This is a genomic window from Flavitalea plasmicola, assembly GCF_030546645.1.
Lineage (GTDB): Bacteria > Bacteroidota > Bacteroidia > Chitinophagales > Chitinophagaceae > Puia.
On sequence record NZ_JAUOTO010000001.1, the window covers coordinates 865,073 to 917,500 of the forward strand.

The following is a 52,428-nucleotide window of genomic DNA, read 5'->3' on the forward strand; positions in this document are numbered from 1 at the left end:
CCTATGCGCTTGCTCATCGGGCTTATCCGCCAGTTGGAGACGAAGATGCCAGTGGATACCAATCGGATATACATCACCGGATTATCTATGGGAGGTTACGGGACCTACGATGGGCTCGAGCGATATCCTGATCTGTTTGCCGCCGCAGTACCGGTGTGCGGTGCCGGCGACACTTCACGGGCGGCATCGATCGCCCATGTCCCGATGTGGATCTACACGGGGGCGGAAGACCCCGCGGTCAACGCATCGTACAGCCTGGCCATGTTTGAAGCATTGACGCACGCCGGCGCACATCCGGGTTTCACCCAATACCCAGAGGTCGGGCATTTTTCATGGCTGGGGGCGTACAGCGATCCGTTGATGATAGAGTGGCTGTTCAGACAGCATAAGTAAAGCCTTAGGTGTTATGATAAAGTTATCAATTCTGTCGGTAGGAATTATTATCTCTGTCTTGTTGCCGTCATCAAAAACAGACGATAATACGATTGCAGAAGGAGAGCAGCCTCAAATTGCAGCGGACAATAGGGGCATCGTACGAGTCGTATTTGGCCGGAAAGACACGATTTTCTGTGTTACTTCCAGCGATCAGGGGAGCACTTTTTCAAAACCCGTTATGGTCGCGAAAATACCTGAAATGCATCTGGGTATGTCCCGCGGACCTCAAATTGCTAGCTCTGCCAGCTATTCAATCATCACCGCGATGGATAAATCAGGCGATATACATTGTTTTCAGCTTAACCACTCATCGAAGGAATGGAAAAACATGGGAACAATTAATGACTTGAAAGGATCAACTCCGGAAGGGTTAATGAGCACAGCGGCGGATAAAAAGGATAATTTCTACGCTGTTTGGCTGGATACACGCACCGGCAATAAAAATCAGATTTATTTCTCCTCGGCTTCAGGTGGTGCGGATCATTGGTCAAAAAACACTTTGGTCTATCAGTCGCCGGATGGACATGTCTGCGAATGCTGCAAACCGAGTATTGCCGCTGAAGGATCAGGTGTAGCCATCATGTTCAGGAACTGGCTAAATGGCTCAAGGGACCTTTACCTGCTGCGGTCATTGGATAAGGGTAGATCATTTAAAGCCGCTGAAAAGCTGGGAATGGGTACCTGGAAATTGAACGGCTGCCCGATGGACGGCGGAGGCGTCTACATTGCTCCGTCTATGGATGTTTACACCGTCTGGCAGCGTGAGGGTAATACTTACTATTGCAAACCAGGCCAGATGGAGACACAATTGGGTAAGGGTAGAGCATGTAGTATTGCGGGAACAGCCGACAATGTAGTATTTACTATGCAGAGCAGAGACACGCTAAAGGCGATAAAACTTCGAACCAAAAGTGAAACAACGATTGGAACAGGCAATGCGCTAAGATCTATTGTATTGCCCGATAATAAGATATTGTGTGTTTGGGAACAGGACAATAAGATTAAATTTAGAAGAGCCTAACGCCTTTCTTACTTTTTCATGAATGCTGCTTCAAAAGCCAGTTTACTTTATACATTTTATGAAAGTCGTCATAGCTTGAAAGTTCCTTGTCATCCTTAAAGGTCGCATCCAGCGCATCATGAAAGGGATGGTTAGCTGGAAAGGCCTTTTTCAGATTTGACCTGGTAAGATCCTGTAAAACGTCGGATGAACTCGTTGTAAAAAAGTATTTAGGCGCATATTTTTCGGCTTCCTTTGGAGAATGGCCGGGATGCTGATATTTATATATAACGATTGACTCCTTGGCATTCAGTACCGTGTAATTTTTATCATTCGCCGCTTTAGCTGATGTGATTTTTCCCTTTTGCGCCACTGCTATGGTAGACAGGCTGATAAGGAAAACTGCGAGGGAGAGGAACTTTTTCATGGTTTAAAATTTAACGGTTGGCAATTACTATAAAACTATGATAAGGAGAGGCAATTCATGATGATGGCCGTCAAAGACAGACCTGATCTTACTCATGCCTGTATAGGCTGTTTACTCAAATAGCATTGTGTCAATTGAGACAGCCGTTGTATCAAAAACGAACACTTTCGTACTTTGCACCCATCTTATTGTATTGTTGTTCAATTGAATATATGATCGGCATTTTTGTTGAAGCATTTTCGCCATGCTGATGAATCACTTTAAAACAGCCTGGCAAAATTTACGGGGCCATAAAACCTATGTCGCCATTAATACCGTTGGCTTGGCCATAGGCATTGCCGCCTGCCTCCTTGTTTTCTTATTGGTCAAATACGAAACGGGTTTTGATGACTTCCATGCAAACAAAGAACGCATATACAGGGTGGTAGCGGCGACAACAACGCCGGCTGGTATAAATTATTCAAAAGCAAGCGCCTTTCCCGTCGCACAAGCTTTGCGAATAGACTACCCGCAGCTCGAACACGTCGCCCGGATCTATGTCCGCGACGATAAGGAGGTGGCTTTACCAGGTGATGACGCCAGGGCAACGCAAAAGAAATTCAAGGAAAAGGTATTTTATGCCGAGGCTGAATTTTTCGACATCTTTAATTTCCCCTTCCTTGCCGGCGACGCAAGGACGGCTTTATCAGAACCCAATACGGCGGTGCTAACACAAGAAACAGCAGAGAAATATTTTGGCGACTGGCGGGCGGCCATCGGCCGTTTCATTAAATGTGAAGCCATCGGCGTTTGTAAGGTGACAGGCGTCTTAAAAAATGTTCCTGCCAATACTAATTTTCCGCTCAAGGTGGTCATTTCTTTTGAGACCGCCAGGCAGGAGGATCTTCCAACGGATTGGGTGGGGCAGGACGGATCTTTAAACACCTTCCTGGTGCTTCCCGAAAATATCGCGGCAACTCAGTTCGATAAGGAGCTCAGGGCGTTTGTAAAAAAACATACGCCTGCCGAATATGCGAACCACGGCTATATATTACAGCCGTTGGCCGATATGCATTATGACAGTCGATTCGGAACGTATAGTGGCGCCACATTCAGCAAGAAACTGATCACCGCCTTAAGTTTGGTCGGCATTTTTCTTTTGGTGATTGCCTGCATAAACTTTATAAATCTCGCTACCGCGCAGGCTGTACAGCGGTCAAAGGAAGTGGGTGTCCGGAAAGTTTTGGGCAGTAGCAAGGGTCAGTTGATCATTCAATTCTTAGACGAGACATTTCTTATTACCCTTTTTTCCGTCGTGCTGGCCATCTTGTTTGCATCCAGGGCATTGCCGTTGCTCAATAGTCTCTTGCAGACGTCAGTGGAGATAGATCCCGGTATTTCATTGGCTGCATTCTTGTTCAGTCTGGTTATTGTTGTGACATTTTTATCGGGCTTTTATCCTGCCCTGGTTTTATCAGGATTGAACCCCGCCATTGTTCTGAAAAGTAAATTAACGAGCCGCACTGCGGGTGGGATCTCCATCAGAAGGGTCTTGGTCGTTTTTCAATTTGCCATCGCACAGGCTTTGATCCTGGGGACGCTGGTTGTGGTGAGCCAAATGAATTTTTTCGAAAATGCGTCGATGGGTTTCGATAAGGAGGCCATCGTTACGGTGCCGCTTGCGGGCGACACTTCACACCTTTCTCGGGCCAACGTGTTAAAAAGGCAGCTGCTCCAGCAGCCCGGGATAAAAGATGTAAGCCTGAGCACTTTTACCCCAATTGACAAAGCCAGTTGGGATGGGGATTTTACCTTTGACAATGCCGCAAAAAAAGCTGACTTCAACGCCGAATTCAAATGGGCAGACGCCGATTACTTTAAAACGTATGATATCCAATTCATCACGGGCGCGCCGTATAAGCAGGCCGATTCCGTCACGGGATTTGTGGTAAATGAAATGATGGTGAAAAAATTGGGCTTATCAAACCCCGAAGAGATCATCGGCAGGAAACTGACTTTTTGGGACGGAGCGATCAGCGCGCCGGTGGTGGGCGTGGTAAAGGATTTCAACAGCAGAACGCTTGAGGTGGGAATGAAGCCGGTAGTGCTTGGTTCTTACAGACCGTTATACCGGTTGATCAATATAAAGATCCAGCCGCAGCAGGTGAAGCAGACTTTGGCAGCCATAGAAAGGATATGGACCAATACCTACCCTGGTTATACCTATGAATACCAGTTTCTCGACCAAAAGATCGCCGGTCTGTACAGGCAGGAGAGGCGGCTGTCGCAATTGTATCAAATATTTGCCGGCATCGCGATTTTTATTTCCTGTCTTGGCTTGTATGGCTTTGTTTCGTTTATGGCCGTACAGCGTACCCGGGAAGTCGGCATTCGGAAGGTCTTGGGAGCATCCGGGATCAATATTGTCTACCTGCTCTCGCGTGAATTTACAGTGCTTATCGGCCTGGCTTTCCTGATCGCAAGTCCACTCACCTATTATTTCATGCATCAATGGTTGCAAAAGTTTGCTTACCGGATAGACATCGGAATGGGAATATTCCTATCCACCCTGCTTATTGCTCAAGTCATTGCGTGGCTTACTGTCGGCTATCAGGCGATAAAGGCGGCGGTTGCAAACCCCGTAAAGAGTTTGCGGACGGAAGGATGACACCTGATAAAAGATTGAATCAAAGTGCATCTGTTTGGGCCGAAAAGGAGTTTTATTTACCTTGTAGCTAAACAACATTCCATGTCATATATTGCCTTGCCTGAAGGATTCCCGGGTATCCGCAGCCTGTTTATGTACAGTCCGGCTACCGCCAAACCCTTGAACGACCTGGTGCAAACACTTTTGCACGATCCCGCTACTTCTACCCTTACTCCGGGTGAACGCGAGCTTATCGCCGCTTATACATCCAGCCTCAACGAATGTAAATACTGCGCCAACGCGCATGGGGCTATCGCTAAGTACCAATTGAATGGCGATGGAGAATTGGTAAAGGGCGTGGTAAAGGACCCCGCTACTGCCGACATTAGCCCTAAGCTCAAGACACTGATGAACATCGCCGCCAAGGTGCAGCAAAGCGGCAGGAACGTTATGCCGGAGGATATTGATGCAGCCAGAAAGGAAGGCGCTACAGACAAAGAGATACATGACGCTGTGCTGATCGCCGCCACTTTCTGTCTCTTCAACCGCTATGTGGATGGTTTGGGCACCTGGGCGCCGGACGATCCGGCCATCTACGACGCCATCGGCAAACAAAGAGCCAGTGAAGGCTATCTCACAAAACCATTCAAGATCGCACAACAGTAATATCCATCTCCCATGCCATACATTCCATTAAATGAAAATCTGCCGGGGATCACCGGCCTGCTCGACTATCGTCTCGATACCGCGTTACCCATCCGCCAACTCACCCACATCCTGCTTCGTGGAGAATCCACGCTCACGGAGGGTGAACGCGAGCTTATCGCCACCGTTGTCAGCCATGGCAACGAATGCAGGTTTTGTACTGCCGCCCATACCGCCGCTGCCAATGCCTTCCTGCCCGATCCCTCGGTGGCAGAACAGGTGAAAACGGATATAACTACTGCTGATGTAAGCGAAAAAATGAAAGCGCTCCTGACCATCGCCAAAGCAGTAGGTAAAAGTGGGCGCCTCGTAACGCCGGAAATGGTCGAAGCCGCCCGGGAACAAGGTGCTACTGACCGGGAACTGCACGATACGGTTCTCACGGCGGCGCTCTTCAGCCTCTATAATCGTTATGTAGACGGTCTCGCCAGCGTCACCCCCGATGAGCCGGCATTCTACGATCGGCTGGGGGCCATCCTGCGGCAAAAAGGCTACCTGCCTTCAGAGGACAGATATGCCGGACTTGTTCAAAATAGAAGCTTGTAAATCATCTTCATCAGGCCGCCTCAAAAGTAATTGAGGCGGCCTTTTTTGTTGTCGTGTTTTCTATTTAACTTCCAATATTAACTGCCCATAATGGACAAATCCAATGGTTACGAAGGCATTGCTTCACGCTTCCTCAAAGGTCGGGGCATAGCGGTCAATGGCATCGGCAAATCAACCGTTCGTAAATGGGCACTGACATTACGGCCTGGTTCGGTCATTCTTGACATCGGATGTGGGACTGGAATTCCCGTTTCGAAGGTATTAGTGGAAGCTGGCATGAAAGTCTATGGGATTGATGCTTCTCAGACTTTGGCTAACGCCTTTCATGAGAACTTCCCGGATTTGCCCATTGCTTGTGAGGCCGCGGAAGAGTCTGCTTTCTTTGGCCGGCAATTTGACGGAATAATTTCAGTGGGACTGATGTTCCTTCTATCCGAGGAAGCGCAAATGGTGGTGATCAGCAAAGCGTCAGCAGCGCTGAAACCCGGCGGAAAATTTGTCTTTACTGCTACCTGCATCGCACATACCTGGAACGATATCATGACAGACCAACCATCCATATCTCTTGGCGCAGAAAAATACCGGGCGTTGACAGCTGCGTCGGGCCTGTCTATAATCGATGAATTTGAAGACGAGGGCGGCAATTATTATTTCGACTCCATTAAAATTTAGCAATCACTGCATAACAGAAAAGCTACCTCGTAAGGGATTCCGGGTTGCGTAACTGCCTGCTGGCCCCTAATCCGCGCAACATTCCTTTGACCCATTTCCTATCCCCGCCACGCAAGAAAAACTCTCAGGGCATGCAGGGAAATAGGGGGGAGGGAAGGGGCCAATCCCATCCGATCCGTCCGGACACGGGTTATCACGGAAGAGACTTTTCATCTCGTTGCGGGTCAATCTTATTCCCGGGATTTGCAGGCCTGGAATGCTTTTAACGGGCATATCCTCGATAGTTACTCCGATCGAAGGGCGGTTACGGGATGGAGCAAAGCCGCCCGGATCGCCTGCTGCCCGATGGCTGCCATCGCCAGCAGTGCCGTGCAAAGGCCGACAGCCGCGAAGATCACCCAGCTTATTCCAATTCGGTCGGCATAGTCTGCCAGCCATCGGTGCATAAGCAACCATGCCACTGGCGTCGCGATCAAAAAGGCAAGGGCCACCAGTTGAATAAAGCCTTTCGCCACCAACAGCACGACGCTTGCTTCTGTAGCGCCAAGTACTTTACGGATGCCTATCTCCTTTGTCCGGTTGGCGGCCGCCAGCGAAGCAAGCCCCAGCAGTCCAAGGCAGGCCAGAAAGATCGAGATTCCGCCCGCCCATGCAACGATGCGGCTCCAGTTGCTTTCCGATCGATAGAAGCCGTTGATATCGTCATCCAGGAAACTGTATCGAAGCGGCACATCCGGAACCAGCGCATGCCAGGTTTTCTCGATCCCAGCGAGGGCGCGGGAAGGATTGCCTGGGCGAAGGCGGACATAGAAATTGACGTACCCTTTATCCGCAGAGCTGATAAAGGCCTGATTGCGCACAGACTCGCCGAGAGGCCGGTAGTGAAAGTTCTGTACCACACCCCTGATGACGCCAATTCCGCCCTGAAACGGAACGATCTGCTTGCCAATCGCATTATGCAGGTTCCACCCCAGCGAACGCATCGTTGTCTCGTTGATCAGCATGCCTTTGATACTGTCGCCAACCAGTTCCGGGTCAAGGTTATTGCCGGCCAGCAGCCGTATGCCCATGACACGGAGGTAACCAGTATCGATAATGTTAACATCGGCCGCAAAGCCCTTATCCCGATAAGAAAGCAAATTTTTGCCCGCACCCATACCCGCGGCTGCGCTGGTTACTCCCACAATTTCCGGTTGATTTTGCATGGATTGTCTGAACAAAGGGAACAATTTGCCAGGATCAGTCTGGGCCGCATCGATCGCCAGCACATTTTCTTTGTCAAATCCCGGACTTTTGTTGATCATATAAGAAGACTGCTGCATGATCACGATCGTACAAACGATCAGCACTATGGAAAGCACAAACTGGAATGTTACCATCGATTTGGTGAAAAGATTCGATCCCCCCATGCGGATGTTCGCTTTGAATACCGCCGCTGCTTTAAATCGGGAAAGGATGAGGGCCGGATAACTTCCCGCCAGCATCCCGGCGATCAGTGCGACAACGAAGATCAGCAAAAGTTCGATTGGATAGGCCCTGAACGAAAAATGCAGATCGCGACCGGACAATTGATTGAACCAGGGCAGGGCCAGGTAGGCCAACCATAGTCCAAGCACCGCGGAGACGAGCGATAGGACCACCGATTCTGTCAGGAATTGCCCAATGATCTGACGCTTCTTTGCTCCGACTACTTTTCTCAGTCCGACCTCCTTGCTGCGGGCTGCTGACCGGCCGACTGCCAACGTGGTAAAATTGATGCAGGCTATCAGTAGAACGCCGGCAGCGATGGCCAGCAGTATCCAAAGAGTAGCGGGATCGATCTTTTCGTAGTCGGTAAAAGCGTATCCATGGAACCAGCTATCGGTGTGAATGGAAAGCAACGGCTGAAAATGGATCGCCACCGGATACTCCTTCTTCTTCCAGGTCTTGGCAAGATCCCCGAAATTTTCCATTGGGGAGTAATTTCGCATAAAGCGATCCAGCATCTCGCGATGATCGGCAAGGTGGCTACCTGGCCGGAGAAGCACATAGGTCTGGTCGACCGTCGGATGCCAGTTCCTTCCGATATCAAAGGCATGTTCTCCCTTTGTCCGATAGAATTCGATATTCGCCAGCACATCAAAGCGGATCGTCGAATTAGGCGGAGGGTCGTAAGCGACGCCGCTGATGGTAAAGGGATACCAGTTTGGACCCAATTTAATGTTGATCACCTCTCCTGTTACGTTGTCGTTGCCGCCGAACAATTCTCTTGCGCGGCTCTCGGTGAGAACGATGTCGTTCAGTCCTTGCAGGGCATGCGCTTTTGCCCCATATTTCAACGGAAAATCGAAGATGTAGAACAGGCTGGCTTCCGCAAAACCGACTTCTGCCCGTAATACCTGGTTCCCGGCACGCACCAGGTTGTCACCCCAGGGCAATTGCAGCTGGGCGGTTTGCTCGACATCCGGAAGACTCCTTTTCATCGCCGCGCCGAGTGGTTCACCGGCAAGATTGGCATAGTCGGTGTAGACAGTGTTGGGGTCGTCCGACGCCAGCGAGGGGTCCCATTTCGCATAGAGCCTGTATATTCGGTTGGCGTTTTTATTAAAACGGTCAAAACTCCGCTCGTTGGTCACAAAAAGGATCAGGAGACTGAAACATGCAATGCCAACGGCGAGGCCAGCGACATTGATAGCGACAAAGATCTTTTGCTTTTTCAGATTACGAATTGCGAGCGTAAAATAGCTTTTGAACATAATCCGCGGTTTTGAGTACTTACTCGTGGTGAATATCATGGAACCAGGAAGTTGGCCACCAATTCAATGCCAATTAAACAATTGATTGGATATCACCAACTTTCTTGAATGCTACTCATGCATTATGTTCGATTATGATACTCCGCCATACGGATTCGTTCACATGGGTGGATCACCTTTTAGTAGACGACCGACTTTATCCTTACCTTGGTAAGGGCGCAGGTGCATCCTTAAACTTGTTGTACTTACCCGATAGTCGCCCGATAACATAGGTTAAGGGAAAGATCACCTTCCGAACAAAACCAGGTATTTCGAGCATCGCATATTCACTTCTATAGCGGGTTAACAGATAAGCGCCGTCAAATTGTTCAGGTTGCCCCTTGCCCGAGCGATTTTGAGCTTCATAGATCGCCGATAAAAAAAACTGGAGGTTATTGGCAGGTTTTGCCCATCCCTCTACTTGTGCCACGTCGGTACCACTGTTCCAAAAACGGTGTGGCGTACCTCTGGTAAACATCACGCTTTCGCCTTCCCGCGCCAATTGTTCTGGCCCTCCCAATACCTGGTAACTTATCTGCCCCTTTTTTACGGTAATACTTTCGTCCTGTTTATAATGAACATGCATCGGCGGACCGCTTTTTGGCTGTACCCAACCATGAAGGATCAGCCTGTCCCCATCTGGCTCGCGCACTAATTCTTTGAAAACTATCTTTTCACCAATACCGTTTTCAATCGTTTTAGGAAATTGATTCATTGATTTAAATTTAGAGTTTTTGGGGATTTATTTTGAGGGTTCCGCCTTGCTTATCACAACGATGGTGGACGCAGCGTCATATGGTGTAAGTTTTAAGGTAAATTTGCCTATACGATAAAGATATGCTAAATTAGGACATTGTCCTAATTTGTTTTAAAAATTTATGTCAACTAAAGAAAAGCTTGTTTCCAGGGCATTGGAATTGTTTAATGAAAACGGCATAGAATACGTGGGAATGCGCGAGCTGGCGGCGGATCTAAAGATGCGTGTCGGGAATGTCACCTACTATTTTGCAACCAAAGATGACCTGGTGATTGAAATAATAAATCGCCTCCGTGATCTGAACAGCAAAACCATCGAGGCTGATTGCAGCAGTATTACGAGTTTTTTATCGATGTACAGGCAACTATTTAATAACCAGTATCAATACCGATGTTTGTTATTGAGTTTTGTGCACCTGGTTTCGAGGCACCCATCATTTGCAGGCAATTACGCGGCCACCGACGCAAGGAGAAGAGAGGCACTGCGGAGCCATATAACATCCATGATAAAAAATAACTGCCTGTCAACCTCACTTATCGCTGATCATGTCGAGTTGGTCGTTTCGCATATCACCCTTATTTCAAGGTTTTGGATATCCGAGGCACGCATCAGCTATGCGAATTGGACGCTTGAGCAAACCATCGCTCACTACCTTAATTTATTGGGAGAGGTGCTGTTTCCCTACGCCACAGTTGAAGGGAAGAAGCAGGTTGATGATTTTAGAAAAGGGAAATAAGAACCAATCTCGTTAAAACGTTCTTTTTATCTAATTTTATAAAAAAAACGTGTACGATACCTTCCAGGAATACCTTGATCGAAAAATTCAATTGAACAATGACGAAAAAGAATTGATTCGCTCCGTTTCAATTCTGAAAAAATTAAGAAAAAAGCAATACTTACTTCAAGAGGGTGATGTATGGAAATATCATGCCTTCATTACCAGGGGATGCATGCGTACGTACGCGGTGGATGATAAAGGAGTCGAACATATTATATATTTCGGAATAGAGAATTGGTGGATCGGCGACAGAGAAAGCTTGCTGAGCCAGACGCCATCCCGGTTGAACATAGATGCGATCGAAGACAGTGAAGTGATATTGTTTACCGACCCAAACTTTGAAATGATTTGTTCTAAGGTCCCGGCTTTCAGGGACATGGTACATACGATTATTTCGAAGAGCCTCAATGTTAACCAAAACCGAGTTTTGTCCAGCATTAGCAAAACCGCGGAGGAAAAATACCTGGAATTCATCCAAAAGTATGCTGACTTTGCTGTGCGTATCCCTCAGGCCATGATTGCTTCGTACCTGGGCATTAAGCCTGAAACCCTTAGCCGCATCAGAAATGCCATAGCAAGAAGGTAATTCGCTTGATATAGATCAATTTATTTATTGTCTTACCTCATTCAGCAGGCGGTATGGTTGTATCAACTTTGTGTTATCAAAAACAATAAAAGAATTACAATCATGTCAAAGACAATTTTTATTACAGGCACCAGTACTGGTTTTGGAAAGCTCACCACCATTTCATTAGCTAACGCCGGTCATACGGTAATTGCCGGGATGCGCAATGTAAATGGAAAGAATGCTGCTGCCGCGCAGGAACTATCGATCTTACCCAATGTAGAGGTAGTGGAAATAGACGTAACCAGCGACGAATCCGTGAACGCTGCATTCAACAAAGTACTGGCGAAATATGGCAGCGTTGATGTACTTATCAATAATGCCGCAGTTTCTGGCTTTGGTTTACTGGAGGGCTATACGCTGGAACAGATTCGCAAAATGTTTGAAGTGAATTTTTACGGCGTGTTGCGCACTTATGAAGCCGTGCTGCCTTCTATGCGAGCGGCTAAGAATGGCTTGATCATCAATATCACCACCGGCGCCAGCGGGCACACTTTGCCCTTTATGATCCCTTACATGGCTTCCAAATTTGCGGTGGAAAGTATTACCGAAGGCATACAGGAAGAACTGGCTGATTATGGCATTGAAAATGTGAGTATCCAGCCCGGAGTGTATCCAACAGAAATGACCAATGGATCTAAAGCTGGACTGAATGCAGACAAAGAAGGTATCGTAGCCGAATACGGCGAAGCGGCTACACAAAAATTCAATGCCTTGGGAGCTGCATTATTTGGCAAAATGGCGCAATTCAATATGGATCCGCAAACCATCGCAGATGGTGTCCTGGAATTGATAAATATGAAAAAAGGCAGTCGTCCGCTGCGTTTTCCACTGGATGCCATAGCCCAGGGAACAGACAAAGAATTTATAAAGGCCCGGGCTGATATCAAAACTAAATGGTTAGCTGCATATAATGGCTAAGTGGTAAATCCAACAACCTTCAATCTATAAATGTAAAAAAATAATATATGAAGACAGCGAAAGAGCTATTGATGGCTTACCTTCAAAACATTAATAACGCTGATGAAGCAATAGCCTTATTCTCAGATGATGCCGCGATTGAGCTACCTTATCTCAGCAGCCTGGGCTTGCCTTGGCGGTGGAGCGGCAAGGATACGCTTTACAAATTTTTGCAAAACCTGCCCAAAACTTTTCCGGGATTTCAATTTCAAAACATCCGGATACATATCGATACACCTGAACAGGCTTTTGGTGAATACGAAGTTGAGTGTACCGTTGCAACTACTGGCAGGCCTTATCACCAACATTACATGGGAAGACTCGTGGCGAAGGAAGGGAAAATAGTGCTGCTTCGTGAAGCGCTTGATTTAGCGCAGGTCGCTAAAAGCTCATTTCCCAATGGCGTTGCCGACCTGTCAGGAAAATAGAATAGAATGATTGAGATATGAAACAAATGCCCCGATCTCCTTATCGGGGCTTTTTGTACCGCGTAGGGGGAATCGAATTGAGCCCCCGGCATCGGTTGAAATATTGGTGTTGATAGTCAGCTTATTATGTTTCTATTTTTCATATGCCAACCTATGGTCCAAGCTCGGGGGATTTGTGACGTTTATTATGCCAATCAATGAAATAACTATACTGAAACCGCCCATACCCTAATTCGTCTTTTTTCCCATTCAAATAGACGATTAGGTAGTCTTGCCCACTTTCAAAGTGCCAATCCCCTTTTGCTATTGTGGAATCATTTAAATTTATTATATGGAAGGAGTCCTCGTCTAAAATAGCCCGGCAAGAATCACAGTTCGGATAATGGGTCAAAAGGTAAGTGCCTACATATTTTAAAGCAACACATCTATTGTTCTGTTTGCCAACATCTTGTATGAACCACAAGAATAACAAACAGGTTATACAACTCCATAGGAAAAGGATTCGATTTCGAGTGGACCTTGCTTTAAGGGCAGAAATGCCGAAGACAATTCCTGAAAAGAGTAGAAGCCCGAAAACTAGATAGCGAATTAATTCTCCTAAGCCAGCCATGAGGTGTTATTTGCATTGAAGATAAGAAATGCTGGGCGCTATCCGATAGGTTAAAATATTTCGATTTGGGGTCGGCGTGGGGGCCTCTCCCTACCTCACCAATATTCCGAAATATTCATAGCGTTTTGTAACACGGTATGTTTTGACTTGTCCAAATAATGGTAACAATTGAGTTGCCATTAAATCATTATAAAAAATGGACAAATTAAAAAACAAAGTCACCGTAATAACAGGTGGCAGCAGCGGTATTGGTTTGGCGACAGCCAAAGAGTTTATCGCAAACGGTGCAAAAGTTGTAATTTTTGGAAGGGGTAAACAAAGCCTTGACAAAGCTATAACCGAACTTGGTTCTAATAGTTTTGCAGTTCAAGGAGACGTTTGCAAACAAACAGATTTAGACAGGCTGTTTTCGGAAGTAGCATCTAAATTTGGTAATATTGACGTTTTATTTGTGAATGCAGCACAAGCAAAACTTGCCCCTATTGCAGACACAACAGAAGCATTTTTTGACGAAATGATCAGTGTGAATTTTAAAGGTGCATATTTTACACTTCAAAAAGCTATTCCTTATTTAAACAAAAACGCTTCTGTAATCGTCACAACGTCTTGGCTGAATAGTATTGGATTTGGGGGAAGCAGTTTACTAAGTGCAAGTAAAGCTGCATTGCGTTCTGTGGTTAGAGTTGCTTCTGCTGAATTGGTTGACATGGGTATAAGAGTAAATGCAGTTAGCCCAGGGGCAATAGGAACGCCACTTTGGGGGAAAATAGGTTTACCCGAAGACGTTTTAAAATCAGCAGGAGAAGCTATCACAAACCAAATTCCGGTTAAACGTTGGGGACAGCCAGAAGAAATTGCCAAGACAGTTTTGTTCCTTGCTTCTGACGATTCATCGTATATTGTTGGTAACGAATTAACAGTGGATGGTGGTTTAAGACAAATATAATTTACCAAATAACTAACTGCATACAATAAAGTGTGCAGTTAGTCTCATCAAAAAATAAATGGACAATCCTTTCCAGATTAACTATACAGACCAAATAGATTCGGATTTGGTAAAATTGTCAATCGGCGGCGACAGAAAAGCGTTGCAAAACCTAATCATAAGACACCAACTATTCATTTATAACCTTGCTCTAAAAATGACTAAGAGTGTTGAAGATGCGGAAGACTTGACACAAGAAGTATTTATAAAATCGATTACTGCACTGACAAAATTTGAAGGAAAAAGCAAGTTCAGGACTTGGCTTTATAGAATCACAGTAAATCATTTTCTAAATGCCAAAAAAAGTAAAGCCGAGTTGAGAACAATTGATTTTGAAAATTATTTTAATACCATTGACAATATACCAATAAATCAGCTTTCAACAACTGAACAAGAGGAACTAACAGATACTATTGAAGAGATAAGGATAAGCTGTACAGCAGGAATGTTACTCTGCCTGGACAGAGAACAAAGGATGATTTATATACTTGGCGAGATGTTTGACATAAACCATAATTTAGGTTCAGAAATTTTAGGAATTACGCCAGGTAACTTTCGTATTCGTCTTATGAGAGCACGACAAGATCTTTATAATTGGATGAATGAAAGATGTGGATTAGTGAACAAATCTAACCCTTGCAGGTGTGCTAAGAAAACTAGAGCATATATAGAAGAAGGGATTGTTGACCCCCAAAATTTGAAATTTAATACTCGACACAAGAAAAAGATATATGAACTATCCCAGGAAAATGCAGTTCCGATTACCAATACTATTGAAGACTTGAATAAAAATATATTTCAACAACATCCACTACAAGAACCCTTGACTTCAACAAAAATAGTTGACGAAATTTTCAGCAACGACCTGATAAAACTAATTCTAACTTCATAAACGGCGGACAAAAAGGGCATGCCCTGTACGAGATTTTGTGCAAGATTCCTTGAGCCAGAGGATTTTTATGGAAAGGAACGGGCTTCTGTCGCCTTCGCTGATAATGGGGTTTTGTAGCAAGGTTGTTATTGTTCATAAGGCACGCGAATGATAATGCGGGCTAGGGTAGTTCGTTTTTTTATCAATTATCCATGAATGAATATTTGAGCATTATGATATTGAGAAGGTTGTCCGGAGCTTGGTCGGGATATTTTGGCGGCGGTTGAAACGCATTGATAAAAGATTGAAACAAATTGCACAAATAGGGAGACATTACCCTCGGGATGTGATAGCGCCAGATACTGAAGGCGGAATGATTGGTTTTTTATAGATTTATGCTTTGAATAAAGCATAATTATCTACAATTTGTCAAAGGACCAGGTACAGGAAGAGCAAGCGCTCGTGCGACGCATGGGCGAGGGAGATCACCACGCTTTTAATGAAGTGTTCTCCTTATTGTATCAGCGTATCACCTATATGGTCGTCAGGCTGGTGGGTGATGAGGATGACGCAAAAGACATATTGGCAGAGGTCTTTGTAAAACTATGGAACAAACGGACAGATTTCCCCTCCCTTTCGGCCATGAAGTCTTTCTTATATATATCAGCCCGCAACAGATGCCTGGATCATCTGAAAACAAAGAAAAGACGGGAAGCCTCGAAAAATAGTTATGCATATTGGATGGATCATCCCGAGGAGGTCTCTTCCCTCGTAGTGAATGCCGAGCTGGTGGCGCAACTGGAGCGAGAGATACAGGCCTTGCCGGCCAAATGCCGCGAGATCGTTCAATTGGCTTATTACGAGGGGCTTTCGTCCGGGCAGATTGCCCAACGGCTCGGTATCTCGATCCAAACCGTCTGGAACCAAAAAACGACTGCTATGAATAAGCTGCGGGCTGCCTTTCTTCGTAATGGCATGGCAGGCGTCTGGCTCGCCGGTTATCTTAGCCTGCTGGAATTCCTGAAAAAATGACCTTTTCCTGCCTGATCCTATAAATTCTCATTTTTTTCATAGTAGTATACAAAGACCTTGTCGTTCTATAAGCAAATGCAGGAACCATTCGAAAATATACAAGAGAAGGAACGGGCCGCCGCGCTCATTGCCAAATACCTACGGGAATCGCTTTCCGATGTAGAAGAGAAAGAGCTGGAAGAATGGATCGGTGCGGCCGAATGGCATCGCGCCTATTTTCAGCAGTGCATCGACCCAGCCAATCTGCATCAGCTGATGGTGGATTATCATCGGGCTGCGGATATGGAAGAGGGATTGAGGGCGGCTATCCAGCTTAAGATGGGACGAGTGGTGCCATGGAAGACCTGGTTCAGCGCAGCCGCTGCCATCATTATTATATTGAGCACAGGCGTCTATTTCTGGTATAGAGGATCATCTCATCACCCCGGGATAGCAACAAGGCAAGCTCAGTCTATCCCGCCGGGCCGACAGGGCGCCATCCTGACGCTGGCCAATGGACGGCAATTGACACTCGACAGCCTTCCCAATGGCGTTGTCGCGGAACAAAACGGTTCACGTGCTGCGGTGGTCGATGGGCAGCTGGCTTATCAATCAGTGGCGCCGGCTGCGGCTACCGCAACCTATAATACGATCACCACACCCAGGGGAAGGCAATACCAGCTGACGCTGCCTGATGGAACGAAGGTGTGGCTGAATGCAGCCAGCCGCATCACTTTCCCCACCGCATTTGGCGGCGCCTGGAGAAAGGTAGAGATTTCCGGGGAGGCTTATTTTGAAGTGGCCAGGGATGCGGGCAGACCATTTAAAGTATCGGCCGGGGGCGCTGACATCGAAGTGCTTGGGACAACCTTCAATATCAATGCATACGAGGATGAACGTGCTATTAAAGCCACCCTGCTGGAGGGTAGCGTCAAGGTGTCCGGAGCAAGATCGGAAGTGCTGCTGAAGCCGGGACAACAGGCAGTGGTAAATGATCAGCTGCAGGTGAATGACAATATAAATATAGAGCAGGTGCTCGCGTGGAAAAATGGCCTGTTCTATTTCAACAGCACCGACATCGCCACGGTGATGCAGCAGCTTTCCAGATGGTATGACATCGAAGTGCGCTATGAAGGGAAAGTGCCGGACATCAAGGTGTCGGGTAAGATGGACAAAGGACTAAACCTTAACGAAATATTGGAATTCCTAACTAAAATGGAGGTTAAATACAGGCTGTTGGGGAGGACAGTTGTTATAACTAACAATTAGATCTTATTGCTCAAAACAAAGCCGAAAGTGTTACGACCACTTCCGGCAGGCGCTTGGGTAATATACAAAACAAGTCTTAAGACAACTGCTTATTCATCACCCAAACTTTGCAAAAATATGCAAAAAACTGCTATTTGTAGACGGTCAGCCTATGGAGGCAACCGCTATGTCACCAAAACACTGTTAGTCATGAAGCTAACAATTATATTTCTAACCGTCGCCCTGCTGAATGTACATGCTAAAGGCTTATCGCAGACCGTAACATTTTCCGGTAAAAACGTAGGTATCAAATCTGTGTTTGCAGCCATCGAGAAACAGACGGGTTATTTCTTTGTCTATAACGATCCATTGGTGAAGGATCTCAGGACCGTCACCGTCCAGGCGGATAAGCTACCCCTGAAAGCATTCCTGGACCTGCTGTTCAAAGACCTGCAGCTGGACTATACCATCCGGAGCAGGACCATTCTCCTGTTCCATAAGACCCCCACCGTAATCCCACCTCCAACAGCCGGAGCCATCGACGCAGATATCGCAACGCCACCCGTCAACGTCATGGGAGTGGTCCGCGGAGAAGAGGGGCAGCCGCTGGAAGGCGCTACTATTTATAACAAGCGGTCAAAGAAGTCCACCGTCACGGGTTCTGAAGGGCACTTCTCCATGGACGCCAATATAGGCGACGTCCTCCTCATCACCTATGTCAATTACTACTCGCAGGAAGTGGCGGTGAGAAACCCAGCCGCATCTGACCGTACGGTCTTTATCAATATTACATTGAAGCCCGCCGTGAGTAACCTGAACCAGACAGTGGTCAATGGAATATACAGGCGTCCCACGGAAAATTACACCGGCGCCGCGCAAACCTACACGATAGAGCAGCTGCGGACCGTAAATAATACCAATGTTCTCTCAGCCCTGCGGTCACTGGACGCCTCCTTTCAGATGCCGTCGGATATCAGGTTCGGCTCCGATCCCAACCATTTACCCCAGATACAGGTCCGCGGCTCCAACAGTATCGCCAATGCCGACCTCACCAGCCAATATGGATACATCAGCAATCCCCCGTTGTTCATCCTGGATGGCTTCGAAGTACCCTTGCAGGCCATCTATGACCTGGATATGAATAGGATCAGCAAACTGACGATCCTGAAAGACGCTGCCGCCACCGCGATCTACGGTTCAAAGGCAGCCAATGGCGTTCTTGTCATCGAGACCGTCCAACCCAAAAAGGGAAGGTTAAGGTTCAGTTATAATAATAATCTGTCCGTAAATACGCCCGACCTCACCAGCTACCACCTGCTGAATGCTGAACAGAAGCTGCAACTGGAAAAAGCAGCAGGGATTTATAATACGACGCCCCAATTGGGCATCACCGCCCAGGAAACCCTGGACCAGATATACAATCATCGACTGGCGGAGGTGAAAAGGGGCGTAAATACCTACTGGCTATCCAAACCGCTGGCAACGGAATTTAGCCAGAAGCACAGCGTCTACCTGGATGGCGGAGACGATTACATGAGGTATGGCGTGGACGTATCCTATGCGAAGAACAGCGGTGTCATGAAGGGTTCCAAAAGGGACAATCTTTCGGGAGGCGTCCACTTGATATACCACAAGAACAAATTGCAGTTCACCAATTATTTGTCCGTCATCTATAATAGATCCGTTAGCAGCCCCTACGGCGGTTTTTCCCGGTATGCTTCACTGAATCCCTACCTGCGCCCCGTAGACAGCGTCACCGGAAAGGTTCCCAAGATCCTGGAAAATGCATACGACGGGATCGTATGGCCTACGGTGACGTATAATCCCATGTACGACGCTACCCTGAAGACACGGAATGACAACAGCTATACAAGAGTGGCAGACAATCTCCAGGCGGATTGGAATATCCTGGAAAGCCTGAAGCTAAGCACCCGCTTCAGCATGTATAACCAGAAAATTTCCGGCAACGTATTCCTGCCTGCAGACGCCACAGCCTTTGTCAATACACCGGATAGCCTTTTCTCTACCCGGGGCTATTTCCAGCAGACGACGGGGCAGATGTCCAGCTACCAGGCGGACGTCTTTCTCAATTATGGACAAACTTTTGGGCGCCATACTGTTTTTGGTACGGCAGGCTCCCATATTCAACAGGATAAGACTTACACCAATACCATTACTGTGCAGGGATTCCCCAATTCCAGCATGGATGATATACTTTTTGGCCTTCAGTATCCCATCAACGAAAAGCCTACAGGCGCCGAAAGCATTTCCAGGCTCATCAGCTATTATGCCAACCTAAGCTATGCCTATGATTACCGCTACCTGGTGGATCTGTCTTTCAGGACAGACGGCTCTTCCGTTTATGGCAACAATGAGCACTATGCGCCCTTCTGGTCAGCAGGTCTCGGATGGAATATCCACAAAGAAAAATTCGTTAACATTCCCAGGATGATCAATAGGCTGAAGCTCCGTGCTTCCTATGGCTCCACAGGCTCGCAGAATTTTCCGTCCTTCGCCGCCTCGCAAACCTATGCGTATCTGACCGGCTACCGGTATCTCAACAGCATTGGGGCGACAATGATCAGCCTGGGCAACAACGATCTGAAGTGGCAGCAGACCAACAAGGCAAATGCAGGCGCCGATATCGAACTGCTCAACGGTCACATCCAGGCCACTTTCAATTACTATGTAGAAAAGACAAACAACCTCTTTACCACCGTAAATACGACACCTTCTTCCGGTTTTTCCAGTTACTATGCCAACCTGGGAAAGGTGCAGAATAAAGGATATGAATTTTATCTCACCACCTTCATGCTGAAGAATGAAAAGAAGAATGTATACTGGAGCTTTTATGCGAATCTGTTGCATAATGAAAATAAGCTGCTGAAGATCTCCGACGCCCTGAAAGCGCAGAATGATAAGGCTGTTGATCAGCAGACAAAGTCTGATAATCCCATTACCGCCCCTGTCCTGCAGTACAAGGAAGGACAGAGCGTGAGCACTATCTATGCCGTACGTTCACTGGGCATAGATCCCAGCACAGGCAACGAGATATTCCTGACCAGGGATGGAAAGCAGACATACCTGTGGAACCCCCTGGACGAAGTGCCGGTAGGCGATAACCAGCCTAAGGTCACGGGCAACATCGGCACTAACTTCATGTACAAAGGCGCCAGTATCAATGTCTCCATGCGCACCGAGCTGGGCGGACAGATGTACAATGGCACCCTGGCGGATAGAGTAGAAAATGCCGATCCACATAACAATGTGGATGTGAGGGTGTTGACGGATCGTTGGCAGAAGCCGGGAGATATAGCCAGATATAAAGGAGTCGCGACCCTGGATGGACAAACACGTACGGATATTACCCGGGCAACTTCCCGCTTCATTCAGAAGAACAATACCTTGTATTGCGATGCCATCACATTGGGCTACCTGTTTCCCAACCGCCTGACAAGCCGCCTGAAAATAAGCCGTCTCCAATGCTACGTCTACATCAACAATCCTTTTGTCGTGTCGTCCATCAGGCAGGAAAGAGGATTGGATTATCCTTTTGCACGTAATTATTCCTTTTCCCTGCAATTGGGTTTTTAGCATTTAACACTTAAAAAATGAATGGAATGAAAAATAAAATAATTGGAGCGCTGCTGGTGACCCTCATTTTTGCCTCCGGCTGTAAGAAATGGCTGGATGTGAAACCCAAATCCATTGTGGAGGAAAACCAGCTTTTCACTACAGAAAAAGGCTTCGAGGATGCCATGTACGGAGTTTACACTACCATGGCGAATGCGTCGCTATATGGAGATCAGCTGACGATGAGCTTTCTTGATGTGCTTGCTCAGCAATATGATTGTTCCACCAGGCCGACGCATATTTTTTACCAGGCTTCACTCTATAATTATGCGGATGCAACGGTAAAGACCAGGATCGCCGGCGTATGGGATTCCATGTACAATGCGATCATCAATGTCAATAATGTTTTGCTCAAGATAGATGGAAAAAAGGGCCTCTTTCAGTCCGGAAATTATGAGCTGGTGAAAGGAGAAGCCCTCGGGCTGCGTGCTTTCATGCATTTTGACCTGCTGCGGATGTTTGGCGGCGCTTATGCCACCCATCCCTCACAAGCGGCCATCCCTTATGTTACCACTGTGTCCGGCGGGGTTACCCCTTTGTCGACGGTGAGCCAGATCCTGGATAGTGTGATCGCCGACCTGACGATCGCTTCCGGCCTGCTCAGCGGCTATAAGAACATAGACGCCAACTTTGCTTTTGAAACCCCCAATTCCCAAAATGACTGGCTCAATCGACGGCAGAGCCATTTTAATTATTGGGCCGCGGAAGCCACGCTGGCCAGAGTTTATCTTTATAAAGGGGACAAGCAGCAGGCGTTGCTGCACGCTACGAACCTGATCAATTCCAATATGTTCACGTTCGAGACTGCCACACGGGTGACCACCTATCTGGATAAGACATTTATTCCTGAGCAGGTATTTGCTCTTAGCAAGTTCAATCTCAGACCGCAGGTGCAAACATATTTCCACACACCGGCGGGTACCATCAGCTCTAATGGCGATCTGGACAGTCGGCTTACGAACGATTATGGCAGTGGTGGAGTGATAGACCAGATCTATGAGATCGCCTCGGGCGGCGTAACGGATATCCGGTATGCCAATCTGTGGCAGCTCAGCGGCAATACTTATTTCTGTTCGAAGTACTGGCAGGATGCCCCACGGCAGGAGTTTGTCAACCTGGTGCCATTGCTCAGACTGCCGGAAATGTATTACATCGCGGCCGAGTGCTCCGATCCTGCTACAGCTACGGACTATTTGAATGTGGTGCGGAAGCAGCGGGGTGTGAATGACCTCCCTGCCGGCCTCGATGCAGCGGCTATACAGAATGAGATATTGAAGGAATACCAGCGGGAATTTTATGCGGAAGGACAAATGTTCTATTACTACAAAAGATTGAACATCTCCCAGATAAGGTTCACGACCATTCCCGGTTCCGACAAGGTGTACATATTTCCTTTGCCGGACGCCGAATTGCAATACAGGAGAAATTGATCATTTCAACAATAATTTATTTTATGCCACCGATCATACGTTTGATGTTCATAATCCTGGCGCCGGCCTGCTTGCTGGGCGCCTGTAAAAAGGAGAATATCCCTGAGGGCTCCGATGCTAAGTCCGGCGTGTATTTCATATACGCGACCACTGGACTCGGTTTCGGTAACCTCGACAGTCTTAATTATACCTTCGTGGAGAAGAACAGCTCCGTCCAAATGGATACTGTCTGGCTGGCGGTGCGTATTTCGGGAGGGACCGTCGATCATGACCGCATCATTAAGCTGTCAGCGGTAAGCGCTGGCACCACCGCTGTAGAAGGCGTTCATTACAAATTACTGGATTACACCATGCCCAAAAATTCTTTTGGGACAAATCTTGGTGTCGTACTGTTGCGCGATCCTTCCTTGCAGGACACGTCCGTGGTGTTGAAGCTCGAGCTGCAGCCCACCGATGATTTTCCCGTGCTGATGAAAGATACTATTATGGGCGACGGGAAATTCTATAGCAGGAATAGCTATAAGATCAATTTCACCGACAGGCTGATCAAACCCAGCAACTGGGATTCTTATCTCATCACCTTTTTCGGCGCTTACAGCAACGTTAAATTCAGGTTCATGGCCGAGACCCTGGGCGTTTCATCCTTCCCCGATACAGGGCCTAATGCGCTGAAATATCCCCAGCTCCAGTACTATCAGAATGTGGTGAGGAATGCACTGGTGGAATATAATGCCGCACATGGTCCTCTCATCGACGAGAATGGTAATTCCGTTGTATTTCCTTAAACCTCCAAAGCTAATTCTTATGCGACAGCTATTAAATAACATCATCCGGAGCCTGGCGGTAATGTGGATACTGACAGGTTGTTATAAGGATAAGGGCAATTATGCCTACCATACTATCAATGACATCAATGCCATCACCTCAGCCGATACATTCAGGGTGACCAGGCTGGATACGTTGACGATCACGCCTGTGATCAAAGGATTGGATACCGCACGGGTGCGTTATGAGTGGCGGGTGATGCCTGTGGAAGATCCCGCCGACCCGCTGAGCATCGGTAAGATCGTCGTGCTGTCTACCCAGCATACCCTGCATGAACAGATCACCTTGAAAGCGAGCGCCAATTATTACAGGCTTGACCTCGTCATGATCGACACCGTCACCGGTGTAAGTTATTTCAGGCAATTGGCGCTGCAGGTAACCACCGCATTCCAGACAGGCTGGATGCTGCTGGAGCAGGTGGGCGGTAACACCGACATCAGCTTTATTACGCCTGAAAATAAGGTTTTCCATAATGTGTACTCCGCCGCCAACCCGGATAAACCTCTTCCGGCTTCTTCCTGGAAGCTCATCAGCATCAATACCTACGGTCTTTTGGGGATCCTGAACCAGGTGTATTTCGATACGGAAGGATATACCCTGGACAATACCACTCTACAGGTGACAGCACCCTATTCGAAGCTGTTCTTTGGACCTCCGGCCACCGTGCAGCCCCAGAATGTGTCGAAGCCCAGCATCTTTTCCTATGGTCCTTTTACGTTCAGTGCCGGGAAGATCTACGGAATGAATAGCATCTACACTTCGACCCTGTTCGGTGCAGCCTATACCCAGCCCGATGATCAGGGATATACCGCAGCTCCCTATGTGGCGGGAGGACTCTCGTATGGCGCCATCTTCTTCGATCAGGCTCATCACCGCTTCATGTATGATGGCGGTGGCACTTCCACCGCGCTGAAGGTATTCCCTCCCAACAACACCATGGCCTATGACCTGAACAAGGTGGATAAGAAGATGCTGACGATGAAAGCCGGTATGGGATGGGACCTCTGGCCGGACAACTGGTATGCCGTCTTTAAGAATGAAGGCGATGACAGCTGTTTCCTTTATACCGTCAATGCCAACGGTAATCTCACCACTACGCCGGTGGCTGCCGGAATGCAGGCCATCCTGAACAGCCCGGATGTACAAAGAAGCCCGGATTACCTGTTCTCAAGCACCGTGAAGCAGATGTATTATGCGGCTGACAATAAATTATATGTCTATGATATGGCTGCCAATCAATCGAGGGTGGTCTATCAATTCCCGGCAGGGGAGATGATCACCGCCTTGCAAATGCAGAATAATACGATCACGGCGGCTACCTACGATGGCAGCGCCAGCGGAGGGACGGTGTATGATCTGCCTATATCTTCTACAGGGGATATCTCTGGTAATTCCTATACACGAAAGAATACGGGTTTTGAAAAAATTATCACTTTAACGTTCAAGGTCGGTTAACTATTAAATATTTTATATGCAACAGATGTTTTTTCGCCGGATATTGGCGATAGGGGTCTCTTTGTCTCTTTTTGGGGCGGCACAGGGGCAGCAGAAATTTATCATCAGGGGAGAGATAGGGAAGAACAACGATGGGAAGCTGGTGAGGATACATAGTTATAAGGGGCAGCTGGATGATTCCGCTGTCGTTAAGAATGGTAAATTCCAATTCGGGGGAAAGATCAGTCACCCGTATGAAACCTATATCAGCATTCCCCCGGCCGGTAAACAGCCTCTAACCGTTGGGAGCGTTGTCCCGATGCCGGATATGCAGGATTTTTATCTGTCGGCCGGTGTGACGACCATCAAGGGGGCAAACCTTGCTACGGCCAGCATCGATAATCCCGTGCAGAAAGATTTTATGGAATTAAAAACAGAGAAAAAGCCGTTGGAAGATAAGATCAACGCTCTCGGAGGGCGCATTTATTTCAGCAAGGACAAGGATTCGATCAGGATGTTCAAGGCGGAGAGGAAGGCATTGACCGCCCGGATGGCCCAGGTCGAACTAACGTTTGTACGACGGCATCCCGACTCCTATGTGGCATTTGATGTGGTAGAGAGCCAATATTTCGTGATTGAAGATCCGGTTACTTTCGAGGCTATGTACAATGCGCTGGATCCTAAGTTCAGGAGCTCTGAGACAGGTGTGAAAATGTCGGATGCGCTTGCGGCCGCGAAGCTGGTGGTGATCGGACAGCCGGCGGCACAGTTTACACAGCATGATGCCAACGATCAGCCCGTGTCCTTGTCTTCTTTCCGGGGGAAATACGTGCTGGTGGATTTCTGGGCCAGTTGGTGCGGACCATGCCGGATGGAATATCCTTACCTGCATAAAGCGTATGATAAGTATAAGGATAAGAACTTCGAGATACTGGGGGTGTCTTTGGACAGTAAAAAAGATATTTGGATAAAGGCCATTAAGGACAACAATTTTCAATGGCCGTTGGTATGCGATCTTAAAGGATTCAAGAATGAGGCGGCGCTGGCATACGGAGTACATGCCATTCCTCAAAATTTCCTGGTCGATCCGCAAGGGATCATCATCGCAAAGAACATGCGGGGCGATGACCTGCTCGACAAACTGGAGGAAGTGCTCCAGCCTGTAGCAGGAGAGATACACGGCGGCACAGCTACAGTGAATGTGAATGTTGGCCAGGTGAAAGCGAATACGGTGTACCTGGCTTACCAGATAGGAGAGGAGCATTATGTTGATTCCGCCAGGCTGAAGGATGGTAAATGTACATTGCATGTCAATGTTCCTTCTCCTATACCCGCTATGCTATGGCTGGATAACAGGGGATTTGGCTATGCCAGTGGTAACCGGCCTGATCTTCTGATCCTTTGCCTGGAGCCGGGAACTATTCATGTAGAGACCAGCGATTCCGTTAAGAAGGCGACGATAACAGGTGGGCCGCTGAATGCGGAGCTGAATGTGTACAGGAAATTTATTTCAGATCCTGTGGGGCGGCTGGAAGACCTGAATGCGCAGATGATGTTGGCGTCTCCTGAAAAAAGGAAGGATTCGGTGTTCTGCAATGGCATCTGGGACCAGATGCGTGTAGAGGTTGGGCAACTGAAAGAGCTGCAAACGGATTTCATCAGGCAAAATCCTGATAATTATGGGAGCCTGGAGGCATTGATGGGTGTAGCAGGGACCAATATCAACCCGGATATCATCGGCCCTTTGTATAAAGGGTTGTCGGAGAGGCTTCGGAACTCCGTAGCCGGAAAAGAGATGGAGGAAAAGCTGGAGACGGCCCGCAAGACAAGTATAGGTGCCATGGCGCCTGATTTCACACAGAATAATACGAATGACAAGCCTGTGAAGCTGTCCGATTTCCGGGGAAAGTATGTATTGCTGGATTTTTGGGCCAGCTGGTGCGGGCCTTGCCGGGCAGAGAACCCTAACTACGTAAAAGCGTACCATAAGTACAAGGATAAGAACTTTACATTATTGGGTGTATCCCTGGACAGGAAAGAAGAGAAGAATGCCTGGCTGGCTGCGATCAGGAAGGATGGATTGGAGTGGCCGCAGGTGTCGGATTTGAAGTATTGGTATAATGATGTGGCCAAATTATATGATGTCCGGTCTGTTCCTCAGAATTACCTCATCGGTCCGAATGGGAAGATCATAGCCAAAAATTTAAGAGGGGAGGAGTTGTTAAGAAAACTGGAGGAGATCATCAGACCCTGAAGCAGACCCTAAAGGTATCTCATCCTCTAGTCATATAGCGCCTTGTACTCTCCGTATATCGTTGCGGCACCGCCTGATGGTGTGGCGGCGGTACCATAGAATTTGCCTGATACGACAATCCCTATGACGTATTTGCTGGACCCATAGGAAGTGTCGACAACGATAGTCATTGCCTTGCCTGTCGTGGTTGGATCAGCGCGGAAGAAGGTGTCGGTTGCATGTGTGTAATAGAATGCCGTGCCCGGAGTGGTAGTTGAAAAGGTGCCAAGGGGACGGGGGTGATTGTAACCTTGGATGATCGCCCCCTGCGACAGGGGAACGATGATATGAAAGAAGGTGTCGCTGGTGGGGCCTGAAGCACCGGCGAATTCGACTGTGGGCGTATAGGTGATATAGTTCAGGACACCGTGGAAGGGTTTGCTGTCTGCGGTAAAGCGGTACTGACCTTCTGGGAGAGAAGAGTCTACGATGCTGATGGAAAATTGGCAATAGGTGTTGCTCCAAACGATGGGGTAGGACGGTTTGCCCGTACCCCGGAAGACACCGAAAGGATGCATGCGGACCTTGTTGATGCCGGTCGTGGTGAATTTACCGGAGTCGGCAAAGAAAACACCATTGATAATATCCGTTTTGATATTATAGGTCCCGATCGATTTGACGTCGAGGGTGAGCTCGACATAGTTGGAGTCGGGCTCGGCCGGTGCGTCCTTGTAAAAGTTACCATGAACGGTATAGGGAAGGCAGTAGCCTTTAGCGTCCTGGAGGGAGCCCGTAGCGATGCCTATATTGGGGTCTGTCTTTTTGCAAGCTATTGCTGCTATTGTGACTATCAGTAGAAGAAGGAAAAGCTTTCTCATGCTCTGGTTTGATATGGTTAATTGCCGAGTTTAAATCTGGAATGGGTGATGTTGACGATCTTTTGATCTGAAACCCTGAGTGCGGTCCCGTTGAAGGTGCCCGTTATCACGCCGCCTACGTCGCCATTGAAGTGAATATTGATAAGGGCTCCGGGCGTTTGGTAGTCCGCGTAATAAATGGGATTGTAGCCATTGGGGGCGCTGAAGAAACCCCAGGTCTGCGCGGGCGAAATGTTGGTAGGGTAGTCGACAGTATCGGGACGCCCATTGCTTTCAAAAGGGAAAAAGGCATCCATTTGCAAAACGGTATCCTGCGCACCGGAGGCCAGATAGCCTTGGAATTCGAAGCTAAAACCAGTGTATTCAGGCAGTTGGTAGACAGGGGCGACACAGGCGCCGTGATAGGTTTGGCCTTCGACAGTAAACTCCCATGTATTAGCCGCCATCGATCTGCCGAGACTATCGTGAATGAGAATATCCAGCTGACAAACGGATGTGTCGAACACGAGGGGATAACTGATCTCGGCGGGGGCAATGAATGTGCCGAAGGCTTTGAGGCGGACCACTTTCTGGCCTGTGTCCGGGAAGGTACCGGTGGCCCTGAATTGCACGCCATTGCGGTGATAGGTATTAATGTCATAAATGCCCGGGCTGATGACATAGACATCGACGTCTATATAATTGGAGTCAGTCTCCGCGGGAATGCCATTATAAAAGGTGCCGTGCACGATGGTGGGAAGGCATTCGCCGTCCTTGCCTTTGATAAGATAGCCTTTGGCGGCGACGTTTGGCAAAGGTGTTTTTTTACAGCCCATAAAGATCAGCAGGATCGGGGAAATGATCATAAGAGCATACAGGATAAGGCTACGCCTGGTGGGCATGCTTTTCATAGCAGGTTGATTATACAATTAATAATAAAGAATAATATTGCTGGAAAAACTGACTTTAAGAGGATTTGAAGACTTCAGCAGAAGCAGGATTTTACTTACACAAATTTTATGCCTGTTTTAAAGTTTATTCTACATAAGTAATTATAACACGCGATGTTTGATTTGAAAGGAAGAATTCAGGAGAAGGCTCTATTTAATTGGTTCACCGGCTGGCTGTCGGAGTTTTCTTATATATTTCACCCATAGTAGGAAAATCCGGGAGTTGTTTTTACTCCTTCAATATTAGATTTTTCCAAAGCGATTTTCATGGCGGAAGAGATAAAAATCCCACCGCTGCTTTCGTGGCACCAAATTTTCATTCCTGAATGATCTACTATATGTAATGTATCTGGAGTAATTCTGTTTTCAATGTAAATGCGATGATATCCTTCAAAATATTTGTCTAAAACACGGTCATAAATCGAGACGCCATGAGAAGCCAATGGAACATCGGGGTGCTGCTGAAAGAAGGAAAGCAACGGCTGTTTAACAATTATATATAGCCCACATGCTATTATGGGCGTCCACTCTCCGTCTCTTGTCACTATGTAGTTGCTATCGTCGCATTTGTAAAGAAGTGCAGCGTAAAATGTATTGGCTAGATGCCAGATGGGACAGTGGTTCATATTGTAGGAAAGGTACAAAGAGTGAGGCCACCTTTGGATGAGGTGGCCTCTTAAAATTTGTGCCGTAAGGCGAGTGTACCGCGTAGGGGAATCGAATTCCAACCCGCGATCTTTCAAAATTCTCCTTCATGGTTATCAATATTTTACAAGAGCTTTTTAATTGAAAGCGGTTATTTTTAGTCCCTTTTTTGGTCCCCGTTCTGATCCCTACTTTCCGTTTTGCAATTCACTCATCATTTCTATTATCGGGATAGCGGTAATCTCCTTCGTCACCGGAAATCTTTCCTTTCCAGGATATACGATAAATCGTTTCGTGGCTTCGATGTCGTCACAGCCCAAGTGGAATCCTTTTGAAACAGACGGAGCTTGCGAGCGTTTAATCTCAATGGCGTATCTTTCTTTGCTGTTCTTCTCGATCACCAAATCCACTTCCGCTCCTGCCGACGTTCGATAGAACCATGGGGTAATTCCAGTAGGGAGGACCGACAAAAGGTTTTCCAGAACAAACCCTTCCCAACTTGCTCCTACCACTGGATGACCTAAGAGGTCGTCGATAGTGGTCAAATTCAGAAGGGCATGCGTGATACCACTATCACGAATATAGATTTTAGGTGCTTTTACTAGTCGTTTGCCAACATTCCCCGACCAAGGACGAAGTGTGCGGATAAGCAAGAGGTCTTCCAGTAATTCAACATAACGTTTTGCAGTCGTAGCGGCAACATCCAGGTTATTACCTAATTGAGCAATATTGAGCTGCCCTCCCTGGCTATGGGCAAGCATAGTCCAAAGATTTCGCAGTGTGACAGCCGGTATCCGGGGACCAAGTTGCGGAACATCCCTTTCCAGATAAGTATTGATGAAATTTAATCGCCAACGAAGGCTGGCCTCGTCACTTTTGGCTAGAAAACTATCGGGGAAGCCTCCGCGTAACCATAAATGATCGAGATCGGTTGATTTTTTTTGATTTATCTCTGCTACAGTAAACCCCGATAACTCCTTATATGCAATACGCCCAGCCAACGATTCTGAAGACTGCTTCAGGAGATCCAGTGACGCGGAACCAAGTATAAGAAACTGACCAGTCCTTAGACCTTCTCTCCGCCTCCGATCGATAACACCGCGAAGAATTTGAAATAGCTCGGGCACACGCTGAATTTCATCAAGAATAATCAGTTTGCCCTTGTGCAGTTCGAAATAGTCTTCAGGTTCCCTAAGTTTAGCAGCTTCTGAGGGAGTTTCGAGGTCAAGATAGATCGGCTCAGGGTTTATAGATGCGGCGATGGCTTCAGCCAAGGTGGTCTTCCCGACCTGTCGAGGCCCAAGTACTCCTACAGCAGGGAATTCTTCCAGCAATTCTGCGATTTCCGTCTGAGCTTGTCTTTTAATCATTCTTGCAATTATAGCACAAAATGATCGATTTGCAAGGATAAAAGTAATATAAATAACCCCAAAAAGTAAACAAAATGTCTATATTTTGGTGTAAATCAGACGTTTATGATTGGTTTGTCATCAGTTCAGTGGGTCGTGCAAAAGAATCTTACTAACAGTAACGACTTTTCCGCTCTTGAGAAGGCCTGCCGGGAATTGAAGATTTCGTTTGTTGGAATTGACGTGATTCCTTTCTCCAATGAACTTCCTGACTTTGATTGGAAGCCGAAAAACATTTTTTATGGCTCGACGACTTTCAATAACCTGGCATACTCAAACAAGGAGTTAAGCGCAGGCGTTTTCTTTAACCCGACTACTTTTTCGATTGAACGTTATATAAAAGAATGGGGACAATACATGCTAAACTATGGAGCGATAGTAACAACGTTCGAAGAACTGGCGCAAACTGAGTATGATCCAGAAAGAATGCTTTTTATTCGACCGGATGACGACGGAAAGTCATTTGCAGGCGAAGTGCTAAGATTTGACGAATACCACGAATGGTTTGAAAGACTAAAGATGATTGAAAACGCAGGCATTTCTGGAAAAACAAGAATTATCGTAGGCGAACCATTCCATATCGGAAGAGAATGGCGGCTCTGGTGCGTCGACAAAAAGGTTATCGCCGCCACGCTGTATCGAAATAAATTCAAATTGGAAAAACTTAGAGGCTGTCCAAACGAGGTAATTTCATTTGCGGAAGCGCGCTGTCTTCAGTTTGCTCCGCATGACGTGTTTGTAATGGACGTTTGCGAAACGGGCGGAGACCTTTATATTGTGGAATGCAACTGCATGAATGCAGCGGGCTTTTATCATGCTGACATCGAGGCGATCGTCTCTAATATTACAAATTATTTGTTGGACCAGACAGATTAACCCTTTTCGTAGAGTTCCAATTTTCTACCTTGCCGGTAGAATTCCGCCAGTTGTTCCGGAATGGCCGATCTAATGACGAGCAATTTCAAATCCATAGCTTAAAGATACTGCGGAAAGATATTCTAATTCGTACGGGAATCCTTTCGATCGGGAACAATAAAAAACCGCTTGTAAATATTTAATTACAAGCGCTTAGATTCGGTGTGTACCGCGTAGGGGAGAAATATCTAACCAGATTTTGCTTGATTTACAGACATTTAATGAATTGTCTGGGTAAAAGCTTGTCCGGACAAGAAGGGAAGGGGCTGTTTTTAGAATGCAATCATCCTTGTAATTATAACATTGAATGAGTGATTTGCAAGGAAGGAGGGTTGTTAAGAGTAAAAAATAGCCTATTGATGGTATTAAATATCGGATAATTTTACCTATTTATTGGATAAAAAATGCTGATAAAGCCTTTTTTTCGTAACCTTCGGAAAGAGCTGACAAAAATGCCCAAAGGGTTTTTGTTGGATTCCGGGTTGCGCAACAGCCTGTTGAATAACTTTCAATTGATCCCTGAAGGATTGGACAAAGGAGAGCTTTGGGAAACTGCCCTCTTCAGGGCATTGTCGGATAAATACGGATGGGATAATATATATTATTGGCGTACAGCTGATGGAAATGAGGTGGATTTTATATTGCCAGAAATTGGGGTCCCTTTTGCTGTTGAAGCCAAATATGATGAAGCTGCTATCAAACCCTCTAAATACAAGAAGTTCACGGAAACCTATCCGGAAATTCCATTGCATTTCGCATGGCTTTATCCTTTCAGCGAAGATTTTTTTAGAAAACCGGCCTTCCAACAATGATTCCTTTATTTGAAAGGCTATTGTGCCGGGAATTGGTTCGGATTGGCTTGCCAGTATAGGGGAGGCCCTATGCAGGGTGATAAGTGTGGACGACGACTCCGCCGGGAAAAGGCTCCACAGCTACCAGCTTCAGATCGAAAGCCTTTGGAAGATGTTGACGATCGGCAGGCCGGCGCCTAGCAGTACCGGATGGATCACCAGGTAGCAATCATCGAAAAAAGGTATATGTTTTCAGTTTGCCGTATAACGTGGATACGAGTATATTTATCTCCTGAAAAAATGGTTTATTTTATCTGTCGGTTAACGGGAAGTTCCAAGTATGGTACCCTCAAAATGAGTTTAAGAAGACTTTCAAATTTTAAAAAAGATGGCGCGCCAGCAACTAGAAATTTGTATTCTTTATTGGTCGAAAAATGGCAGAGAGGTAAGATTTATTGACATTGTAAAAGATAATGACAGCATAGATATGGACGAATATGCGCCAGAAGCTTTTTGGTCGGCAATGGGAGGTTTTGAAGTCACACTTAACAGATACAAAACTATTTTTCACAGTTCAGACTTCCACTATTTAGTTAAGGTGACAAACTTTCTGATTCATTCTCTATACTGGATAAAAGGAAGAACCTCTGATTGGTTTGATAAAGACGAAGCTTTTCCGAATGACGTTATAGTAAAATCAACCGGCAACAATCTAATCCGCCTACATTCAATAGACGATAAAGAAATTAGTTTTTCTTACACGTCATCAAAAGACATACTTATTTCAGAGCGAGGTGAAAGATTTTTTGAGCAAGTTATATTGGATAAACAAGAATGGTTTAAACAAACTGATATTGCTTTAAAGGAGTATTTTGACACGTTGATTAATATTATAAATAGAAATGAAAGTACTGAAATCAACAAACTGATGTTAGAGTATTATGATGTTTGGGAAGCAATCTCTAACATTGAATAAAAAAGATTAGGAATCAACCTGAATCAAATAAAAAGCCCTGCAAAGAATTTGCAGGGCTTTGACGGTAGTAAGTATCGCGTAGGGGAATCGAATCGGCCCTCCCCATTTTCGAAAATATTATTCATTGGTTCTTAATTCTTTTCCAACCAGGATATGAGTTGGTAACCTTCATTGTCTACAATGATGCCGCAATTTGAAAGGATGACTACCGCGAACTTTTTTTGCGGATCGATTGCCAGGAAGGTGGCGAACCCCCCTGTACCGCCGTTATGAAAAAGGATATCATTGCCTTCCCAGCGCTGATAGAACCAGCCTAGGCCGATACGGTTACCACCATTTTCGAAGGTGATCGACTTGGTGAGTGCCATGGCTTTTTTTATCGACGCCGGTGGATTCGCCTGATCCATTTCAGCGGCGGCGTATTTGAGCATATCCCGTGCCGTGCTGCGAATGGCCCCGGCGCCGGCAAAGGGGGGCGTTAGGTTCCAAGGGCCATTATATTCCCCCTGCTGATCATAGCCGGTGGCGAAATGGGCAGAATCCTTTTTCCGGAGATTTACACGGGTGTCCTTCATCCCCAATGGTCGGGTTAGGTTGACGAAGAGTAATTGCTCATAGGTTTTCTTGTATTCTTTTTGAAGGATAGTGCCGAGAAGGCCAACTGCGAAATTGGAATACTCCAGTTTGCTGCCGGGCTTGCGAATTAGGATAAGATCATGCAAAGAGCTATAGAGGTCGTGGAGCGTATAAGTTGCATAGGGGTCTTTCTCATTTTTTATCGTCGAATGGAAATTTGCTGGCATCCGGGGAAAACTGCTGGTGTGGTTGGCGAGGGTGAGAATGGTCACCGGTTGACCCTCAAATTCGAGTCGTGGGATCGAATCGGGCAGGTATTTATTTATGGGATCATCTAGTTTTATCTTTCCCTCGCCAATGGCGAGAGCGAGGATGGTGGCGGTGAAGGTTTTTGTGACGGAACCGATCTCGAAAATGGTGCTGGGATCAGGGACGATGTTGTTCCCTTTTGTGGTTTCGCCGTACCCGTAAAACGAGGCCTTGCCGTTTTTGAGGATGCCAATGCTGAGGCCTACCGGCAGTCGCCGCTGGAAATAATGGAGGGCTGCCGAATCTACTTTTTTATCCAGCGCGGTAATCTTCGGATTATTGCTGGGAATGCCGTCCGACTTTTTCGTTGTGTCTTCGGGAGATCCGAACGCAAAGACTTCAGGTTCGCTGTTTTCTTTGTATCCGAGTTGGCCGTGGGCTACGGCAATCATTGCAAACGACGATATGAGGATCAATAACGCCTTTTTCATGGAAGTCAGTTTATTGAATTTACATAATTTTACCATCATGAATGGACGCTGACTTTTTTTCTATGCCTGTGTGCCGGTCTCATCGGTGAACGCCTGCCCATTCACTTAGTCAGGATAATGCTATCCTTAGGGGGGCGCTAAGAAGATTAATGCAATCTGAAAATGATTGGCAAGTAGTGCAAACGATTTGTATTTACGTCAATTTTCCGATCCAGTTTATGGCTGATCAATCTTCCATCGATCAAGTTATTGGGTATTTACGACGTGCATCTTGACGCGACGATGGTGTTGCCGCCGGATGCCCCATTTCCAGACACCAGTAGCTCGCAAATCTTCTTCAATACAAGCTGAGCGAGCCCCTGCTTCTAAAAGAATTTTAAAAATTGAAAGATAGTCTTACCTTAATGCGGGGCTATCTTTCAATTTAGGATTTATTGAAAAACGATGAGCATAAGAAAAACCATCTTATTAGCAGGTGTAATATTTTTTTCGGTCATAGAAAGTTATGCCCAACGGGCTTTGGCGCGTGCACCGTTTGAGTTTGCCGGAATGATCAGCGGACGTGATACAGGAATTGTCGTGCTCGAATATAGCGATGTTTCAGCTAAGTGGATTCAGGATACCGCACATTTGGTAAATGGGAAATTCGGTTTTAAAGGCGAGCTTCAGGGGCCGACACAGGCTTATTTTGTCGGAAATGTGAGGTCGATGAGCATGGATGATCCCAACCGGAAATTGCTATTTCTGGAACCCTGTAAGATGACAGCCGAGGTGTCCGAAGGTGATTTCCGGCATGCCCGGATAGCTGGATCCCGGACACAGCAAGAGTTTGAAGAATTTAACAACGAAATAGAACCCGTAAGCGAAGCTATCGCCGCTATAAAGAGAAGATGGCCAAAGACTGGCAACATGGATACTCGCTCTAAGCAAGTGAAAGGGCAGGATGCAGCGACATTTGATTCTCTTATAAAGGAAGAGAACCAGATCAAATACAGATTCATTGCCAGTCATACCAATTCATTTGTCAGCCCTTATTTAATGTCATTTTATCGAAATGACGGTGTTTTAGAGGATTCCGCGAAGAAGTTGTATAATAGCTTTTCTACGGATGTGAAAAATAGTTATTTTGGACTTGTTGTCCGTGAAAAGATGCAGGCTCACGAATCTACCCGGGCCAGGTATCCTGCGCCGGCCTTTGTCAGGAGGGATAGCCGGGGTAGCCTCATTCGTTTGTCCTCCTTTAAGGGCAAAAGCTATGTGCTGCTGGATTTTTGGGCGAGTTGGTGCCATCCATGCAGGGCTATGAGCCCCCATTTGAGGGAGCTGTATTCTACCTATCATTCTAAAGGTCTTGAAATCATCAGCCTATCCGTGGACACTGATCCGGAGAAATGGAAAAGGGCCATTGCAGAGGATAGCACCTGGGGCTGGGCGCAAATTGGAAAATATTTGAATGAGGGCGCCAAAAGAGATGAAGTTGAACACAATTATGCTGTTATTTCATGGCCAACGCTCATCCTCATCGACAAGCAGGGAAATATTGTAGGTAGATATACGGGAGGTGAGGATCTTACGATGGAAGATCTAGATAATAAATTACGGGAAGTATTCAGGTGATCCGATGCGACGACCTGAATGCTGTACGGTTTCCCGATGAAACCATTCTCGCCATCTGGCAGGTGGAAATGTAGAGACCCGTCGGGTAATTCGAACACTCTAAGTTATCATAATAGAAAAAGCCGAAAACGCTCGTTTTTGACCCTTGTACCGCGTAGGGGAATCGAATTTTGCCGGTCGCTTGGCCGGAAATTTCGGTTTGGTATTCAATATTTTTGCTTTCATTGCCTTTTGATTTGATCGGTAATTTATTTGAAATTTTTGGTCGCTGTTTTGACCACTGAAAATTTACTATTTGTGCGTTTACAGGGTTGATATCTGTTCAAAGGGGTCCGGGGGAAGTGGCATATATTTTGAAGTTTTTTTGTATGAAAATACAAACTTGGCTGGTCTTTACTATCCTGATTGGAATAGTGAGCGGCTGCAAATCAGGTATTATGCAAAAAGAAGATACGGCCGGGAACAAGGCGTTTGTGTTAGAAATGATCGGTCAAAAGAAGCAACTGACGGACTATCCGGAGAGGGCAAGTGATTCGATGGTAGTGTACGAACCTTCCTCCCTACCGTTCGGCGGTATTTATCGGGGAATGAAGGCATTTGAGCAGTTCTATCCCAAAGTGAGAGAGTTTTATGATTTCAAACACTTCGATCTTTTGAATGTTTATGCTGACGAAGACAAGGTGTTTGCGATCAGCAAGGCGGCGATCGCCAACAGCGATGGAAACATTCTTCTCAATGAGCAATTCACTTTTAGAGAAGGAAAGATTGTGGAGGTGCGGCTATACATCTATGATTACGAAGGCCAGCCTATCCATAAACTGATCGAACAGGCAGGTCAAGCCAGCCGTAAAAGAAGCTGACTGAGCCAGTCAATAAATACCTAAATACCTGCTGGATTTAATGGTCAACACTTCGCCTCCCGAACTTACCTTACGAATGCGGTCTCCCTCCGACAGTAATATATTTCCTTCCTTACCTATCACCATGTCGTAGATATAATGGAATTAAGCTATACCTCTGTTGTCCGGCGAAGTCATTTAATTTTACCAATAAAAAAAAGCCCCGGTTTTAAATCGGAGCTTCGATGCTAAACTTGTACCGCGTAGGGGAATCGAATTGAACTAGTCGCTTGGCTGGAAATTTCGGTATTGATATTCAATGTTTCAGATTTCATAATTTTCTAGCCTGATCAGTGTTTTATTCGATTTTTGGTCACTGTTTTGACGACTGTTTCGAAGCCATCCAATTTACTGCAATTCGGATTAAAGGACTGGTTTGCAGAGGGCTTGTAAAGAGCTTTTTAATTCATTGATAACTAGACAATTCCATGGCAATAAAAAAATATGTTGACACGTGACACGTTTCACGTTACATTTGTACTATGATTGCAAGCTTTCAGCACAAGGGTTTGAAGCTGTTCTACGACAAAGGCAATGCATCGAAGCTTCAAGCAGCGCATGTGGCGAAAATCCGGCTGATCCTGACCCGTCTTGATGCGGCCAAGAACATTGCCGATATGAATGTGCCTGGTTATGGCTTGCACCAGTTGACAGGGAATTTGGCGGGTTGTTGGGCTGTGAAAGTGAGCGGGAATTACCGGATCATTTTCCGGTTTATTGGAGAGGACGCCCATGATGCTGATTATTTGGATTATCATTAAAAGGAGGATAAATTATGGCTATGTATGATCCTGCCCATCCGGGCGAACTGATTCGCGAGACCATCGAAGGCTTGCGCGAGGAAATAGGTAAAAGCCTGACTATTGAGGAAGTGGCCAAGGGACTAAAGACTACTCGCAAAACCCTTTCGGCAATTATCAACGGCAAGCAGGGCATTACGCCCGAAATGGCCCTGAAACTGGCGAAAGCGTTTAACACCTCGCCGGAGTTCTGGATGCACGCACAGGAAAACTATGACCTTGCACAAGCTCGAAAAAATACTAGCGTCAAAGATGTACGCGTTTTTTGGAAACACAGAGCAGCGGTATAAGTAAGGGCCGCTGTCTGAATTAGAGCCTTTAGTGAACGAATCCCAGTTAAGGAAAGCTATTAGAACGATTTGTTGTAATTTTCTCTATGCCATTACCTGAGTTCAGCCAGGCGCGTTACCTGAGCACGATGATATCGCCGATGACAAACGTGACCGAAACGGCCGATCCGTCTGTCAATATCTGGCCAGCGGTCCACATGCTGGTGAACACGAATTTGATTCCCTCACTTGTGGTAGAGAAACAACTAATCGAAGCAGTATACCGAAACAAAACCGGCACCTACGATCATGTGCTACTTCCAACCAGCCAGTCAAAAATATTCCTATGCATCATTGTGAATAATAATCAAAAAGAAATCGAGGGCTTTTACGTCTTGGATTTGTCAAAAGAGTATAGCCTGGCGGGAGCAAGAATGGGTCGAGTAGAGAAATTTGCGGGAGACGGAGCAACTGCTGACCTACAACTATTATTTGCATCTGGGTATAGCCAGGAAGAGATTGATAGTGCCCTCGAAAACGCCATTGCCTATTCTCAACTGGAAACTGCCGAATACCTGCTTTCATTAGGAGCTGACTTCGCCAGCAATGGATACAACGGAGTATATTATGCCGCCTACAATAATGAACTCGAGGGACTTAAATTTGCCATTTCCAAAGGAGTCGACGTCAATGTTGAGGACGGTATGCCATTAAACGTCGCAGTGGAAACCGCGTGTAATACCAAGAGCAAGGAGATGATCGAGTGGCTCCTCCAACATGGTGCAGATATCCGGTTATTAACTCCTGGCACGATCGAGCGGGCAATGTCCTGGGGAAACGATGAGTTGAAGGCGATTCTCGGCGTTCGGCAACTGGAGTCAAAGCGTTCTCCCTGGTGGAAATTTTGGCAATAACGTTCTGTGTGTCAAAAATCAAAAAGCCGAAATCACAAGATTCTGGCTTTGTTTTAAAATTTCGTACCGCGTAGGGGAATTGAATTGTGCTCCCCGCTTCGCTGAAATTTTTGGTGTTGATATTCAATTTTTTATGTTTCGCGTTTTGTGATTATTTTGGTTTTTTAGTCACTATTTTGGTCACTATTCTGGTGACTGTTTGTGACATTTCCAGCCCAGAGGTGAAGAGAAAGCACATGGTTTTGATGGTGTTGGACGATAACTGGTTACAGACTAAGCCTACTACTTCTGAAATAAATTCTCATATTATTTCGCAGCTTTTGTCTTGGGAATATTTCGTGTCCGTCTTGTTGGCCGTTTTCAGCAAAATAGTTGGCACTCTTAAACTCAACGTAGCCATAAATTACCTGAGATTTAGCACTGTCCGGAATTTCTGACAAAACAATTTTTGTGCCTGTACATGGAACTTGAAGACGGAATACCAAACTATCTTTTTCATTATAAGCAAACTCCGGAAAGTCATCAGAACTCAACATATGATAAAGTGTAGCGTTGTTTTTGATAATGTCTATTCCAAACCCAATACCACCAAATAAACCAAAAGCGCCGTCAATTGTTAAAGTGTCGTTTTTCCAAAGGTAAAAAGATTTGAAAATTTGCTTTTTTGAAGAATCTGTTGAACGAAAGATCAAGCTGTCATTTTCAAAAGATTCAACTAACATCGAATTCGCATAAACTTCCATCTTGTTTTTAAACGCATCAAATTCTTTCGAATCTTCGATGTGCTTTTCAACTTCTGGTTTAATTTTTGGATCAATTGTCAGGCCTTTTATGATGTTAGAATTTTTAGATTGGCTACAGTCGGAAAGAATAATGCAAAGAGTAAGTATTGCGATTGGGATTCTCATCATATTTATTTTAGGCTGCCTGAGTAGCATTACTATACCCTGGATGTATGACGGAAGTTTCGGACAAAAAAAAGTGGACATATCGATCAATTTTCGATTTGCCCACTTTCGTACCGCGTAGGGGAATCGAACCCCTCATTCCTCCGTGAAAGGGAGGCGTCTTAACCGATTGACCAACGCGGCGTCTATCTCAGTAGCCTTCTTCGGATATTTCCGTAAAAGGAGTGCAAAGATATAGCGCAGACGAAAATCTGCCAAATTTTTTACAACCTTAATCTTCAATCTTTTCCAACGCTCGTCCCCACTCGATTTCCACCCGCCCAATCCCCTCCGGCGCCTGTACAAACCCCCATTTCCGGATTTCCCCCATCCTATTATCTCCAACCGTAATTCCTCCCCGCCAACCTCCTGTACCTAAGAAATTTAGACGTTGTTTAAAATTGATACCCAAAATTTTACAACCCGTAACCCCCCAAAATAGTAACTTCGCTTCCTTAATTTTAAAATTCAAATTGTAAGCTATGAGCACAGTTAAAGTTGCTATTAATGGTTTCGGCCGGATCGGGCGCTTGGCCTACCGCCAGATTCACGGACTGGAGGGAATTGACGTAGTGGCGATCAATGATTTGACAAGTCCCAAGGTTTTAGCTCACCTCTTGAAATACGACAGCGCTCAAGGCCGCTTTGAAGAAGACGTAAAAGCGACTGAAAACTCTATTATAGTAAATGGCAAGGAAGTAAAGATCTACGCGCAGAAGAGCCCCGCTGAAATTCCCTGGAAACAGCATGACGTCGACGTCGTCCTGGAATGCACCGGCTTCTTCACCGATAAGGACAAAGCCGCCCTTCACCTGACCGCAGGCGCCAAAAGGGTAGTGATCTCCGCTCCCGCCACCGGCGACCTGAAAACCATCGTTTTCAACGTCAACCATGATACACTGGACGGCAGCGAGACCATCATCAGCTGCGCTTCCTGTACCACCAACTGCCTGGCTCCCATGGCCAAGGTGCTGGACGACAAGTTCGGCATCATCAGCGGCCTGATGACGACCATCCATGCGTATACCAACGACCAGAATACACAGGACGCTCCCCATCCGAAAGGTGACTTGCGCCGCGCAAGGGCCGCAGCCGTCAACATCGTGCCCAACAGCACCGGCGCCGCCAAAGCCATCGGCCTGGTACTGCCCAAGCTGAAAGGCAAGCTGGACGGTGGCGCACAACGCGTACCCACCCTCACAGGTTCCCTCACTGAGCTGGTGACGGTCCTCGGCAAGAAAACCTCCATCGAGGAAGTCAATGCCGCCATGAAAGCCGCCGCCAACGAAAGCTTCGGCTACACAGAAGACGAGATCGTCAGCAGCGATATCATCGGTATCAAATACGGTTCCCTGTACGATGCTACGCAGACCCGCGTCATCACCAATGGAGACACACAGCTGGTGAAGACGGTCAGCTGGTATGACAATGAAATGAGCTACGTCAGCCAGCTCGTTCGCAGCCTGCACTACTTCGCAAAATTGATCTCTAAATAAGATTTAAATGATCGGCCGGGCAATGCCCGGCCTTTTTTTACCTAACGAGACATCTATGAGCCAGTTCAGCCAGCACAATTTCGCCAATGAAAAAGCCCTGATACGGGTGGATTTCAACGTCCCGCTCAACGATAAATTCGAGATTACCGACGACACCCGCATGCGCGCAGCCATCCCCACCATCAAAAAGATCCTGGGCGACGGCGGCAGTGTCATCCTGATGAGCCACCTGGGCCGCCCCAAGGACGGACCCACGGACAAATACTCCCTGAAGCACCTGGTGCCCCATCTGCAAAAATTGCTGAACGAGGGCTCAAAAGCCAACACTCCCGTCCTTTTTGCCAATGACTGCATCGGTGAACAGGCCTATACCACGGCAGGCATGCTGCGGTCGGGGGAAGTATTACTCCTGGAGAATCTCCGTTTTTATAAGGAAGAAGAGAAAGGGGACAAGGCATTTGCGCAAAAGCTGGCCAAGCTGGGTGACATATATGTCAATGACGCTTTTGGAACAGCCCATCGGGCCCATGCCTCCACCGCCGTCATTGCCGACTTTTTCCCAAAAGACAAGAAGATGTTCGGCCTGCTGATGGAAAGCGAGGTCAACAGCGCGGAAAAAGTGATGCACAAGTCGGAGAAACCTTTTGTAGCCATCATCGGCGGCGCCAAAGTTTCCGATAAGATCCTCATCATAGAAAACCTCCTGGAGCGCGCCACCGATATCATCATCGGCGGTGGAATGGCCTACACGTTCATGAAGGCCCAGGGCGGAAAGATCGGCAATTCATTATGCGAGGACGACAGGCTGGAGACGGCAAGAGAGCTTATAAAAAAGGCCGATGCTAAGAATGTCTGCATTCACCTGCCTTCCGACTCTACCATTGCCGATAAATTCGACGCCAATGCCAATGACTCCACGGCGCCCAGCAATAATATCCCCGACGGATGGATGGGACTCGACATCGGTGAGAATGCCTGTGAGCAATTTACCAATGTCATCCACAATTCAAAGACCATACTTTGGAATGGCCCCATGGGTGTATTCGAAATGAAAAAGTTTCAGCATGGTACAAAGACCATTGCCAAGGCGGTTGCCGAGGCCACGCAAGAAGGAGCTTTCTCATTGGTAGGAGGGGGGGACTCAGTGGCGGCTGTCAACCAGTTTGGCTACGCCGATAAGGTGAGCTACGTGTCCACCGGCGGTGGCGCCCTGCTGGAATATTTCGAAGGAAAAGAGCTGCCGGGTATTGCCGCTATCAAGAACGCAAAATAAACTCCTTTCAGATAACATTGGACGGCCGGCTGATTCCACAGCCGGCCGTTTTATTTCACCGCACTTTGATCACGATCTTGCCGAACTGCTGCGCTTCATCCATGTGACGAAAAGCGCCTTCTCCGTCGGTAAACGCAAATACCTTGTCGACCACCGGGTGGATGCCATGGCGTCCCACGAATGCCACCATGGACCGAAAGTCCTGAGGGGTGCCCATTGTCGATCCCAGGACGTTCAGCTGTTTCCAGAAGATACGCCTTGCTGTCAGGCCGGAAGGATTGCCACGGGTAGCTCCATACAATACCACTCTCCCTCCCGGCGTGGCCAGATTCAGCAGCTCATCCATACCGTCTCCTGCCGCACCGTCGATGATGACGTCGAATGATCCCGCAAGGCCCTGCAGCTGCTGTCCCCAATCGGCATCCCGGTAGTTGGCTCCTCCCGAAGCTCCTAACGCCACCGCTCTATCGATTTTATCTTGGCTTCCGGAACTTACGAACACCTGCGCGCCCAGCGCCACCGCATATTGCAGGGCAAAAAGCGCTACGCCGCCGCCAATGCCCGTGATGAGGATTTTTTCGCCCGGCTGCAGCTGCGCACGCGTCACTACAGCCCGGTAAGCCGTGACGCCGGCCAATGGCAGAGCCGCCGCCTCCTCGAAGGAAAGATGCGGCGGCTTATCCACTAAATTGATAACAGGTACTTTGACATATTCCGCGAAAGTCCCGTCGTCCGGCAGACCCAGTATTCGGAAGTCCTTGGGATGCTGGTGAGTGGGACTGTCGCCCCAGTTCAATGCGGGATTGATGATCACTTCCTTCCCGATCCAGGCAGTTCCCGCGGAACCAGCACTTGCTACCACGCCCGCCCCGTCCGAGCCGGGCACTATGGGATATTTCAAGCCGGCATACTGGCCCTTCTGGATCCAGACATCCCGGTGATTGAGGGCCGCCGCATGCACCCGCACGATCGCTTCGTCCGCACCTGCATGCAGGTCTGGTCTCTCCTGTACAGTTAATGGTTCGTTCTTGCCGTTTAAAACCAATACCCTCATAGACTGAAATCTTAATATTTGAAAACTTTCTTCCCTGCCATCACCTCCTGCGTCTTTTCATCGAAGGTCACCTTCTCTCCCGTGCGATAAGCCGCATTGGCCATGATGACGGCGATGGAATGGTGATATCCCGCTTCGATGGGAGCATTCGGTTGCTTGCGGCTGCGGACACATTCCATCCAGTTGCGCATATGGGCTGTTGTCAGGGGATCGTTCCCGGTGCTGGCGTCTGTGGAAACTTTTGCTGCCAGCTCTTTCAGGGACATTTCCGGTAACAAATTGGGCTGCATGTTCATCGCTCTGGCGTGGTTCTCTTTCAAGCCGCCTTCCGGTGTTATCTTATTGGTGTCGAGGTTCAACATGCCGCCATTGGAATAATAGATCTCTTTTACATCGCCTGCCGCATTGGTCTGCCGGGAAGTGAACATCACCTGGAAGCCGGTGGAGGGATCGTTTAACGGACCGTAATCAAAGACTGCCGTAAACGTATCGGCGTTTTTCCTTCCGTCCTTCCAGAGGTAGATACCGCCGTTGGCGGAAACACTGCGTGGATGAGCAAGACCGGAGAACCAATGTACCGTGTCGATCTGGTGGCTCATCCATTGACCCGGAATACCCGAGCTATAAGGCCAGAAAAGACGGAACTCCAGGTGCTTGCGCGCATCGAAAGGCTCGTACGGACGATTGATAAGAAAACGCTTCCAATCCGTATCCTCTTCCTTCAGTAAAGGTACAAGGCTGGGACGACGCCAGCGGCCAGGCTGGTTGACATTCCAGGTAAGCTCTACCATTACGATGGAGCCAAATTTGCCCTCTTTGATAAAATCGGCGGCCGCCTGGTAATTGGCCCCGCTACGCCGCTGAGAGCCGATCTGCACTATTTTACCGGATTCCTTCACGGCCTTCAGCACCGCGCGGTTGTCCTCCATGGTCTCAGCCAGGGGTTTCTCTGTATAGGTATCCCTTCCAGCCTTCACGGCCTCCACCGTATGATACGCATGCTGGAAATCGGCCGTGCTGATGATCACCGCATCGACCTCTTTAATATTGTATAGCTCGTCATTGTTGACGCATGCTTGAACAGGATGCCCCATTTTCTGAGTGAGGAAGTCCTTGCCATCCTCTCTTCTCTTTTTCCAGATATCCGATACCGCGATGATGTCGAAGTTCTGCTCCTTATTGGAGGTGAGGAAAGCAGGGATATGGTCATTTCGATGGCGATCTGAGAATCCTACCACGCCTACCCTTACCCGGTCGTTGGCGCCCAGGATCCGGCGATAGCTGGCGGCGCTGAGGCCCATAGTACCCATATAGCCGGCCACGCCTGCCATGGAAGTCTTACGAATAAAATCTCTGCGGGTTGTTTTCATTGCTGATGTGAATTTTTTATGATGGAACAAGCGAATCGCTGACAGAAGATTATTTACTGCCGGCTACGAAAGTGCTCGGGTAAATTTACTAATTTAGAACATCTTACCATCTAAAAATTGCCTGTTTATGCTTGCTCTCGCTGTCTTTCTACGCAATCGTTATCGGTACCTGCAAACGGGTATACTGCTGATAGTTATGCCTGCGGGTTTCCTCCTGGCCCAGTCATCGAGGTCCCGCGCGGTGGATGTCCAGGTCAAGGCAGATCCGGCTAACCGCAAAGTAGTTATCACAGCGGGTGGAAAACCATTCACCGAATTCATCTATCCCGACACGATGGAGAAGCCCGTGCTTTACCCTATTTATGCACCTGACGGCCAGCTGATCACTCGGGGATTCCCCTTACTGCCCCGCCCAGGCGAGCCCGTGGACCATCCGCATCACATCGGACTTTGGTTCGATTATGAGAATGTCAATGGCCTGGATTTTTGGAACAACTCCTTCGCCATCCCCGCGGAAAAAAAGCACAGCTATGGTTGGATCAGGATGGATAGTATTATAATGGCCTCCAATATCAAAGCCAAAGGAGGCGATAAGGGTATCGTACAATATGACGCCAATTGGACGGATCAGCAGAAGAATGTGCTACTCCAGGAAAATACCATTTTTATCTTCACGGCCACCAAAGACGAAAGGATCATCGACAGGAGCACTACCCTGACGGCGGCGCAGGACGTCAGCTTTCCGGATGCCAAGGATGGTATGCTGGGCCTGAGGGTGACCCGCGAGCTGCAGATACCTTCCAAAGTTCCGGGTGAATTTGTCGATGACAAGGGCAATATTACAAAGGTAGCCGCCGGCAACGCACCCGATATCAATGGTACCTATCTCACCAGCGAAGGCAAAATGGGGGACAGCGCCTGGGGAACAAGAGGGGCCTGGTGTATGTTATATGGTAAGAAGCAGCAGGATACCCTCAGCATATTGATCATCGATCATCCGGCTAATCCCGGGTATCCCACGTACTGGCATGCACGGGGTTATGGCCTCTTTGCGGCTAACCCGCTGGGGCAAAAGATCTTCAGCAAGGACAAGGAAGCGATGAACTATCGCCTGGAAAAGGGTAAATCGGTAGTTTTCCGCTATCGCATAGTCGTTTCTGCAGGGAATAGGAGGCTGTCTACCGACAGGATCAGGCAGCTTACCGACGCTTTTACCCGTCCGGAGTAAGCGCCGGCCCCGTCTGCCGGAAATAAGTAGACAGACCCTGCAAAAGCGTTAATTTTGATGCCAGAACGAACCAAAGGTTCGTTGGCCGAAGGCCAATTATTAAATGATTGAAGCAATTGGACTAAATTTTTCAGTTGTCCAATTGCGCACAATAAACACCTAAAATCTAAAAAACAATGAGTACGAAGAATCTGACCTTGATCGGTATAGTGGTCTTAATTTTATTACTGGGTGGTTGTGGCTGCAACAGCTACAACGGACTCATAAGGGGCGACCAGTCGGTGCAGACAGCCCTGAGTAATATCGAGACCAATTATCAGCGCCGTACAGACCTGTACAACAGCGTTATAAAAGTCATCGAAGGGTCAGCAAATTTTGAGAAATCTACTTTGAAAGAAGTAATAGCCGCCCGGGCAGCCGCCACTTCCGTTAGGCTGGACGTCAATGATTCGACATCCCTGGCCAAGTACCAGCAGGCGCAGGCGCAGTTGCAGGGCTCCTTCAGCAGGCTGATGGCAGTTGCCGAAGCCTATCCTGACCTGAAGACTACAAAGCAATTCGAGAACTTTCAGACCAATATTGAAGGCACCGAAAACCGCATCAATGTAGCCCGGAGGGATTATAACTCGACGGTCAATGAGTACAACCTGAAGGTAAAGACCTTCCCCAACAACATTTTTGCCGGCATGTTCGGGTTCCATGTGAAGCCGTACTATAGGGCAAATCCAGGTAGCGAGAATGCCCCGGATATCGAGTTCAATATTAAATAATGGCAACGACCGGCGGCGAAAGCCGCCGGTCGCTTAAAAACACTTGCTTTGAAAATTCCTTTTTTCCGACGGAAGGACTTCTTTTCAGATGCCGAAAAACGGCAGATCGTCACAGCCATTGCTGAGGCGGAAAAGTGCACCAGCGGCGAGATCCGTGTATACGTCGAAAGCCGTTGCCGCTATGTGGACCCGCTCGATAGGGCCGCGGAGATCTTCACTGGCCTGAAGATGGAGGAGACCGCAGCCCGCAATGCTGTATTGCTATATGTGGCCCTGAAGGACAGGCAGCTGGCTATTCTCGGGGACAAAGGCATCCATGAAAAAGTGGGGTCGGCATTCTGGAATAAAGAAGTGCAGCTGATCCTGTCCCAATTTAATAAGTCCAACTACGCAGAAGGTATAGCCCGCGTGGTAGGGGAGGTGGGAGAGGCCCTGCGCACCCATTTCCCTTATGATAAGGATACGGACACCAATGAATTGCCTGACGACATCGTATTTGGAAAGTAAGCAACAACTCATGAAGAAATTCCTATCGATAATATTTTCTCTTTCTTTTTTGCTGGCAGGTCTCTTTTCGCAGGGACAAAACATACCGGCAAAGCCCAATCCGCCCCGGCTGGTGAATGACCTGGCGCACGTCATGACAAACGACCAGGAGATGGCGCTGGAGAGCAAGCTGGTGGCCTATGATGACAGCACCTCCATACAGATCGTCATAGTCACGATGCCATCCATCGGGGACGATCCCATTGAGGATGTCGCTTTGAAGATCCTCCGGGATTGGGGCGTCGGCAATAAGAAAACAAATAATGGCGTAGTGATCCTCGCCGCCATCAAAGAAAGGAAAGTGTATATAGCCACAGGCTATGGAATGGAAGGGTCCGTGCCCGATCTCACAGCCAAAGAGATCGTGGAGAATGAGATCATCCCGAACTTCAAAGGAGGCGATGCAGATAACTATTACCGGGGATTCAACAGCGCCACTGATGCCATCATCAAGGCTGCAAAGGGAGAATACAAGGCGCCGGCGGGATATGATAATGGGGCCAGAAAAGGTCGTGGCAAAGGCGTCGGTGGGAATATCATCGGGTTCCTGGTGATTATTTTCATCGTGATCTTTTTCCTCATCGGCCGCGGTGGCGGTGGAGGTGGCGGCGGCCTTTTCCGGGGATCCGGTATGCTGCCCTTTATCCTCGGCTCCATGATCGGCAGTGCCGGCAGAAGAGACGGCTGGTCGGGCGGCGGAGGCTGGGGTGGCGGCGGAGGCGGCGGAGGCGGCTTCGGTGGATTTGGCGGCGGCAGTGGCGGTGGCGGTGGCGCCGGGGGCAGCTGGTAAGCTACGAGCCGTGAGCCATGAGCCACGAGCAGAGACCTAATAATACTAAATAGACCTTTACTCGCAGCTCACAGCTCGAAGCTCACAGCTATTTAAAATCCCTTCTGTATTTTCGACTTAATATAATCCGCCTGTTCCTGCAGGCCCGCTGCTGCCTTCTTGGCGGCGATCCCGCTCAGGGCATTATTGATAAACCCATCCGTTTGATTGCGATAAGCCTGTGGAATGGCTTCCCGGAACTTCACGATCAGATCTACCCCTCTTTTCACCTGTGTCGTATTCTTTACTTTGGAGATCAGGTCGGAATAGGGCGCGATGAACATGAATTTCTCCTGGTTCACCGGCATTTTTTCAAAATTATCCGAGATGCCGTCAAAGCTGCTCTCGTCACCGGATTTGATCAGTATGGCTGAAGTAGCCGCTACCAGCGCGCCTTTGGCAGGAGCTTTCATGAACTTCTTTGCCAGGTCCAGGGCGGCGGCGCTGTCGACCATGGAAAGAGCTGCCAGTGCATTGCCCGCCACCGTGTACGAAGAATCCAGCGCGGCCTTCGCAAACAGGGACTTGTACGCCGGATTGTCATAGGTTCCCAATATTTCGATGGCAGTGCCTTTCACCCTTCTGTCCTTATCATTGGCAGCCACATCGGCGATAAGCGGCTCAAAATTCTTCTTCACTGCATCGCTCTTCATGTCCAGTCTTTGCAAAGCAAAGTTGCGCAGCTTGTAAAAACGATCCTTTAAAGCCGTCTTCAGCAGGTCCTGCGCTTTCGGATCTTCCTGGTTCTTGGCCGCAAAAGCGATGGCCTCGCGGCGATCCACATACAGGCCGGCATATTTATATTGATGGATGAAGTTATCCAGCGTCTTATTGTCCTTCTTTTCACAAAGCAGGATCTTGTCACCGTCGACATTCACCAGGTCAGGCCTGTTGCTGTAAGTAAAGGTGAAAGTATCGGTCTTGTTTTCGATCCAGACTTTATGACGTGCTTTCGTGGCGCCATTATAGACATCGATGGCGATGGGCAGACGGAATACTTTATCGCCTTCCTGGGTCTGGTTGATGATGACCTTTACCGTTTTGGCATTGTCGTCGTAAACATAGTCGATCGAGAGCTTCGGATGTCCGCTGCCATAATACCATTGATTCCAGTACCAGTTCAGGTCCTGGCCCGTGATCTCTTCGAAAGCAAGGCGCAGGTTCTGGGCCTCCGCCGATTTGAATTTGTTGGTGGTAAGATACAGGTTCAGCGACTTGAAGAAAGCGCTGTCGCCTACATAATTGCGGAGCATATTCAGAATGCGGCCGCCTTTAGGGTAGCTCACCTGGTCGAATACATCCTCTTTGTCCGAGTAATGGAAACGTACGAGGTCTTTGGCCGCATTTTCCGGTTGGGACAGATAGCTTTGAATACCCTGATAGTTTATCGCATCGCCGGCATCCTTGCCGTATTTGTGTTCGTTCCACAACGTTTCGCTATAGTCCGCAAAAGATTCGTTCAGGGTGATATTGCTCCAGCTCTCCGTAGTGACGTAGTCGCCGAACCATTGGTGGAAAAGCTCGTGGGCGATGACATCTTCCCAGCCGTTGCCGTCGGACAATTCCCGGGCATCCTGGTTGGCGCCTTCACCGTGCAGTGTGCAGGTGGTATTTTCCATGGCGCCGCTGACATAATCCCGGCCGACGATCTGCGAATATTTTTGCCAGGGATAATCCACTCCCGTGATCCGTGAATAGAAGGCAATCATTTCAGGTGTGTTGCCAAAGATCCCGCGGGCGAAAGGAGCATATTCTTTTTCTACATAGTAGCTGACCTCTTTGCCTTTGTAGGAATCCTTTATAATGGAATATTCTCCCACGCCCATAAAGAACAGGTAGGGCGCATGCGGGAGGTCCATTTTCCAATGGTCCGTGCGGGTGCCGTCCCCGTTGACCTTCTGATCCACCAGCTTCCCGTTGGATAAAGTGACATATTTTGCCGGCACCGTCATGGTGATCTCTTCGGTGGTTTTCTGGTTGGGTTTGTCAATCGTGGGGAACCAGGTGGAGTTGGCCTCCGTTTCCCCCTGCGTCCAGATCTGGGTAGGCTTACCCTTTTCTTCGCCCTTGGGATTGATGAAATAAAGACCCTTGGCGTCCGTGATGGCGGCGCTGCCATGCGTCTTCACCTCATTGGGCTTGGAAGTGTAGTCAACGAAGACCGTGTACTTTTCCGTGTATTTATAGGTCTTGCCCAGGTGAATATGGAGGACCATGCCATCATATTCATATTTGAGGGGTTCCGTCTTGCCATCCTTAACAATGGCTACTTTATGTATATCCATACCCTTGGCATCCAGGGCCAGGGAATCCGTGGGATAGAAATGAGGTTTCAGCGTAACCCATGCCTTACCATACATATAGGACTTATCATAATCGAATTTTACGTCCAGGCGGGTATCCACCAGGTCATTGAGCTTCGTGGCGGTGGACCTGTATACCTTCTTCCATGAATCGTCTTTTTCCTCTGCGCCTTGCTGCGCCGATAATAAAGTAGCCGATAAGAGGCCCATCAATACCAAAAGGGGTCGTTTACGTATTTGCATATTTGTTTCTGAATTTAAAGGGGATAAAGATAATAGATTTATGATGGGGATGGTTTCCCTTCATCCCATTTCCAGGGAATCTGCCTTTTCACACATCTCTATGAATATCAGATATTCACCAATCGTAGATTACGACAAATCAGTAAAAAAATGTAGGTTTGCCAGTAATGGCCCATTTATGCTGAGAAATGCCCTGTTAACCTTCTTGATCCTGGTCATGGGCAAGTGCTATGCCCAGGAAAACTATTTTGTATTGATCCAGGCAGACAACAGCCAGCCTTTTTACGTCAAGCTCGGTGACAGATCTTTCAGCTCTACCATAAAAGGACGCCTTACGCTATCCCAGCTCAAAGGCGGCGCCTATAAGATCACCATTGGATTTCCAAAACAGCAGTTTCCCGAGCAGCAGTATACATTTAATATAGAGAAGGACCTCGAGTTCCAACTGAAGGACCAGGGAGAAAAAGGGTGGGGGCTATTCAATCCTCAAACAATGGAATTAAGAATGGCGGATAAAAAGGAAGCTCCCCCAGCCGGAGTGCACAGCGAAGGGATAAAGAAAGACGATGCTTTCTCCCGGCTGATGGCAGGGGTAGTCGGTGACACTGCCGTGATGTATAATACGTATGCGCTGGAGAAGATCCTGAATGATACTGCTTCCTCGGTCGCTGTTAAAGCCGATTCTCCTGTTGCTGCCCGGGCAGCTTCATCCCCAAAGTCTTCTGCGGTGGATTCGGCTTCCGCTACGCTTGTTCCCCCTGTTACCTCTCCTGGGAATGTCTCACCCCCTCCCACAGTTCGTCCCGGCGGCACTATTGTCAAACTTAGCGAAAGAAAGACGCCCAAAGGCTTGCGAATTGCCTTTGCCGACAGACCCAGTGGCAGAAAAGCCGATACCATCATTGTCATCATCCCCCTGGATAGCCCTGTCAGCGCAATGGCGGTCAGCAAGCCCGATTCCATCCCTGTCTCTCCGGCATTGGCCAGGAAAGCCGCCC

The 52,428-nt window shown here is 47.6% G+C and carries 46 protein-coding genes and 1 tRNA gene (2 of these 47 only partly in view); 34 read left to right on the forward strand and 13 right to left on the reverse strand.

Translation table 11 applies throughout. The features are described from left to right. Positions 1-393, forward strand: partial view of a carboxylesterase family protein gene (locus Q4E93_RS03400; protein ID WP_303582687.1) — the 3' portion only. The gene continues 366 nt to the left of window position 1, outside the view; 393 of the gene's 759 nt are visible here — the last part of the coding sequence; the start codon falls outside the window, past its left edge; its stop codon occupies positions 391-393. A gap of 13 nt (positions 394-406) precedes the next feature. Continuing rightward, the gene (locus Q4E93_RS03405; RefSeq protein WP_303582688.1) at positions 407-1,456 is read left to right on the forward strand and encodes a hypothetical protein; all 1,050 of its coding nucleotides are present in this window, start codon (positions 407-409) and stop codon (positions 1,454-1,456) included. Positions 1,457-1,472: 16 nt separating this feature from the next. On the opposite strand, the gene Q4E93_RS03410 is transcribed toward Q4E93_RS03405, so the two are convergent. Beyond that, positions 1,473-1,862: a hypothetical protein gene (locus tag Q4E93_RS03410; protein ID WP_303582689.1), complete on the reverse strand. Its 390-nt coding sequence runs from the start codon at positions 1,860-1,862 to the stop codon at positions 1,473-1,475. Positions 1,863-2,112: 250 nt separating this feature from the next. Between Q4E93_RS03410 and Q4E93_RS03415 the strand changes: the two genes are divergently transcribed. The 4 genes from Q4E93_RS03415 (at position 2,113) to Q4E93_RS03430 (ending at position 6,411) form a co-directional block, all read left to right on the forward strand. After that, positions 2,113-4,509: an ABC transporter permease gene (locus Q4E93_RS03415; protein ID WP_303583234.1), complete on the forward strand. Its 2,397-nt coding sequence runs from the start codon at positions 2,113-2,115 to the stop codon at positions 4,507-4,509. Between the two features lie 81 nt (positions 4,510-4,590). Then, positions 4,591-5,154 carry a carboxymuconolactone decarboxylase family protein gene (locus Q4E93_RS03420; RefSeq protein WP_303582690.1) on the forward strand — a complete coding sequence of 188 codons (564 nt, stop codon included), beginning with the start codon at positions 4,591-4,593 and terminating at the stop codon, positions 5,152-5,154. Between the two features lie 12 nt (positions 5,155-5,166). Next, positions 5,167-5,739 carry a carboxymuconolactone decarboxylase family protein gene (locus Q4E93_RS03425; RefSeq protein ID WP_303582691.1) on the forward strand — a complete coding sequence of 191 codons (573 nt, stop codon included), beginning with the start codon at positions 5,167-5,169 and terminating at the stop codon, positions 5,737-5,739. A gap of 90 nt (positions 5,740-5,829) precedes the next feature. Continuing rightward, positions 5,830-6,411, forward strand: a complete 582-nt coding sequence (locus Q4E93_RS03430; RefSeq protein WP_303582692.1) for a class I SAM-dependent methyltransferase — start codon at positions 5,830-5,832, stop codon at positions 6,409-6,411. Positions 6,412-6,695: 284 nt separating this feature from the next. On the opposite strand, the gene Q4E93_RS03435 is transcribed toward Q4E93_RS03430, so the two are convergent. Both Q4E93_RS03435 and Q4E93_RS03440 read right to left on the reverse strand, forming a co-directional pair. Continuing rightward, the gene (locus Q4E93_RS03435) at positions 6,696-9,146 is read right to left on the reverse strand and encodes an ABC transporter permease (RefSeq protein WP_303582693.1); all 2,451 of its coding nucleotides are present in this window, start codon (positions 9,144-9,146) and stop codon (positions 6,696-6,698) included. A gap of 202 nt (positions 9,147-9,348) precedes the next feature. Then, entirely contained in the window at positions 9,349-9,900 is a 552-nt protein-coding gene (locus tag Q4E93_RS03440) for a cupin domain-containing protein (RefSeq protein ID WP_303582694.1), read from the reverse strand. 163 nt (positions 9,901-10,063) lie between these two features. Between Q4E93_RS03440 and Q4E93_RS03445 the strand changes: the two genes are divergently transcribed. The 13 genes from Q4E93_RS03445 (at position 10,064) to Q4E93_RS03505 (ending at position 27,034) form a co-directional block, all read left to right on the forward strand. Next, the gene (locus Q4E93_RS03445) at positions 10,064-10,678 is read left to right on the forward strand and encodes a TetR/AcrR family transcriptional regulator (RefSeq protein WP_303582695.1); all 615 of its coding nucleotides are present in this window, start codon (positions 10,064-10,066) and stop codon (positions 10,676-10,678) included. Positions 10,679-10,727: 49 nt separating this feature from the next. Continuing rightward, complete coding sequence (locus tag Q4E93_RS03450) at positions 10,728-11,306, forward strand: Crp/Fnr family transcriptional regulator (protein WP_303582696.1); 579 nt, start codon at positions 10,728-10,730, stop codon at positions 11,304-11,306. Positions 11,307-11,408: 102 nt separating this feature from the next. Next, positions 11,409-12,266 carry an SDR family oxidoreductase gene (locus Q4E93_RS03455; protein ID WP_303582697.1) on the forward strand — a complete coding sequence of 286 codons (858 nt, stop codon included), beginning with the start codon at positions 11,409-11,411 and terminating at the stop codon, positions 12,264-12,266. A 47-nt stretch (positions 12,267-12,313) separates the two neighbouring features. After that, positions 12,314-12,733 (forward strand): nuclear transport factor 2 family protein, encoded by a 420-nt coding sequence (locus tag Q4E93_RS03460; protein WP_303582698.1) that lies wholly within the window; start codon positions 12,314-12,316, stop codon positions 12,731-12,733. 806 nt (positions 12,734-13,539) lie between these two features. Next, positions 13,540-14,289 carry an SDR family oxidoreductase gene (locus Q4E93_RS03465; RefSeq protein ID WP_303582699.1) on the forward strand — a complete coding sequence of 250 codons (750 nt, stop codon included), beginning with the start codon at positions 13,540-13,542 and terminating at the stop codon, positions 14,287-14,289. Between the two features lie 58 nt (positions 14,290-14,347). Next, positions 14,348-15,220 (forward strand): RNA polymerase sigma factor, encoded by an 873-nt coding sequence (locus tag Q4E93_RS03470; RefSeq protein ID WP_303582700.1) that lies wholly within the window; start codon positions 14,348-14,350, stop codon positions 15,218-15,220. A gap of 405 nt (positions 15,221-15,625) precedes the next feature. Continuing rightward, on the forward strand, positions 15,626-16,231 hold the full coding sequence (locus Q4E93_RS03475) for an RNA polymerase sigma factor (RefSeq protein WP_303582701.1): 606 nt from the start codon (positions 15,626-15,628) through the stop codon (positions 16,229-16,231). Positions 16,232-16,306: 75 nt separating this feature from the next. Next, entirely contained in the window at positions 16,307-17,479 is a 1,173-nt protein-coding gene (locus tag Q4E93_RS03480; RefSeq protein ID WP_303582702.1) for a FecR family protein, read from the forward strand. 189 nt (positions 17,480-17,668) lie between these two features. Beyond that, positions 17,669-21,052, forward strand: coding sequence for a SusC/RagA family TonB-linked outer membrane protein (locus Q4E93_RS03485; protein WP_303582703.1), 3,384 nt, complete (start codon positions 17,669-17,671; stop codon positions 21,050-21,052). Positions 21,053-21,078: 26 nt separating this feature from the next. Next, on the forward strand, positions 21,079-22,521 hold the full coding sequence (locus tag Q4E93_RS03490; RefSeq protein WP_303582704.1) for a RagB/SusD family nutrient uptake outer membrane protein: 1,443 nt from the start codon (positions 21,079-21,081) through the stop codon (positions 22,519-22,521). 23 nt (positions 22,522-22,544) lie between these two features. After that, positions 22,545-23,306, forward strand: coding sequence for a DUF4843 domain-containing protein (locus Q4E93_RS03495; RefSeq protein ID WP_303582705.1), 762 nt, complete (start codon positions 22,545-22,547; stop codon positions 23,304-23,306). Positions 23,307-23,325: 19 nt separating this feature from the next. After that, entirely contained in the window at positions 23,326-24,801 is a 1,476-nt protein-coding gene (locus Q4E93_RS03500) for a PKD-like family lipoprotein (protein WP_303582706.1), read from the forward strand. 16 nt (positions 24,802-24,817) lie between these two features. Continuing rightward, on the forward strand, positions 24,818-27,034 hold the full coding sequence (locus tag Q4E93_RS03505; protein ID WP_303582707.1) for a redoxin domain-containing protein: 2,217 nt from the start codon (positions 24,818-24,820) through the stop codon (positions 27,032-27,034). A 26-nt stretch (positions 27,035-27,060) separates the two neighbouring features. Here the strand turns inward: Q4E93_RS03505 and Q4E93_RS03510 are convergent, their stop codons facing one another. From Q4E93_RS03510 to Q4E93_RS03525, 4 genes are all read right to left on the reverse strand, one after another. Continuing rightward, positions 27,061-27,891, reverse strand: coding sequence for a hypothetical protein (locus tag Q4E93_RS03510; protein WP_303582708.1), 831 nt, complete (start codon positions 27,889-27,891; stop codon positions 27,061-27,063). A gap of 17 nt (positions 27,892-27,908) precedes the next feature. Further along, positions 27,909-28,781 carry a hypothetical protein gene (locus Q4E93_RS03515; protein ID WP_303582709.1) on the reverse strand — a complete coding sequence of 291 codons (873 nt, stop codon included), beginning with the start codon at positions 28,779-28,781 and terminating at the stop codon, positions 27,909-27,911. Positions 28,782-29,017: 236 nt separating this feature from the next. After that, positions 29,018-29,446 carry a hypothetical protein gene (locus Q4E93_RS03520; RefSeq protein WP_303582710.1) on the reverse strand — a complete coding sequence of 143 codons (429 nt, stop codon included), beginning with the start codon at positions 29,444-29,446 and terminating at the stop codon, positions 29,018-29,020. Positions 29,447-29,653: 207 nt separating this feature from the next. Continuing rightward, complete coding sequence (locus Q4E93_RS03525) at positions 29,654-30,835, reverse strand: ATP-binding protein (RefSeq protein WP_303582711.1); 1,182 nt, start codon at positions 30,833-30,835, stop codon at positions 29,654-29,656. A 105-nt stretch (positions 30,836-30,940) separates the two neighbouring features. Here Q4E93_RS03525 and Q4E93_RS03530 point away from each other — a divergent pair, with 105 nt between their 5' ends. From Q4E93_RS03530 to Q4E93_RS03540, 3 genes are all read left to right on the forward strand, one after another. Beyond that, on the forward strand, positions 30,941-31,750 hold the full coding sequence (locus Q4E93_RS03530) for an ATP-grasp domain-containing protein (RefSeq protein ID WP_303582712.1): 810 nt from the start codon (positions 30,941-30,943) through the stop codon (positions 31,748-31,750). 551 nt (positions 31,751-32,301) lie between these two features. Further along, the gene (locus tag Q4E93_RS03535) at positions 32,302-32,601 is read left to right on the forward strand and encodes a DUF4143 domain-containing protein (RefSeq protein ID WP_489670893.1); all 300 of its coding nucleotides are present in this window, start codon (positions 32,302-32,304) and stop codon (positions 32,599-32,601) included. A gap of 367 nt (positions 32,602-32,968) precedes the next feature. Then, complete coding sequence (locus Q4E93_RS03540; RefSeq protein ID WP_303582714.1) at positions 32,969-33,556, forward strand: hypothetical protein; 588 nt, start codon at positions 32,969-32,971, stop codon at positions 33,554-33,556. A gap of 131 nt (positions 33,557-33,687) precedes the next feature. On the opposite strand, the gene Q4E93_RS03545 is transcribed toward Q4E93_RS03540, so the two are convergent. After that, the gene (locus tag Q4E93_RS03545; protein WP_303582715.1) at positions 33,688-34,872 is read right to left on the reverse strand and encodes a serine hydrolase domain-containing protein; all 1,185 of its coding nucleotides are present in this window, start codon (positions 34,870-34,872) and stop codon (positions 33,688-33,690) included. A 444-nt stretch (positions 34,873-35,316) separates the two neighbouring features. Between Q4E93_RS03545 and Q4E93_RS03550 the strand changes: the two genes are divergently transcribed. The 5 genes from Q4E93_RS03550 to Q4E93_RS03570 all read left to right on the forward strand — a co-directional run bounded on the left by Q4E93_RS03550 (position 35,317) and on the right by Q4E93_RS03570 (position 39,371). Next, entirely contained in the window at positions 35,317-36,489 is a 1,173-nt protein-coding gene (locus Q4E93_RS03550) for a TlpA disulfide reductase family protein (RefSeq protein ID WP_303582716.1), read from the forward strand. A 437-nt stretch (positions 36,490-36,926) separates the two neighbouring features. After that, positions 36,927-37,349 (forward strand): nuclear transport factor 2 family protein, encoded by a 423-nt coding sequence (locus Q4E93_RS03555; RefSeq protein WP_303582717.1) that lies wholly within the window; start codon positions 36,927-36,929, stop codon positions 37,347-37,349. Positions 37,350-37,870: 521 nt separating this feature from the next. After that, positions 37,871-38,149 (forward strand): type II toxin-antitoxin system RelE/ParE family toxin, encoded by a 279-nt coding sequence (locus Q4E93_RS03560; RefSeq protein WP_303582718.1) that lies wholly within the window; start codon positions 37,871-37,873, stop codon positions 38,147-38,149. Between the two features lie 20 nt (positions 38,150-38,169). Further along, positions 38,170-38,478 (forward strand): HigA family addiction module antitoxin, encoded by a 309-nt coding sequence (locus Q4E93_RS03565; RefSeq protein ID WP_303582719.1) that lies wholly within the window; start codon positions 38,170-38,172, stop codon positions 38,476-38,478. Positions 38,479-38,564: 86 nt separating this feature from the next. Beyond that, entirely contained in the window at positions 38,565-39,371 is an 807-nt protein-coding gene (locus tag Q4E93_RS03570) for an ankyrin repeat domain-containing protein (protein WP_303582720.1), read from the forward strand. Positions 39,372-39,637: 266 nt separating this feature from the next. Here the strand turns inward: Q4E93_RS03570 and Q4E93_RS03575 are convergent, their stop codons facing one another. Further along, positions 39,638-40,279, reverse strand: a complete 642-nt coding sequence (locus Q4E93_RS03575) for a hypothetical protein (RefSeq protein WP_303582721.1) — start codon at positions 40,277-40,279, stop codon at positions 39,638-39,640. Between the two features lie 111 nt (positions 40,280-40,390). Next, a tRNA-Glu gene (locus Q4E93_RS03580) sits at positions 40,391-40,462 on the reverse strand. 338 nt (positions 40,463-40,800) lie between these two features. Between Q4E93_RS03580 and gap the strand changes: the two genes are divergently transcribed. Together gap and Q4E93_RS03590 are read left to right on the forward strand one after the other, a co-directional pair. Beyond that, positions 40,801-41,814 carry a type I glyceraldehyde-3-phosphate dehydrogenase gene (gap, locus tag Q4E93_RS03585; protein WP_303582722.1) on the forward strand — a complete coding sequence of 338 codons (1,014 nt, stop codon included), beginning with the start codon at positions 40,801-40,803 and terminating at the stop codon, positions 41,812-41,814. Positions 41,815-41,869: 55 nt separating this feature from the next. Further along, positions 41,870-43,087 carry a phosphoglycerate kinase gene (locus tag Q4E93_RS03590; RefSeq protein ID WP_303582723.1) on the forward strand — a complete coding sequence of 406 codons (1,218 nt, stop codon included), beginning with the start codon at positions 41,870-41,872 and terminating at the stop codon, positions 43,085-43,087. A 55-nt stretch (positions 43,088-43,142) separates the two neighbouring features. On the opposite strand, the gene Q4E93_RS03595 is transcribed toward Q4E93_RS03590, so the two are convergent. Then, complete coding sequence (locus tag Q4E93_RS03595) at positions 43,143-44,141, reverse strand: zinc-binding dehydrogenase (RefSeq protein WP_303582724.1); 999 nt, start codon at positions 44,139-44,141, stop codon at positions 43,143-43,145. Between the two features lie 11 nt (positions 44,142-44,152). Further along, complete coding sequence (locus Q4E93_RS03600) at positions 44,153-45,511, reverse strand: Gfo/Idh/MocA family protein (RefSeq protein WP_303582725.1); 1,359 nt, start codon at positions 45,509-45,511, stop codon at positions 44,153-44,155. Positions 45,512-45,638: 127 nt separating this feature from the next. Here Q4E93_RS03600 and Q4E93_RS03605 point away from each other — a divergent pair, with 127 nt between their 5' ends. The 4 genes from Q4E93_RS03605 to Q4E93_RS03620 all read left to right on the forward strand — a co-directional run bounded on the left by Q4E93_RS03605 (position 45,639) and on the right by Q4E93_RS03620 (position 48,845). After that, on the forward strand, positions 45,639-46,739 hold the full coding sequence (locus Q4E93_RS03605; protein WP_303582726.1) for a DUF6807 domain-containing protein: 1,101 nt from the start codon (positions 45,639-45,641) through the stop codon (positions 46,737-46,739). Positions 46,740-46,915: 176 nt separating this feature from the next. Continuing rightward, positions 46,916-47,509, forward strand: a complete 594-nt coding sequence (locus Q4E93_RS03610; RefSeq protein ID WP_303582727.1) for a LemA family protein — start codon at positions 46,916-46,918, stop codon at positions 47,507-47,509. 48 nt (positions 47,510-47,557) lie between these two features. Continuing rightward, entirely contained in the window at positions 47,558-48,016 is a 459-nt protein-coding gene (locus Q4E93_RS03615) for a TPM domain-containing protein (protein WP_303582728.1), read from the forward strand. Positions 48,017-48,026: 10 nt separating this feature from the next. Beyond that, positions 48,027-48,845, forward strand: coding sequence for a TPM domain-containing protein (locus Q4E93_RS03620; RefSeq protein WP_303582729.1), 819 nt, complete (start codon positions 48,027-48,029; stop codon positions 48,843-48,845). A 92-nt stretch (positions 48,846-48,937) separates the two neighbouring features. On the opposite strand, the gene Q4E93_RS03625 is transcribed toward Q4E93_RS03620, so the two are convergent. Beyond that, complete coding sequence (locus Q4E93_RS03625; protein WP_303582730.1) at positions 48,938-51,430, reverse strand: M1 family aminopeptidase; 2,493 nt, start codon at positions 51,428-51,430, stop codon at positions 48,938-48,940. 178 nt (positions 51,431-51,608) lie between these two features. Here Q4E93_RS03625 and Q4E93_RS03630 point away from each other — a divergent pair, with 178 nt between their 5' ends. Next, positions 51,609-52,428, forward strand: partial view of a DUF4476 domain-containing protein gene (locus Q4E93_RS03630; RefSeq protein ID WP_303582731.1) — the 5' portion only. Its footprint extends 692 nt past the window's final position; 820 of the gene's 1,512 nt are visible here — the first part of the coding sequence; its start codon is at positions 51,609-51,611; the stop codon falls past the right edge of the window.

Bases quoted from the DNA above. Each gene is read 5' to 3' on its own strand.
- Q4E93_RS03405 (WP_303582688.1), top strand. From the start codon at position 407: ATGATAAAGTTATCAATTCTGTCGGTAGGAATTATTATCTCTGTCTTG.
- Q4E93_RS03410 (WP_303582689.1), bottom strand. From the start codon at position 1,862: ATGAAAAAGTTCCTCTCCCTCGCAGTTTTCCTTATCAGCCTGTCTACC.
- Q4E93_RS03415 (WP_303583234.1), top strand. From the start codon at position 2,113: ATGAATCACTTTAAAACAGCCTGGCAAAATTTACGGGGCCATAAAACC.
- Q4E93_RS03420 (WP_303582690.1), top strand. From the start codon at position 4,591: ATGTCATATATTGCCTTGCCTGAAGGATTCCCGGGTATCCGCAGCCTG.
- Q4E93_RS03425 (WP_303582691.1), top strand. From the start codon at position 5,167: ATGCCATACATTCCATTAAATGAAAATCTGCCGGGGATCACCGGCCTG.
- Q4E93_RS03430 (WP_303582692.1), top strand. From the start codon at position 5,830: ATGGACAAATCCAATGGTTACGAAGGCATTGCTTCACGCTTCCTCAAA.
- Q4E93_RS03435 (WP_303582693.1), bottom strand. From the start codon at position 9,146: ATGTTCAAAAGCTATTTTACGCTCGCAATTCGTAATCTGAAAAAGCAA.
- Q4E93_RS03440 (WP_303582694.1), bottom strand. From the start codon at position 9,900: ATGAATCAATTTCCTAAAACGATTGAAAACGGTATTGGTGAAAAGATA.
- Q4E93_RS03445 (WP_303582695.1), top strand. From the start codon at position 10,064: ATGTCAACTAAAGAAAAGCTTGTTTCCAGGGCATTGGAATTGTTTAAT.
- Q4E93_RS03455 (WP_303582697.1), top strand. From the start codon at position 11,409: ATGTCAAAGACAATTTTTATTACAGGCACCAGTACTGGTTTTGGAAAG.
- Q4E93_RS03460 (WP_303582698.1), top strand. From the start codon at position 12,314: ATGAAGACAGCGAAAGAGCTATTGATGGCTTACCTTCAAAACATTAAT.
- Q4E93_RS03465 (WP_303582699.1), top strand. From the start codon at position 13,540: ATGGACAAATTAAAAAACAAAGTCACCGTAATAACAGGTGGCAGCAGC.
- Q4E93_RS03470 (WP_303582700.1), top strand. From the start codon at position 14,348: ATGGACAATCCTTTCCAGATTAACTATACAGACCAAATAGATTCGGAT.
- Q4E93_RS03480 (WP_303582702.1), top strand. From the start codon at position 16,307: ATGCAGGAACCATTCGAAAATATACAAGAGAAGGAACGGGCCGCCGCG.
- Q4E93_RS03485 (WP_303582703.1), top strand. From the start codon at position 17,669: ATGAAGCTAACAATTATATTTCTAACCGTCGCCCTGCTGAATGTACAT.
- Q4E93_RS03490 (WP_303582704.1), top strand. From the start codon at position 21,079: ATGAAAAATAAAATAATTGGAGCGCTGCTGGTGACCCTCATTTTTGCC.
- Q4E93_RS03495 (WP_303582705.1), top strand. From the start codon at position 22,545: ATGCCACCGATCATACGTTTGATGTTCATAATCCTGGCGCCGGCCTGC.
- Q4E93_RS03500 (WP_303582706.1), top strand. From the start codon at position 23,326: ATGCGACAGCTATTAAATAACATCATCCGGAGCCTGGCGGTAATGTGG.
- Q4E93_RS03505 (WP_303582707.1), top strand. From the start codon at position 24,818: ATGCAACAGATGTTTTTTCGCCGGATATTGGCGATAGGGGTCTCTTTG.
- Q4E93_RS03510 (WP_303582708.1), bottom strand. From the start codon at position 27,891: ATGAGAAAGCTTTTCCTTCTTCTACTGATAGTCACAATAGCAGCAATA.
- Q4E93_RS03515 (WP_303582709.1), bottom strand. From the start codon at position 28,781: ATGAAAAGCATGCCCACCAGGCGTAGCCTTATCCTGTATGCTCTTATG.
- Q4E93_RS03520 (WP_303582710.1), bottom strand. From the start codon at position 29,446: ATGAACCACTGTCCCATCTGGCATCTAGCCAATACATTTTACGCTGCA.
- Q4E93_RS03525 (WP_303582711.1), bottom strand. From the start codon at position 30,835: ATGATTAAAAGACAAGCTCAGACGGAAATCGCAGAATTGCTGGAAGAA.
- Q4E93_RS03530 (WP_303582712.1), top strand. From the start codon at position 30,941: ATGATTGGTTTGTCATCAGTTCAGTGGGTCGTGCAAAAGAATCTTACT.
- Q4E93_RS03540 (WP_303582714.1), top strand. From the start codon at position 32,969: ATGGCGCGCCAGCAACTAGAAATTTGTATTCTTTATTGGTCGAAAAAT.
- Q4E93_RS03545 (WP_303582715.1), bottom strand. From the start codon at position 34,872: ATGAAAAAGGCGTTATTGATCCTCATATCGTCGTTTGCAATGATTGCC.
- Q4E93_RS03550 (WP_303582716.1), top strand. From the start codon at position 35,317: ATGAGCATAAGAAAAACCATCTTATTAGCAGGTGTAATATTTTTTTCG.
- Q4E93_RS03555 (WP_303582717.1), top strand. From the start codon at position 36,927: ATGCAAAAAGAAGATACGGCCGGGAACAAGGCGTTTGTGTTAGAAATG.
- Q4E93_RS03560 (WP_303582718.1), top strand. From the start codon at position 37,871: ATGATTGCAAGCTTTCAGCACAAGGGTTTGAAGCTGTTCTACGACAAA.
- Q4E93_RS03565 (WP_303582719.1), top strand. From the start codon at position 38,170: ATGTATGATCCTGCCCATCCGGGCGAACTGATTCGCGAGACCATCGAA.
- Q4E93_RS03570 (WP_303582720.1), top strand. From the start codon at position 38,565: ATGCCATTACCTGAGTTCAGCCAGGCGCGTTACCTGAGCACGATGATA.
- Q4E93_RS03575 (WP_303582721.1), bottom strand. From the start codon at position 40,279: ATGAGAATCCCAATCGCAATACTTACTCTTTGCATTATTCTTTCCGAC.
- gap (WP_303582722.1), top strand. From the start codon at position 40,801: ATGAGCACAGTTAAAGTTGCTATTAATGGTTTCGGCCGGATCGGGCGC.
- Q4E93_RS03590 (WP_303582723.1), top strand. From the start codon at position 41,870: ATGAGCCAGTTCAGCCAGCACAATTTCGCCAATGAAAAAGCCCTGATA.
- Q4E93_RS03595 (WP_303582724.1), bottom strand. From the start codon at position 44,141: ATGAGGGTATTGGTTTTAAACGGCAAGAACGAACCATTAACTGTACAG.
- Q4E93_RS03600 (WP_303582725.1), bottom strand. From the start codon at position 45,511: ATGAAAACAACCCGCAGAGATTTTATTCGTAAGACTTCCATGGCAGGC.
- Q4E93_RS03605 (WP_303582726.1), top strand. From the start codon at position 45,639: ATGCTTGCTCTCGCTGTCTTTCTACGCAATCGTTATCGGTACCTGCAA.
- Q4E93_RS03610 (WP_303582727.1), top strand. From the start codon at position 46,916: ATGAGTACGAAGAATCTGACCTTGATCGGTATAGTGGTCTTAATTTTA.
- Q4E93_RS03620 (WP_303582729.1), top strand. From the start codon at position 48,027: ATGAAGAAATTCCTATCGATAATATTTTCTCTTTCTTTTTTGCTGGCA.
- Q4E93_RS03625 (WP_303582730.1), bottom strand. From the start codon at position 51,430: ATGCAAATACGTAAACGACCCCTTTTGGTATTGATGGGCCTCTTATCG.